Annotated in this window: 46 protein-coding genes and 1 pseudogene; 41 read left to right on the top strand and 6 right to left on the bottom strand. The window is 39.4% G+C overall.

What is annotated here, in order from left to right; all coding sequences use genetic code 11:
• Positions 1-827: 827 nt before the first annotated feature.
• A complete protein-coding gene (locus PLE33_06605) occupies positions 828-1,160 on the bottom strand; it encodes a DUF3795 domain-containing protein (protein ID HPS60918.1) in 333 nt (110 codons plus the stop codon).
• Positions 1,161-1,454: 294 nt separating this feature from the next.
• On the opposite strand from PLE33_06605, the gene PLE33_06600 reads away from it, so the two are divergent.
• Together PLE33_06600 and PLE33_06595 are read left to right on the top strand one after the other, a co-directional pair.
• Positions 1,455-2,279 (top strand): type III pantothenate kinase, encoded by an 825-nt coding sequence (locus tag PLE33_06600; GenBank protein HPS60917.1) that lies wholly within the window; start codon positions 1,455-1,457, stop codon positions 2,277-2,279.
• A gap of 4 nt (positions 2,280-2,283) precedes the next feature.
• On the top strand, positions 2,284-8,691 hold the full coding sequence (locus PLE33_06595; GenBank protein HPS60916.1) for a hypothetical protein: 6,408 nt from the start codon (positions 2,284-2,286) through the stop codon (positions 8,689-8,691).
• Between the two features lie 544 nt (positions 8,692-9,235).
• Here PLE33_06595 and era read toward each other — a convergent pair.
• From era to PLE33_06580, 3 genes are all read right to left on the bottom strand, one after another.
• On the bottom strand, positions 9,236-10,120 hold the full coding sequence (era, locus tag PLE33_06590; GenBank protein ID HPS60915.1) for a GTPase Era: 885 nt from the start codon (positions 10,118-10,120) through the stop codon (positions 9,236-9,238).
• A gap of 45 nt (positions 10,121-10,165) precedes the next feature.
• Positions 10,166-11,485 carry an ornithine--oxo-acid transaminase gene (rocD, locus tag PLE33_06585; protein HPS60914.1) on the bottom strand — a complete coding sequence of 440 codons (1,320 nt, stop codon included), beginning with the start codon at positions 11,483-11,485 and terminating at the stop codon, positions 10,166-10,168.
• Between the two features lie 63 nt (positions 11,486-11,548).
• The gene (locus PLE33_06580) at positions 11,549-12,892 is read right to left on the bottom strand and encodes an MATE family efflux transporter (protein ID HPS60913.1); all 1,344 of its coding nucleotides are present in this window, start codon (positions 12,890-12,892) and stop codon (positions 11,549-11,551) included.
• Between the two features lie 436 nt (positions 12,893-13,328).
• On the opposite strand from PLE33_06580, the gene htpX reads away from it, so the two are divergent.
• From htpX to PLE33_06565, 3 genes are read left to right on the top strand one after another with little or no spacing between them, the layout of a single operon-like run.
• Positions 13,329-14,198: a protease HtpX gene (gene htpX / locus PLE33_06575; protein ID HPS60912.1), complete on the top strand. Its 870-nt coding sequence runs from the start codon at positions 13,329-13,331 to the stop codon at positions 14,196-14,198.
• Positions 14,195-15,589: a 23S rRNA (uracil(1939)-C(5))-methyltransferase RlmD gene (rlmD, locus tag PLE33_06570; protein ID HPS60911.1), complete on the top strand. Its 1,395-nt coding sequence runs from the start codon at positions 14,195-14,197 to the stop codon at positions 15,587-15,589. Before htpX ends, rlmD begins: the two co-directional genes overlap by 4 nt.
• Positions 15,586-16,020 carry a hypothetical protein gene (locus PLE33_06565; GenBank protein ID HPS60910.1) on the top strand — a complete coding sequence of 145 codons (435 nt, stop codon included), beginning with the start codon at positions 15,586-15,588 and terminating at the stop codon, positions 16,018-16,020. The genes rlmD and PLE33_06565 overlap by 4 nt, the downstream gene beginning before the upstream one ends.
• A 618-nt stretch (positions 16,021-16,638) precedes the next feature.
• Here the strand turns inward: PLE33_06565 and PLE33_06560 are convergent.
• Complete coding sequence (locus tag PLE33_06560) at positions 16,639-17,349, bottom strand: class I SAM-dependent methyltransferase (protein HPS60909.1); 711 nt, start codon at positions 17,347-17,349, stop codon at positions 16,639-16,641.
• 525 nt (positions 17,350-17,874) lie between these two features.
• Here PLE33_06560 and PLE33_06555 point away from each other — a divergent pair.
• The 31 genes and pseudogenes from PLE33_06555 to rplQ all read left to right on the top strand — a co-directional run bounded on the left by PLE33_06555 (position 17,875) and on the right by rplQ (position 32,493).
• Entirely contained in the window at positions 17,875-18,057 is a 183-nt protein-coding gene (locus PLE33_06555; GenBank protein HPS60908.1) for a hypothetical protein, read from the top strand.
• The gene (gene rpsJ / locus PLE33_06550) at positions 18,050-18,376 is read left to right on the top strand and encodes a 30S ribosomal protein S10 (protein ID HPS60907.1); all 327 of its coding nucleotides are present in this window, start codon (positions 18,050-18,052) and stop codon (positions 18,374-18,376) included. The genes PLE33_06555 and rpsJ overlap by 8 nt, the downstream gene beginning before the upstream one ends.
• A gap of 2 nt (positions 18,377-18,378) precedes the next feature.
• Positions 18,379-19,011: a 50S ribosomal protein L3 gene (gene rplC, locus PLE33_06545; GenBank protein ID HPS60906.1), complete on the top strand. Its 633-nt coding sequence runs from the start codon at positions 18,379-18,381 to the stop codon at positions 19,009-19,011.
• Between the two features lie 10 nt (positions 19,012-19,021).
• Complete coding sequence (gene rplD, locus PLE33_06540; protein ID HPS60905.1) at positions 19,022-19,657, top strand: 50S ribosomal protein L4; 636 nt, start codon at positions 19,022-19,024, stop codon at positions 19,655-19,657.
• Positions 19,654-19,941 carry a 50S ribosomal protein L23 gene (gene rplW, locus PLE33_06535; GenBank protein HPS60904.1) on the top strand — a complete coding sequence of 96 codons (288 nt, stop codon included), beginning with the start codon at positions 19,654-19,656 and terminating at the stop codon, positions 19,939-19,941. The genes rplD and rplW overlap by 4 nt, the downstream gene beginning before the upstream one ends.
• Positions 19,942-19,951: 10 nt before the next feature.
• Positions 19,952-20,779, top strand: coding sequence for a 50S ribosomal protein L2 (gene rplB / locus PLE33_06530; GenBank protein ID HPS60903.1), 828 nt, complete (start codon positions 19,952-19,954; stop codon positions 20,777-20,779).
• A gap of 16 nt (positions 20,780-20,795) precedes the next feature.
• Entirely contained in the window at positions 20,796-21,074 is a 279-nt protein-coding gene (gene rpsS, locus PLE33_06525) for a 30S ribosomal protein S19 (GenBank protein ID HPS60902.1), read from the top strand.
• A 9-nt stretch (positions 21,075-21,083) separates the two neighbouring features.
• Positions 21,084-21,425 (top strand): 50S ribosomal protein L22, encoded by a 342-nt coding sequence (rplV, locus tag PLE33_06520; GenBank protein ID HPS60901.1) that lies wholly within the window; start codon positions 21,084-21,086, stop codon positions 21,423-21,425.
• A gap of 10 nt (positions 21,426-21,435) precedes the next feature.
• Positions 21,436-22,095, top strand: a pseudogene (gene rpsC, locus PLE33_06515) (30S ribosomal protein S3).
• A 3-nt stretch (positions 22,096-22,098) separates the two neighbouring features.
• Entirely contained in the window at positions 22,099-22,518 is a 420-nt protein-coding gene (rplP, locus tag PLE33_06510; protein ID HPS60900.1) for a 50S ribosomal protein L16, read from the top strand.
• Positions 22,515-22,712, top strand: a complete 198-nt coding sequence (rpmC, locus tag PLE33_06505; GenBank protein HPS60899.1) for a 50S ribosomal protein L29 — start codon at positions 22,515-22,517, stop codon at positions 22,710-22,712. The genes rplP and rpmC overlap by 4 nt, the downstream gene beginning before the upstream one ends.
• A gap of 21 nt (positions 22,713-22,733) precedes the next feature.
• Positions 22,734-22,970 (top strand): 30S ribosomal protein S17, encoded by a 237-nt coding sequence (gene rpsQ, locus PLE33_06500; GenBank protein HPS60898.1) that lies wholly within the window; start codon positions 22,734-22,736, stop codon positions 22,968-22,970.
• A gap of 15 nt (positions 22,971-22,985) precedes the next feature.
• Positions 22,986-23,354, top strand: a complete 369-nt coding sequence (rplN, locus tag PLE33_06495; protein HPS60897.1) for a 50S ribosomal protein L14 — start codon at positions 22,986-22,988, stop codon at positions 23,352-23,354.
• A 23-nt stretch (positions 23,355-23,377) separates the two neighbouring features.
• A complete protein-coding gene (gene rplX, locus PLE33_06490) occupies positions 23,378-23,683 on the top strand; it encodes a 50S ribosomal protein L24 (GenBank protein ID HPS60896.1) in 306 nt (101 codons plus the stop codon).
• A gap of 12 nt (positions 23,684-23,695) precedes the next feature.
• On the top strand, positions 23,696-24,241 hold the full coding sequence (gene rplE / locus PLE33_06485) for a 50S ribosomal protein L5 (protein ID HPS60895.1): 546 nt from the start codon (positions 23,696-23,698) through the stop codon (positions 24,239-24,241).
• Positions 24,242-24,251: 10 nt separating this feature from the next.
• The gene (locus tag PLE33_06480) at positions 24,252-24,437 is read left to right on the top strand and encodes a type Z 30S ribosomal protein S14 (GenBank protein HPS60894.1); all 186 of its coding nucleotides are present in this window, start codon (positions 24,252-24,254) and stop codon (positions 24,435-24,437) included.
• Between the two features lie 21 nt (positions 24,438-24,458).
• Complete coding sequence (rpsH, locus tag PLE33_06475) at positions 24,459-24,872, top strand: 30S ribosomal protein S8 (GenBank protein ID HPS60893.1); 414 nt, start codon at positions 24,459-24,461, stop codon at positions 24,870-24,872.
• 11 nt (positions 24,873-24,883) lie between these two features.
• The gene (rplF, locus tag PLE33_06470) at positions 24,884-25,456 is read left to right on the top strand and encodes a 50S ribosomal protein L6 (GenBank protein ID HPS60892.1); all 573 of its coding nucleotides are present in this window, start codon (positions 24,884-24,886) and stop codon (positions 25,454-25,456) included.
• Positions 25,457-25,472: 16 nt separating this feature from the next.
• Complete coding sequence (rplR, locus tag PLE33_06465; GenBank protein HPS60891.1) at positions 25,473-25,844, top strand: 50S ribosomal protein L18; 372 nt, start codon at positions 25,473-25,475, stop codon at positions 25,842-25,844.
• An 11-nt stretch (positions 25,845-25,855) separates the two neighbouring features.
• The gene (rpsE, locus tag PLE33_06460; protein HPS60890.1) at positions 25,856-26,374 is read left to right on the top strand and encodes a 30S ribosomal protein S5; all 519 of its coding nucleotides are present in this window, start codon (positions 25,856-25,858) and stop codon (positions 26,372-26,374) included.
• Positions 26,371-26,556, top strand: coding sequence for a 50S ribosomal protein L30 (rpmD, locus tag PLE33_06455; GenBank protein ID HPS60889.1), 186 nt, complete (start codon positions 26,371-26,373; stop codon positions 26,554-26,556). Before rpsE ends, rpmD begins: the two co-directional genes overlap by 4 nt.
• Positions 26,557-26,558: 2 nt before the next feature.
• Positions 26,559-27,014 carry a 50S ribosomal protein L15 gene (rplO, locus tag PLE33_06450; GenBank protein HPS60888.1) on the top strand — a complete coding sequence of 152 codons (456 nt, stop codon included), beginning with the start codon at positions 26,559-26,561 and terminating at the stop codon, positions 27,012-27,014.
• Position 27,015: 1 nt separating this feature from the next.
• A complete protein-coding gene (secY, locus tag PLE33_06445; GenBank protein HPS60887.1) occupies positions 27,016-28,329 on the top strand; it encodes a preprotein translocase subunit SecY in 1,314 nt (437 codons plus the stop codon).
• Between the two features lie 5 nt (positions 28,330-28,334).
• Positions 28,335-29,096 (top strand): type I methionyl aminopeptidase, encoded by a 762-nt coding sequence (gene map / locus PLE33_06440; GenBank protein HPS60886.1) that lies wholly within the window; start codon positions 28,335-28,337, stop codon positions 29,094-29,096.
• Between the two features lie 11 nt (positions 29,097-29,107).
• Positions 29,108-29,326, top strand: coding sequence for a translation initiation factor IF-1 (gene infA / locus PLE33_06435; protein HPS60885.1), 219 nt, complete (start codon positions 29,108-29,110; stop codon positions 29,324-29,326).
• 40 nt (positions 29,327-29,366) lie between these two features.
• Positions 29,367-29,483, top strand: coding sequence for a 50S ribosomal protein L36 (gene rpmJ, locus PLE33_06430; GenBank protein HPS60884.1), 117 nt, complete (start codon positions 29,367-29,369; stop codon positions 29,481-29,483).
• Positions 29,484-29,494: 11 nt separating this feature from the next.
• Positions 29,495-29,863 carry a 30S ribosomal protein S13 gene (gene rpsM, locus PLE33_06425; protein HPS60883.1) on the top strand — a complete coding sequence of 123 codons (369 nt, stop codon included), beginning with the start codon at positions 29,495-29,497 and terminating at the stop codon, positions 29,861-29,863.
• Positions 29,864-29,872: 9 nt separating this feature from the next.
• Complete coding sequence (gene rpsK, locus PLE33_06420) at positions 29,873-30,262, top strand: 30S ribosomal protein S11 (protein ID HPS60882.1); 390 nt, start codon at positions 29,873-29,875, stop codon at positions 30,260-30,262.
• A 9-nt stretch (positions 30,263-30,271) separates the two neighbouring features.
• Entirely contained in the window at positions 30,272-30,889 is a 618-nt protein-coding gene (rpsD, locus tag PLE33_06415; protein HPS60881.1) for a 30S ribosomal protein S4, read from the top strand.
• Positions 30,890-30,914: 25 nt separating this feature from the next.
• Positions 30,915-32,096 carry a DNA-directed RNA polymerase subunit alpha gene (locus tag PLE33_06410; GenBank protein HPS60880.1) on the top strand — a complete coding sequence of 394 codons (1,182 nt, stop codon included), beginning with the start codon at positions 30,915-30,917 and terminating at the stop codon, positions 32,094-32,096.
• Positions 32,086-32,493 carry a 50S ribosomal protein L17 gene (gene rplQ / locus PLE33_06405; GenBank protein ID HPS60879.1) on the top strand — a complete coding sequence of 136 codons (408 nt, stop codon included), beginning with the start codon at positions 32,086-32,088 and terminating at the stop codon, positions 32,491-32,493. Before PLE33_06410 ends, rplQ begins: the two co-directional genes overlap by 11 nt.
• Positions 32,494-33,352: 859 nt before the next feature.
• On the opposite strand, the gene leuS is transcribed toward rplQ, so the two are convergent.
• Positions 33,353-35,836, bottom strand: a complete 2,484-nt coding sequence (leuS, locus tag PLE33_06400) for a leucine--tRNA ligase (GenBank protein ID HPS60878.1) — start codon at positions 35,834-35,836, stop codon at positions 33,353-33,355.
• 340 nt (positions 35,837-36,176) lie between these two features.
• Here leuS and PLE33_06395 point away from each other — a divergent pair, with 340 nt between their 5' ends.
• The 5 genes from PLE33_06395 (at position 36,177) to PLE33_06375 (ending at position 40,239) form a co-directional block, all read left to right on the top strand.
• Complete coding sequence (locus PLE33_06395) at positions 36,177-37,178, top strand: hypothetical protein (GenBank protein ID HPS60877.1); 1,002 nt, start codon at positions 36,177-36,179, stop codon at positions 37,176-37,178.
• Between the two features lie 8 nt (positions 37,179-37,186).
• Positions 37,187-37,957 (top strand): hypothetical protein, encoded by a 771-nt coding sequence (locus PLE33_06390; protein HPS60876.1) that lies wholly within the window; start codon positions 37,187-37,189, stop codon positions 37,955-37,957.
• The gene (locus tag PLE33_06385; protein HPS60875.1) at positions 37,932-38,384 is read left to right on the top strand and encodes a hypothetical protein; all 453 of its coding nucleotides are present in this window, start codon (positions 37,932-37,934) and stop codon (positions 38,382-38,384) included. The genes PLE33_06390 and PLE33_06385 overlap by 26 nt, the downstream gene beginning before the upstream one ends.
• 590 nt (positions 38,385-38,974) lie before the next feature.
• Entirely contained in the window at positions 38,975-39,280 is a 306-nt protein-coding gene (locus tag PLE33_06380) for a hypothetical protein (GenBank protein ID HPS60874.1), read from the top strand.
• Between the two features lie 497 nt (positions 39,281-39,777).
• On the top strand, positions 39,778-40,239 hold the full coding sequence (locus PLE33_06375; protein HPS60873.1) for a YccF domain-containing protein: 462 nt from the start codon (positions 39,778-39,780) through the stop codon (positions 40,237-40,239).
• Positions 40,240-40,804 lie beyond the last annotated feature (565 nt).

The following is a 40,804-nucleotide window of genomic DNA, read 5'->3' as shown; positions in this document are numbered from 1 at the left end:
TTTTACGAGGGGCTTACGCCACCATCGCTATTTTAGTGTCGCCCTAAGGGGCTTTCCAGCATAGAGCAAAAGGTGAAGAGTTTGTCTTCCCATTTTTTTCAAGTGTATCACTTTTAGTTTGCCAACTCGTACCATTTTTTATTGCCATCCACATCAGGGATCAGGTGAACAGTTTGAACTTAGTACAAATAACTCTCCCTCGGGAAGGCATAAATCAGAGGTTAATCATCCCTTAATCAAGCGTTAATTATTAAGGAGTGATTAAGGGTAGATAAAGGCATAATTAATGCCTTGACCTAATGAACAATCCATATTGGAAAGACATAAAAGTAGCATCATAAAGAAGATAATGCTTTGATTTATAGGTACTTAATTGAAGGTTGAAATACCTGAAAGCCCCTTAGAGTGACATCGCAATGGTGACCTCCTGGTCAACCCATTATTGTGCTTGAACGACGAGGATGTCGTCCTTCCTGAACAAAAGCCCCTTAGGGCGACACTAAAATAGCGACGGAGGCGTAAGCCCCTCGTTTAGTGTAAGTTACAATATTATTTATCATTTTTTCCCTTTCCTGAAAGCCCCTTAGGGCGACACAAAAATAGCGACGGCGGCGTAAGCCCCTCGGAAAAATAAGGTTTAGAAGGTGAGAGGTCTGTAATGCCCTTTATGGCAGCACAATTATAGCTATAGATGCATTAGCCCATCGGAAAATTTGGGGAAATTCTCTCCGCTCTCTGCCCTCGGCTCTCCGCTCTTCGCTCTCCGCTCTCCGCTCTCTGCCTTCAGCTCTCCGCTCTTTGCCCTCCGCTCTGTGCCCAAAGGGCTTTTATCTCATCTTTTCAATATTTTCTTTAGCTGAGGGATCTACCTGGTAAACATATTCATTTTTTTCACAGGGAAAATCGGAGCATTCCGCACAGCTTTTGTAGCCATTTTCTATTACGCATAAACGAATGGGACACAATCCACACCATGAAAACTTTGCTCCTTCGCTCATACAACCATCACAATTAATATCTTCGGGTTGAATTTCACCTTGATAATGTTCGCTCCAACGCTTGGCAATATCTACTTTTCTTTCCTGATCATTATCCTGAGTAGCAAGATATGCTTCACATTTGAAACAATCAACTCCACACGCAGAGATTATTTTATTCATTTTTTCTCCTCTTCCGGTGTTACAAAACCGGTTTCTTACCAATATTAATTCTGTTTAATCGCTACAAAAGATAATGTCTGATGGTTTATATATTTCCTTTGCTGCAGCTAAAAAAGAATTTTGATTTCATTATTTCTGAATGCTTAATCCTGTCAATGGTTAATTTTGGATAATTTTAGATAGCAAGCAGTTGAGAAATCTATTGACAGAAATATGCAGTTTTAGAAAGGTAACAAATCCGATTAAGTGTGTCTGATTTATTATCTTTACAGGAAATGAAATTGAGCAGGGATTATGTATAATACATTATTACAAGAATCCGTTCTAATAGTGGACATCGGTAATACCAATATCGTTTGTGCCATTTACAGAAAAAATGAAGTAATTTGGACAGCACGCTTAAAAGCTGACACTGTTAATACTTCAGATGAATATTATGTTCTTCTGAGCTGTCTGTTGCAAGCATCCAATTTATCTGCAGCAAATAAATTCGGATGGGAAGACATTCGTTATATTGCTTTAGGAAGTGTAGTTCCGGAACTAACCAGGGTCTGGAAACATTTGTTCAGTAAATATTCTCAGGCAGAAGTGATTGAAATAGATGCGCTTAGCCCAATAGGGATCAGTTTCAGAGTAGATAATCCTTCTTTTATTGGGGCAGATTTAATTGCCAATGCTTATGCTGCCTGGCAAAAATACAGGAGCAGTTCTATTATCATAGATTTAGGAACAGCTACAACGATTGAACTAATTAGTGATACAGGAATGTTTGAAGGTGCAGTTATTGCTCCCGGGATGAAAACCGGAGCGGAAAATTTGTTCAATAAGGCAGCTAAACTATATTCTATAGAGCTGGTTTCACCTTCTGAGCTATTGGGTTTGAATACAACCGAGGCAATGCTTTCCGGAATTGTTTACGGGCATTCATTTATGCTTAATGCATTTTTGCATAAAATTAAAGAGCAATATTCACAGCTAACTCCATTTAAAACAATTCTCACCGGTGGAATGGCAGAATTGGTAAGTCCTTATATTGACGGCATTGATATGATGGATAAGGGTCTTACTTTGGATGGTTTTTATCTGGCTTTATGCAAGGTTTTACAGAATAGATTATAACTCTATGCTAAAAAAGTTTATTGCCTGTTTGCTCCTGTTCTCTTTATGTCTGCTTTGGGCTAAGGAAACAGTTCCAGAAGGGAATAATCCGCAAGAAGAAAAAATTGAGCATAAAGGGATTTTTCCGGTAAATCCCTTCCGTCCCAAACCGGAAATTCAACGCCAGCTTGATCCTTTAACAGAACAAGCATTATATCCCCGACTCTATTTAACAGGTTACAATCCCCTGATTAACAATCGGATTGAGGTTTACAAGATAAATAAGGGGATGAATTATTATAAAACTATACCCTTGGAAATTCCGGCTTTTGCTCCTACTTATAAGGAAAAGGTAGATTTTGCCAATAACAAAATATTGCTGAGCGTGGAAGTGGATAACTTCAAAATTACTCCGGATGTTCCTATCAGTTTTGACCGCTATCTGGCTAATATGCAAGTGAAGGCATTTCATAAATCCCTGCTTGCCAATTTTAAAACTCAGGAACAAGAAACGCAAACAGTTAGCAGCGGTTTATTTAAAGACCTTACTTTGCTGCCGGAAATAGCGATGCCGAAAGCAATGCAAAAGGTTTTAGGTTCCTCTGCAGGACGCTTAAATCTGGATGGAACTCAGAAACTGACTATGCAGGCAAGCAATACCCATAGAAAACAGGTTCCTATCTATGATGAATCGGGCAAAAATGTGTTTGACCTGAAAATGGAAATGGAAACGAATTTGCGTTTATCCGGAACCATTGGAGATAAAATTGCCGTAAACTTTAAATACAATTCCAAACAGGATGAAGAACTGTTTGATATGAACAATGTTAATGTAAAATATACAGGTTACGATGATGAATTTATCCAAAGTATTGAAGGGGGAAATATTGCTTTAACCTTAAGCGGTTCCCGCTATGTTAGCTATTCGGCAAGTTCACAGGGACTTTTTGGGATCACCAGTAAATTCAAATACGGAAATTTGGACTTAAGTGTAATTGCCAGCAAAGAAGAAAGCCAGAAAAATACTCAGACCTATATTGGTAAAAGTCAGGCGGATTCTTCTACCGTTAGTAGCTGGAAATATGCTAAAAGGACAATGTATTTTCTCCACGATCCCTATCAGCTTTTCCAGCTGAAAACCGGTTCCAATATCCCTCCCGGTTGGGTAAATAACGCAATTGAAACGGCTCCCGACGGTTCCTGGATTGTGAATGAGAATTTTTTACCGGCTAATGGAACAGTGCGCTTGTTTTATGACGATGCTAATTATACGAATGATACCGCAGCTGCCAAAGGAGATACAATTTACTATTCCGGGGATATAAGACCACCCTATGAGCCCTGGTATGATGAATTGATTGAAGGAACCGATTTTGTAACCGATTATAACTCCGGAATTATTACTATCTTGAAAACCATAGATAGAACAGCTACTTTGGGAGTGCAATATACACGCAGGGATGGAGTTCAGGTTCCTCCTCCCAATTCTGATACCAGCCGACTGCATGTGAAAGTATTACGCAAAAAATATCAGGAATACATTCCCTACGATCCGGAAGATGAACTTAATACCTGGCAACTGCAAATGCGCAATATTTACGATATGGGTAGAACCAATATTAAGAATGACGGTTTTGAATTACAGGTTTATACTGTGAATGTGGATTTAACCCGAAACTACAATTTACCTGATAATCTGGTTTTTGGAGATATTTTTACCTATAACGATTACCTGAGATTAAATGCCAATGGTAGTCCTGATGGTCTTATCAACGGTGATGATGCCACTGTTAATTTAACCAACGGCTGGATTATTATACCTCTTATTGAACCAATGAAGGGCTTGGGAGATGGCATAATTTATCGGAAAGAAAATGAAGATGAATATTCCTATCAGGACTCCACCAGCATTTTTATTAATATTAAGGGTAAAATTGGCAGAGAAGCAATAGAGCTTTCTTCAATGGGGGTGTTGAAAGGAAGCGTGAAAGTGAAAGTAAATGGCAGTGAACAACGGGAAAATATTGATTATATAGTTGATTACGATTTTGGGAGAATAACTTTTTTAACTGCTGCAGGCAAAGATCCCGATGCTAAAATTGAAATAGAATTTGAAAGCCGCACTCTCTTTAGCGTTGCCCAGAAAAACCTTGCCGGAGTGAGAGCAAACTGGAAAATTAACGATTATACGAAATTGGGAGGGACTTTAATTTATCGCAGTGAAAATGTATCTGACAGGCGACCCCGAATTGGCAATGAAAACATTGAAATGCTGATGGGAGATATTGATGGCGAATTAACTTTCAAACCGTTATTTATTACCCGAATGCTGGATGCCTTACCTCTAATTAATACTACTGCACCTTCACAACTTTCAATGTCGGGAGAAGTAGCTTTTACAATGCCCAATATTTATGGCGATCCGGAAAGCAAAAAGAAAGAGGCATACCTTGATGATATGGAATCTATTATGGATTCCTATCCTTTAGGAGTTACCTATAATACCTGGATTTTGGGAAGTAAACCTTATGGCACTTCTTACGCCAAAGGACGCATAAACTGGTTCAATCCTAAAGATGTGAAAAGAAAAGATATTGAAGCAGAAGCAACTTTAACGGATCAGGAAAAAGATGAATATGTAACCGTGCTTACGATGATTGCGAAACCGACTGCAGTGCAAATTCCAGGTTCCACAACTCACAGCTGGGCTGGAATTATGAAATATCTTGGTAACCAGCTTGATTTTTCTCAAAAAAAATACCTGGAGATTTATGCCAAACTGGAAACAGTGAATCAAAACACAAATATGTATCCCAATGTTACATTGCATATAGACCTGGGAGATATTAACGAGGATTTTTATACTGAATTTGGCGGTTACGGTGTCTTAAACAGCGAAGATGTAAATAGGGACGGAGTTCTTACCATCAGTGAAGATATCGGTTTGGATGGACTTTCTAAAAACCAGGCAGGTCACGATCCCAATGATATTGCCTATCCTGCCAGCGGAAATGATTACTCCGGAGTAAACGGAACGGAAGAAAATAGAATTTTGGATACGGAAGACCTGGATGGAAACGGTGTGCTGAATTCCTTAGACCGCTATTTGAGTTATTCTTTTTCCCTCACCAATCCCGATTCCTCTATAGTGGTAGATTCCTATAATCAATGGCGAATGTTTCGGATTCCTCTTAACGATGAGCAATACTATCAATTAGTGAATAGTTCCGGAACAAATATTCAGCCCACTCTGCAAAAGATTTCTTATGCCCGAATATGGGTAGATACAGATTCCGAGATGGATGTAAAAGTTAGAATTGCCGATATTTCCGTAGTAGGTAATAAATGGCAGGATAACTATATTCGCCAGTTCAAATATGGGAGCGCTCCTCCTCCTAATAGTTATGTGCAATATTATAATCCTTTGATAGAGACCTCTGTCTTAACCGCTAAAAACACAAGTTTTATTTCCGGTATCGTGTCCAATCAAAAGAACTTTACCCATTATACATCTCCTGAAGGAACCTGGTACACTGAAGATAAAAAAGAATCCGCAGAATCAGCTTTAACTTTGGAAGTAAATCATTTACAGCGCGATCAGATGTGTTTGCTGCGGCAACGGATACTGGATACCCAAAATCTGCTGTCTTACGATAAAATTCGCTTATGGGTATATCCTGAGGCAGCTCAGGGCTCCATTTCCCATCTGGATTCGTTGTATATCATCTTTCGCATTGGAGCCGATTCCCTAAACTATTATCAAGTGCGTCAAAGAGTTCCGGTTCGTCCTTATAACGCCAAAATGAATGCCCGGGATTGGATTGAATTGGAGTATAATTTGCAAGACCTGATCTCGCTCAAAGAGATTAATCCTACTGCAGATGCCGATTCCCTGGTTAATGTAATTCCAGGTGATGAAGGACAGCTGGGAAAATATTATCGGGGGAAGCCCACCTTAATTAATATAAGGGATATTTACTTAGGGGTATATGTTCCCGGTCCTCATTACTACGCTGACCAAATGGATATCAAGGAATATAACGGAATAATCTATTTTGACGATATTCGGGTTGCCGATCCTTATGAAGATATTGGCATTGCCAAGCGCTTAAGTTTAAGCGGAACTTTTGCAGATGTTGCTACTATAAATGTGGATTTTGAAGATAAAAGCGAGAATTTTAATACTACCATTCAACGCGGACGCAGCAATTCTTTCACCAGCACTCAATCTATGAATATTACCAATAAAATATTCATCAATAAGCTCTTTCCCAATTCCTGGAATTTGGATATGCCTATTTCTATGAACCGGAATTATTCTTTGGGAACTCCCCGATTTAGAGCAAATTCTGATCTTTTAAGAGCTAATATGGCAGATCCGGAATTGAAGGAAATTGAAAAGACAGAACACTTGGCTTACAGCGCCGATTTTGGTTTCAGTATAAAACAGGCACCGAAAAGTAAAATTTTGCAATATACAATCTATCGTACTTCCCTCAGCGGTAGAATTGAAAGTTCCAATAATAACACTTCCACCGCTGTAGATACCCTTTTGGCATATAGGGGAACATTGAATTATAACCTGAATGTGCCTGCTGATAAAACCAGTTTCCGGTTATTGAAGAATTACCGTTTGGGCTACTTTCCCAATACTTTCAGCAATAGCATCACTTTTAGCAGTAACGAACCCAAAAGTTGGGACCGGTTAACAACCGTTGATAGCTTGGTATGGAATAAACGCAGCCAAACCACAGACACCAGAAATATTACTACCGATAATAATATATCCTGGAGTTTGTTAAGCGATTTAACAGCTACTGCCCGCTTAAATACTAAAAGAGACCTGCTGCAAAAGGATTATCTCTACGATATCAATATTGGTAAACAAACTGAGTATGTTCAGGATTTGGGCTTAAATTACAGCCCGAACTACCTGCCGCAAGTATTTAATTTCACTTCTTCCTTATCTGCCAGATATACGGATACGCAAAGAAAATATACCCAATATGTAGCAAGTCAGGCAGTTGATACTTACCAGCGGGATGGTAATACAAATCGTTCTATTAGAATGAATATAACTTTGATGAATGCCACCCTTCTTTCCAGTTGGGCAAGTAAAATAAAAAGCAAAATGCCTTCTGCCGAGGTTTCTCCTAAAGATAAAGAAGAAGGTGCTCCGAAAAAAGATATGACTGAAGAAGAAAAAATGAAATATGAAGAACAGATGAAAAAAGAAGAAGAACAGAAAAAGAAAGAAGAGATGAAAAAAGAAGAAGAACAAAAAAAGAAAGAAGAAATGAAACAGGAAGGAGAACCTCAAATCAGCGATGAAGAAATGCAAAAACGCAAAGAGGAACTTGCCCGCTTGGAGGCAGAAGGAAAACTGGCTGAACTTTCAGAAGAAGAATTGAATAAATTGATCGGGGATATTGGTGCGGAAGGTAAAGATGAGGAAACAAAAAAAGAAGGTGAAAAAGAAGGGGAAACCAAAGAGACCTCTGAAACTAAAGGAGCCGGCTTTAATCCTGTATTTATTATGGTGAGTGCGCTATCTAATCTGAAAAACATTACTGCCTCCTACCAAAATACCTATATGATGAATTACGCCCGAAAAACCAATCAGTTTCCTTTTTCCTTTCAGATTGGATTGCCGCATACCGTTCCTTACGATTCCCTGGAAGCAGTTTCCAACGATAATACTATCACTTTGGGCAGTGGAATAACTTTTTCCCGCAGAGTGGATAGCGTTATCAACTGTTCAATCACTTCCAACAGACGGTATGCCAGTGCCAGTAATCAAACCCTGGGTTACACTTTTCCCGATATAACCTTATCCTTGATGGATATGGAATCATTGCTGGGCTTAGGCAAATATATTAGCGGTTCACGCATCAATACAGGTTTCCAATATACTGTTCGTCAAAATGGAAATCTGGATTGGATTAAGCCCAAACAGGAATCTTTCACAACGGCGCTTAATCCTTTGCTGGGCTTTACGGGAAACCTTTTTAAAGTGGTTTCCACCAACCTCAGTTTTTCCTTAAGCCAAACCAAAAATATAACCGATATGGATACTTACGAGATATTAAAAACCAGCAACACGCAATCCCTGAACGGAAATCTATCTTATAGTTTTAGAGCTGCAAAAGGTTTTTCTGTTCCCTTTACGAAAAAGAAAATCCATATTAAGAACGAATTAACCTCCTCTTTGGGGGTTACTTATGAAAGTAATATGGATAAAACCAAAGGCAGCACGACATCTCAAGTGGATAGAAATACCAGCCGTCTGGCAATTTCACCGCAGGCAACTTATCAATTTGATGCCAATATCAGAGGTGGCTTAACCAGCAGCTACGAAATAAATTCGGATAAAAAAACCGAGGACGGAACTTCTATCTTCAGTTTAGGTATTTGGGTGGAAATTAATTTGTAACCGGAGGGTTGACCTCCTGGTCAACCAAAACCCGGAGGGTTGACCTCCTGGTCAACCAAAACCCGGAGGGTTGACCTCCTGGTCAACCACCTTTTTTACCCTCTATTGTTACTAAAAACAGCGAGGTAAAAAAATCATTGGGTTGCAAGTGGAACGACAAGATGTCGTTCCTCCTGTGCGTGGTAAAGAAATTATGGAGTTGCAAGTGGAACGACAAGATGTCGTTCCCCCGGAGGGTTGACCTCCTGGTCAACCACCTTTTTTACCCTCTATCGTTACTAAAAACAGCGTAATAAAGAAATTGCCGAGTTGCAAGTGGAACGACAAGATGTCGTTCCTCCTGTAAGGGGTAAAGAAATCATTGGGTTGCAAGTGGAACGACAAGATGTCGTTCCTCCGGAGGGTTGACCTCCTGGTCAACCACCTTTTTTACCCTCTATCGTTACTAAAAACAGCGTAATAAAGAAATTGCCGGGTTGCAAGAACGACAAGATGTCGTTCCTCCTGCAGATAAAATTGTAGAGGGCAGTGTCCTCCGGTTACCCTAAAAGCCAAGCTCCTTTAAAGCGGACTGCTTTTTTCTCCATTTGGGCTTAATTTTTACAAACAAATGCACTTGCACCGGTAATTGCACAAAAAGGGATAGTTCCCTTTCCGCATATTCTCTAATCTTTGTTATGGAAGAGCCGTTTTTGCCAATCAAAATTGGTTTCTGGCTATCTCTTTCCAGCCAAATAACGGCATCTATTATTACCTTATCGGGAAATTCCTTAAATTGTTCAATCAGCACTGCTGAAGAATAGGGTATTTCTTCAGTAAAGAAATGGAAAATTGCCTCGCGAATGATTTCCTGTGCGAAAAAACGCATTGGCAAATCGGATAGTATATCTTCTTCATAATAGGGCTGATGAAAGGGAATATAATATTTAATTGCCTCCAGCAGTTCGGGAATATTTTCTCCGATTTTGGCGGACACGAAGAAGACCTTATTTATAGAAGATGGAAGATAATGGGCAAGTTCATCCCTATTCACTTCCGGATTTATATCCAGCTTATTAAATACAGCCAATTGCGGGTTTTTCATAGTTTTCAGGCGGTTTAGCACTTCCCTGTCAAAATCTGTAGGGAAACCGTTAATCTGTGTTAAAAAGAGAATCAAATCCACATCTTTCAAGGTATTATTCCAGATATTAAGCATCTTTTCCTGCAGTTCATAACGGGGCTTTAAATAGCCGGGAGTATCAATAAAGATTATCTGTTGTTCAGGAGTATTCCAAATACCTTTAATAGCATAGCGTGTGGTTTGTGGTTTGGCAGAGACGATGGAGATTTTTTCACCTAAAATACGGTTCAGCAAGGTTGATTTACCGGTATTGGGCTTACCGATAATAGCAACGAAACCACTTTTGAAATTTGCTGCATCACTCATAGATAAAAAACAAGGGGTGGTTAAGCACCCCTTGAAAGTAATTTATTATCCTAAGTTTGCACTTAACTCATCAAATACATCTTTGATAATCTGGATGCATTCATCCAATTGCTCTTTAGTAATAACTAACGGAGGAGCAAGACGAATAATATGACGGTGTGTTGGCTTACAAAGCAAGCCCTTGTCTTTCAGTTTCAAACATACATCCCATGCTTCAAAGCCATTACTGGGTTCAATTACAATGGCATTCAGCAAACCTTTTCCCCGCACGAGTTTCAGCATTGGATGCTCTATTTTACGCAGTTCGGAACGGAAATATTCTCCCAGTTCAAAAGCGCGTTCCGTTAAATGTTCCTCTTTGATTACTTTTAATGCGGCTACAGCTACTACGCAGGCAAGTGGAAAACCGCCATAAGTAGAACCATGCTCTCCGGGTTTTATTTGCAGCATAATATCCTTATCAGCCAAAACAGCAGAAATTGGTAACACTCCTCCGGATAGGGCTTTTCCTAAAATTAGAACATCGGGACGCACATTTTCATAATCGCAGGCAAGAAGTTTACCGGTTCTGGCTAAACCGCTTTGAATTTCATCCGCTATAAACAGCACATTATGTTCCTTGCAGAGGTCGTAACAATCTTTCAGGTATCCATCTTTGGGAACAACAACACCAGCTTCACCTTGAATGGGTTCTACAATAAAGGCAGCTACATTTTTACCGTGTTTTTCCAGATATTCTTTTAAGGCATTGGCATCATCATAAGGAATCCGCACAATTCCAGGAGTAAAAGGACCAAAGCCACCATAGCAATCAGGATCGGACGACGCTGTGATAATGGATATTGTTCTCCCGTGAAAGTTATTATCCACAAAAATCAGGATAGCTGAATCGGGAGCTACCCCTTTTACATTGTATGCCCATTTGCGGGCAAGTTTCATTGCTGTTTCAACAGCTTCAGCCCCTGAATTCATTGGTAAAACCATATCGTAACCGAAATAATCGGTGATATATTTTTCATATTCTCCCAGCTTATTATTGTAAAAGGCGCGGGAGGTTAAAGTGAGTTCATTTGCCTGTTCAATCAATGCCTGAATGATTTTGGGATGACAATGCCCCTGATTCACTGCAGAATAGGCAGAAAGAAAATCATAGTAGCGATTTCCTTCGGGGTCCCAAACAAAAACACCTTCACCTTTTGCCAAAACTACGGGCAGAGGATGATAGTTGTGAGCTCCATATCTTTCTTCCAGTTCCATTGCCTCGCTGCTGGTTATGTTGCCATACTTTAATTCCGGCGTCATCTTCTCAGTCACTTTAGCAGTTTCACTATCAGAAAGGCGATCATAATTCAGATTCGTGGACATTTTTCCTCCATATTTTGTTCATATTATTTATTATAAACCCTTTTTTATAAAGGGGTTGTTGTGTCAAGCAGAACTTTTCAACCGTTTGGTGATATGATACACAAAAGTGAAAGAAAGTATCGTTGTTATCACATCGGCAATAGGCATAGCAAAGATCAAACCGTCAAACCGGAAGAGATAATTTAATAAAAACAACATTGGAATATAGACAATTCCCTGGCGCGAAAGAGAAACAATGAAAGCAGGCAGTGCTTTTCCCATTGCTTGCAGAGCAGCCATTAAAATCATTCCCAAACCGGCAAAAGGGATAGCAATTACATAAGCTTTCAGGATTTGCGTCCCGATGCGGATAATTCTACTGTCATTAATGAAAATGGCAATTAATTCCCGCGGGAAGAGACCAAATAAGAGAGTGAAGATTACAGCCATTCCCAGACAGATTAAATTGGACATCTTAATCACTTTTTTCATTCTGCTGTAATTCTGGGCACCATAGTTAAAACCAATTAGCGGCTGCACGCCAATGGATAATCCGATAAAGGCAAAAATGGCTATAGAAAAGACCCGGGAAACAACTCCCAAAGCAGCAATCGTATGATCCGAATAGGCAGCAGCAAGCTTAAAACTGATAGCATTGCCTATGCTCATCATTATTTGGCTTAAGGAAGAAGGAATGCCGATAGCAAGTATTTCTTTATAACAAGGCCAGCGCAAGTGCAGATATTTTCTTCCGGGACTTACTAAACTCTTTTTCCGCAAATAATATATGGAATAATACAGCAAGCCCAAACCCTGTCCTATAACAGTTGCTATTGCTGCACCGGTTACACCCATATTAAAACTGAAAATGAACAGCGGGTCAAGAACAATATTTGCTCCAGTGCCAATAAACAAACCCAGCATTGCTTCTTTAGCAGCTCCTTCGGCTCTAAGTAATTGGATCATAGTAAATTTAACCATAATTATAGGACTGCCGATAAAAATAGCGGTTAGATATTGCTGTGCTGCAAGAGCAGTTAACGCACTGGAACCGGATAATTTAAGATAAGTAGGGATGAAGAGTATTCCTAAAATTACAGCAAAAATAGAAACGATGCCAATAGAAAAAATAGCCGTAGTTGTTGTTTCCCGAGCTGCATCCAGGTCTTTTTTCCCTAACAGACGGGAAAGATAACTGGCTCCGCCATTGGCAAAAATTCCGGCTATTGCCATTAACATATTGTAATAGGGCAAAGCAACGGAAACACCTGCAACTTTAAATGGATCATTCAGTTTGCCGATAAAAAAGGTATCGGTTAAATTGTATAATATATTCACCAGCATACTTAGCATACTGGGGAGGGCAAGATACAATATAGAATAAGCGACAGGAGTGTTTTCCAAGATTTCTATTTTGCTGTGTTTCATTTATTTGTTTCCTTAAAGTAACCGTTTTTTTGAAAGGGGCTTTTCTGTCAAGACCGGAAACAGTGTAAAGCTTGGAACCGGCACAAATATTTGAATATTTCCAAGGGAGAAAAAGGGAAAAAAGAATATTGAAGGCAGAAATGGATATTATCCGGAAGCATCTTTATAAGCTAATAAAAAACAATCAAATCCGTGGTTTATTCTGCTGTGAAATTGAAGTGCTGTAAACCATCCCGAGCCCTTATTATCAAAAAACCTTACGGGTAAGAAAAAATCCCTTTCAATAAAGACGATTCCTAAATATCAAATGCCGGATTAAGAAAGTCCTTGCCTATACAGTCCTCTTAAGGAAAATGGTTTTACCTTGAATATAGACCTGTTAAGTATAAGTTAGAGCAGGTTTTACAATACAAAAAATATTATAAGGAGCAGAAAAATGACTTTCCTGAAAAGAATAGGAATCTTTCTAATTACCAACTTGCTGGTAATGTTGGTGTTAGGATTTGTAGTAGGTCTTTTAGGATTGAAACTTGAAAACCTCTGGGGTTTGCTGATTATTTGCGCAATATTTGGAATGGGCGGTTCCCTAATATCGCTATTTTTAAGCAAGCCATTGGTGAAAGCAAGCTATAAAGTGCAAATTGTAAAACCGGGAGTTTCTCATCCTAAGATTGCTTATCTGTTATCTGCCGTAGAGGCAATGGCAGCAGAAAGGAACCTCAAAACCCCTGAAATAGGTATTTATAACAGCAAAGATGCCAATGCTTTTGCTACCGGCGCTTCGCAAAATAGTGCTTTGATTGCTTTTTCCTCAACTTTGATAGACCGTCTTTCTGAAGATGAATTAGCAGCAGTAGCGGGTCATGAAATGAGTCATATCAGCAATGGCGATATGGTAACTATGACTTTACTGATGGGAGTTGTGAATACTTTTGTAATGTTTTTTGCCCGAATTTTAACAGTTATCATTGATAATGCCCTGCGTGATGATAGAGGTGGCGGTTTGGGTTATTTTGGTTATATGTTAGTAATTATGGTGTTACAGAACATTTTAATGCTTCTTGCCAATATTCCTATAGCTGCTTATTCGCGTTGGCGGGAATTTAAAGCAGATGCCGGTTCGGCAAATCTGGTGGGAGCGGCGCCTATGATTGAAGCATTGAAGAAAATAGCCGTTGCCTATGTTCCGGAAAAACGCACTGATTCTTATGCTTTGGCAAAAATCAATAACCGCAAAAGAATGTCTCTTTTTGCTACTCATCCTCCTATTGAAGTGCGCATTCAACGCTTGCAGGAATTGCTTTGAAAGAGATACCCCGGCTTAAAATTGAAAAATTAGCTATGGGTGGTTATGGTATCGGCTATTTTGCCGGCAAGGCAATTTTTATACCATACACGGCTGCCGGGGATGAAATTAAGGCAGAAATTACTTATGAAAGCAAGAATTATGCTTATGGCAGAGTAAAGGAATTTCTTGTTTATTCCGCCAACAGGATTGATGCCAACTGTCAGGCATTTAATGCTAAAGTTCCTTGCGGGGGTTGTGATTGGTTGATGTTTAGTTACGAAACTCAATTACAGCAAAAACAGCAACTGATTTTGGAACTTTTCCGTCCCTTTATAGACGAGGGATTAATTCTATATCCCGTTGCTTCCGTTAAAATAACGAATTATCGTAATAAGGTATATATGCCGGTTGGGAAAGATTTCCGAACAGGCAAAATTTATTATGGAATGTATGCCCGGTTTTCTCATCAAATTGTAAAACACGATTACTGTATCAATCATATTGCCATTTTTGACAATATTGCCCGGGCAATTATAGAATTTTGTATCAAAACCGGAGTAGAACCCTACAACGAAAAAAACCATTCAGGTCAGTTACGCCATATCGGTTTTCGTTGCAATAATGCAGAGAACCAGATTTTGGTAATATTAGTTACTTTAAGCAGGAAGTTTCCTTTTTCCAAACTATTGGTAAAGAAGTTAACCGACGAATTTCCTTCCATAACGGGAATAATCCAAAATATCAACAGGGAAAAAGGGAATGTTATTTTGGGTGAGGAAACCAAACTCTTATTCGGGCAAGATTTTCTGATAGATAAAACGGGAGATTTAGAATTTCAGATCAATTATCGTAGTTTCTGGCAAATCAATCAAGGAACGATGCAAAATATTCTTGCTTGCCTGGAAAAAGTTGTTAACAGCCAGGATGTTATTGTGGATGCCTATTGCGGAATTGGAGCTATAGGGCTTAATTTGGCAGCTAAAGCTAAACAAGTTATCCTGCTGGAAGAATTTCCTTCGGCAATTGAAGATGCGCAATTAAATGCTGTTAGAAACAAAATTCAAAATGTTTCGTTCGTTACAGGCAAAGTGGAAGATAACCTGGCTGAAGTTTTGGCAAATGCAAAACCGGATGTCATTATTATGGATCCTCCCCGCAGCGGTGTTCAGCAAAAAGCTTTAGAGGCAATTATTCAAGCTCAGGTGAAACAGATTTTATACCTTAGCTGCTCTCCAATGACCCTTGCCCGTGATTTGAACACTCTTTTAGCCGGAGAAGAATATAAAGTGGTTTTTTTGCAGCCGTTTGATATGTTTCCCAATACCTGGCATATAGAATGCCTTGCCTATTTACAGCAAAAAGATTATTATATCAGAAACGGGAAGAAGATTCAGCAGGGAAAAAGATGAAAAGAATTCTCTTGATACTCTTTAGCATTATATTGTTGTTGGCTTTGCTCAGCTGTGATAGCGATAATAGCGATGTCTTGGCAAAAAGAGAAATTAGCGATATTCTTTATGATATTAGTATGGATTTCAATTTAAAAGATATCAGCGGAATTATGGACCACCTGCATACTGAATATCTGCATAAAGGAATGCTGGGTTATAATTTTAACTCTTTGTGGCTGGATAGAATGGCTCAATTCTCCCTGCTGGATATTGAAGTTCTTTATATTGACCTGGATGGGGATAAAGCTATAGTGCATAGCAAGAATAAATTCTCTTCAAATACGGAAACGCAAACCCTGAACGAACCGGAGGATTCCGGAGATATTTCCTACTTCAGAAGAGAAAACGGAGTTTGGTATATCTACGGAAACCAGCAATACACTAAATAAAATACCCCTAAGCCGGGGGAGTTTTTAGTTCATACAAACGATGCGGAATCTATCATCCTTTGCAATACTTGCAAGCTACAAGCTAATCCTTAAATAGCTAATAGCTTTATTATCAGACGGTTATCTTCAATTTCCGATATTGCCTTCTCCGCTTTCAAGAATAACTCCTGTAAAGATTGCCCATTTATTTGTGACATCATTCCCCCACTAAATACATTCTGGAGACAAGATAATCATATTATATGTTTTGTAAAGATGGAAGTTATATTAGGTATTATCCTAATCTATTTACCTGGCATTGGGGTATTTACCATTTTAGTATAAACTACATATCAGATTCGGGCACCGCTTTCTGCCCTAAATTGAGAGCATAAATCAAGTGTTAATCTAACCTTAATCAAGCGTTAATTATTAACGCTTGATTAAGGTATGTTAAACGAGAGATGAATAGCTTGGGGCAAGGAAGATAAGGTTCTTGTTTTAACTCACAATTTTGAAATAAGGAGGTCAGTTATAATCTGGTTGCCAGGGTTTACAATTTGTGAGTTGTAGTTACAGAGAGGGCTGTGGCATAATTGTAAGTCAAAACAAAAATAAAGCAGTAACTACTCCACTCTCCTAATCCTTCTGCCTGATGGCTTTTACGGCTAAATAGCTATATTTATCGTTACCTGTTCCACAAAGCTTATCCAGAAAATTCCATAAATTAAAAGAAACCTTCTGCATTTTTTTATCCAGACCTAAGGCGGTAAGCAATTTGTGGGCAAATAATGTTGTCCTCAAAACATAAAATCCATTATCTTCAAGCAAAGAGGTCAATTTAGGTATATCCCAACTATGCAAATGAGCATTCACAGGTGTTTTGCGATTACAATGAATGCAAAGCGAATAGCGGATAACTTCTTTGTAAGGAACTGTAACAAATAAGGTTCCACCTGGAGGTAGCAGCTTTTTCCAGTTATTTATTGCCAAAACAGGGTCAACAAGATGTTCCAAAACTTCCATGGCAACGATAAGATCAAAAGATTCTCCTGCAAGATTGAGATTACAGGCGTCTCCGTAAATAGTTCTAATCTGTGGATCAGTTTGCTTAATCCGCTTTAAATTTTCAGCGCTGAGGTCTATGGCAGTAACTTCTGCTCCTATTTGGGCACAATGCAAAGAAAACCATCCTCTTCCGCTGCCAATATCCAAGACCTTTTGGTGGGGCTTAACAGAGCACAGGTGATAGATAAATTGATTTCTCCTAATTTCTGCAGGGGAAATTAAATCCTCTCCCCAATAATCAAATTCCAGAGCATCATTGTGATAGTGTTCAATGTAGTTCATATATAGTCCGATGATTTATTCTCTATAATTAAACTAAGCGAAAATGATAATAAGGCAAGGTGTTTTCCCGCGAGTGCTGTTTCCCGCAGATTTTGTTTCCCGCAGATTACGCAGATTTCAAAGTTCAAAGTTCAAAGTTCAAAGTTCAAAGTTCGGAGTTCAAAGTTCGGAGTTCAAAGTTCGGAGTTCAAAGTTCAAAGTTCGGAGTTCGGAGTTCATGAGTTCATTGTTAGATATGGTGGTTTTGTCTTTTCTCTTTTTACAGGATAACAACATAATTTTATGCTACCCTCAATTTCCATCTCGCCATCTCGCTATTTCGCTATCTCGCCATCTTGCTATCTCGCTATCTCGCTATTTCGCTATTTCGCTATTTCGCTATTTCGCTTTTTTCCATTTCGCTGAAAAAAAATATTTGACAGTTTCAGCGACCTCAAATTCTTTGGTATAAATTATTGAATACGCTTGGAGCGTATAGCACAAGTCCCATATTTTGCAGGGGCTTATAGTTCTTTAGGAGGAACAATGTCATCCATTAATTGTGATACTCCTAATGAGTATCGCTTAGGGAAGGGAATTAACCCCTCCCGCCATTTAACAAAAACAAACCGCAGTTTGATTTCCTGCCCGGATAGCGGAGCTCCGTTAAAGTTTCGTATTTCTCCAGCGGGAGTTCTATTGCATAAATTTGGAGGTTCCAGTGAGTAAACGCGATAACCGAATACGCATAAAACTGAAAGCTTATGATCATCGTCTTTTGGATAAGTCCGTTGCTGAAATTATGAAATCCACTCGTAATACAGGAGCTAAAGTTATCGGTCCCATTCCGTTACCCACCGACCGAACTATTTATACTATTTTGCGTAGTCCCCATGCTGATAAAAAGAGTCAGGATCAGTTTCAGATGCTTGTTCACAAACGGCTAATTGATATCGTTAATCCTACGCAGCAGACCACTAATGCTCTTAAGAAACTTAGTTTGCCTGCCGGTGTCCATGTAGAAATCAAAGCTAACACAAGGAGCTAAGGATGATTGGATTAATTGGTAAAAAAATAGGAATGACCCAGGTCTTTGACAGCGAAGGCAAGGTAATTCCCGTAACAGTTATTAGAGTAGGACCTTGCAAAGTTATCTGTAAAAGAACAGAGAAAGAAAATGGTTATCAGGCATTACAAATTGGTTTTGAAGAAATTCCCGAACGCAAGGTAACTAAGCCGCTACAAGGGCATTTTAAAAAATACAACAGCCCCTATTTTCGTTATGTGCGTGAATTTCGTTCTGAAAGAGGACAGGATATTGAAAGTATCCAAATCGGGGATGAATTAAAAGCGGATATATTTGGAGAGAACGAAATCGTTTCTATTTCGGCGAACTCTAAGGGTCGTGGCTTTACCGGTGTGATGAAAAGGCATAATTTTAATGGTTTTATCAGTTCTCATGGCAGCCATGAATCCTTTCGCGGTCCTGGTTCCATAGGTCAATGTGCACAACCCTCACGCGTATTTAAAGGAATGAAAATGGCTGGTCAGCATGGCAATAGTAAAGTTACTGTGCATCGGGTCAAAGTGATAAAAGTTGATCCGGAAAATAATCTTATTATGATTAAGGGTGCAGTGCCGGGTTATCGTAATTCCTTAGTAACAATTCACAAGGAACAATAGGTGGTATCTTATGTTGACAGCAAAAAGATATAATATGCAAGGTGAACTTTTAGGAGAGGTAGATCTTCCCGCAAGCATATTTGAAGTGGAAGTGAATTCTCCCAAGATTTTACTAAATGAAGTAATTACAATGTATCTTGGAAATCAGCGTCAAGGCACAGTGCAAAAGAAAAATAGAAGTATGACTGCCGGCAGCACTAAAAAGCTTTTTAAGCAAAAAGGAACCGGTAATGCCAGAGTTGGAGCTCGCAGAAGTCCTGTTCGCGTTCATGGTGGAAGAGCTTTTCCTATTTTTCCCAAAGATTGGTATCGGAAAATTCCCCGCACTAAAAAGCGTTTAGCATTGAAAGTTGCCTTAACTGACCGAGCACGCGAAGGCAGAATAATGATTGTTGATAACCTTTCTTTTGATAAGCCCAGCACAAAACTGGCTCTGGATTTCTTACAAAAAATTATTCCGGAAAAAGGGAATAAGCTTGTAGTGACTGACGGGCATCACATTTCAACCGTAAATAGTTTTGCCAATCTACCGGAAGTTATGACAGACCGTGCCGATAGCATTTATGCCTATGAAATTCTGAAAAGCAGCTACATAATTATGACGGATGAAGCCCTGAAAAAAGTGGAGGAGGTATTCAGCAAATGATACACCCGCGCAATATAATAATCAGTCCTATAATTACTGAAAAAAGCGGTAATTTGGTGGAGAAAGAAAATACTTACAGCTTCAAAGTGAGTATGAATGCCAATAAGATAGAAATCAAAAAAGCTATTGAACAGATCTTTGCCGTTAAAGTGCTGGCTGTAAATACAATTCGCTATCAGGGAAAACCTAAGAGCTTGGGTAAATATAATGGTAAAAGACCCGATTGGAAAAAGGCAATCGTAACTCTTCGTAAAGGCGATAAGATTGCCGATTTTGAGGCATAATGAGGTAAAAATGGGAATTAAGAAATATAGACCTACTACTTCAACCCTGCGTTTTCGCACTGGCTACACTTTTGATGAGATAACCAAAAGCACACCGGAAAAATCGCTGCTGAAACCGAAACATAAAACCGGCGGGAGAAACAATTCCGGTAGAATTACCTGCCGTCATAGAGGTGGAGGCCATAGACGCCACTATCGGATTATAGATTTTAAGAGAGATAAAATTGGTATTCCGGCAAAAGTTGCCGCTATTGAATATGATCCTAATCGGACGGCTCGCATAGCATTATTGCATTATGTAGATGGAGAAAAAAGGTATATTATTGCTCCTGAAGGTTTGGAAGTGGGAACAAAAGTGATGAGCGGTCCCGATGCCGAAATCGCTGTGGGAAATGCCATTCCCCTGGAAAAGATACCTTTAGGCAGTTTTGTGCATAATATTGAACTGAAAAAAGGCAAAGGTGGTCAAATTGCTCGCAGTGCAGGAACTTATGCCCAGGTTGTAGCTAAAGATGGAGATTATGTTCATGTTAAAATGCCGTCCAATGATGTGCATTTAATTCGCAAGGAATGTCTTGCCACGATTGGAACGGTAAGCAATCCCGACCACTCTTTAATTCAAATAGGAAAAGCAGGACGCAAACGCTGGATGGGAATTCGCCCTACAGTTCGCGGTGTAGCAATGAACCCTGTAGATCATCCAATGGGTGGAGGTGAAGGTAAATCGTCCGGAGGCGGACATCCTGTTTCCCCCTGGGGTAAACTTTCCAAAGGTGGAAAGACCAGAAAAACTCGTAAATATAGCGATAAATATATCGTGAAAGCAGTTAAGAAATAGAATAAGGATAGAGAAAATGGCACGATCAATTAAAAAAGGACCCTTTGTTGACGCTCATCTGCTGAAAAAAATAGAAGCATTGGACGCTGAAGGCAAGAAAAGCGTTGTAAAAACCTGGTCTCGTCGCTCAATGATAACTCCTTTGTTTATAGGCCATACTTTCAGTGTCCATAACGGACATAAATTTGTTCCCGTTTATATCACTGAAAATATGGTAGGTCATAAATTAGGCGAATTTTCTCCTACCCGCACCTACCGTGGTCATAAAGAAAAGAAGAAAAAAGTGACGAAATAGGAGAAGGAAATGGAAGCAACAGCAAAACTTAGCTATGCTCTCGGTTCAGCCCGCAAGGCACGATTGGTGTTAGATACAATCCGTTATAAACCAGTAACGGAAGCTCAAAGTATCTTGCGTTTTTCGCATCGCAGAGCTGCAGTAATTATACATAAATTATTGGCTTCTGCCATTGCCAATGCCCAAAATCAGGATCCGAAAGTTGATTTGGATAAGCTTTATGTGATTGTAGCAACTGCTGACGAGGGACCGCAGATGAAACGTTTTATGCCCCGAGCTCAGGGTAGAGCTTTTATGATTAGGAAACAGACCTGTCATATCTCCCTGGAATTACAAACTTTAGAAGAATAGGAGGAAGACCTTGGGACAAAAAATACATCCTGTTTTATACCGTATTGGTGTTAATAAAGAGACCGAATCTATCTGGTTTGCTCAAGGAACCTCGTATGTGGATTTTCTCCAGGAAGATATCAAAATCCGCAACTATATTCATAAGCGGTTGAGCGATAAGATGGTCTCCAAAGTAAAGATTTCGCGTAAGACGAGTTCAATTATTATTGATATCTATACTGCCCGCCCCGGTTTAGTGATTGGAAAGAAAGGGGAAGATATAGATAAACTTCGCAATGAGCTGAATGTTTTTATTAATAAAGAACGGAAAAGCCCTCTCACCGTTTCCATCAATATTGAGCCCATTGAAAAGATGTGGCTGGATGCGCGTTTGGTAGCTAAAGAAATAGCCCGCCAGTTGGAAGAGCGTGTTTCTTTTCGCAGAGCAATGAAAATGGCTATCCGCTATGTTATGAAAGAAGGAGCTCAAGGAGTTAAAGTGCAGGTTTCAGGTCGCTTGGGTGGAGCGGAAATAGCACGGTCAGAAAGTTATAAACAAGGCAGAACCCCGCTCCATACGCTTCGTGCCGATATTGATTATGCCAATTTGGAAGCAAATACTACTTATGGCGTTATCGGTATTAAGGTATGGATTTACAAGGGTGATATTTTAGATAAATAAAGGAGATAAGCAATGTTAGCGCCCAAAAAAGTTAAACATCGTAAGATGATGAAGGGTAGAAGAAGAGGATTATCCTGGACTGGATGCAATGTCTCCTTTGGTGATTATGGCTTAATTGCTCTGGAAGATTCTTTCATAACCAGCCGCCAAATTGAAGCATGTCGTATTGCCATTACCCGTCATATGAAACGCGAAGGAAAGGTGTGGATTAGAATATTTCCGGATAAGCCGATTACCAAAAAACCAGCTGAAACTCGTATGGGAAAAGGTAAAGGAGCTCCAGAATATTGGGTAGCAGTAGTGCGTCCAGGTAGAGTTCTTTTTGAAATTGAAGGGGTGGAAATTGAAGTTGCCAAAGAAGCATTACGCCTGGCTGCTCATAAACTGCCGATTAAAACCCGTTTTATCACTCGTGAAGGAGTAGAGTTATGAAAATAGAGGAAATTCGCGAGTTAGGCATAGAAGAATTGAATACAACGCTGGAAGAACTGCGTATAGAGCTATTTAATCTTCGCTTTCAAAAAGCCAAGAATTTAATAGACCGTCCGGATCGGATTCGGAATGTCCGTAGAGATATCGCCAGAATATTAACAGTTATGAAAGAAAGAGAAAAAGAACTGAGGTGACAAGTGGCTACAACACATAAAATGATTAAACAGGGAATTGTCGTCAGCGATAAAAACGATAAAACCATCGTAGTGCGGGTTCAGCGTCAATTTATTCATCCCTTGTATAAAAAGACAGTCCGCAGGCATAAGAAATTTATGGCTCACGATGAAAACAATTCCGCTCACGAAGGCGATGTAGTGCAAATTATGGAATCCCGTCCTCTGAGTGCCCGTAAACGCTGGACATTGCATAAAATAGTGGAAAGAAGCAAATAAAGGAGTTGAGGAAAGATGATTCAGGTTCAAACTATGTTAAATATTGCCGATAACTCCGGTGCCAAGAAAGCTATGTGTATTAAAGTTCTGGGAGGCACACAGCGCAAATATGCCTCAATTGGAGATGTAATTGTAATTGCGGTGAAAAGTGCCACTCCCGGTGGAAAAGTGAAAAAGGGAAGTGTGGAAAGAGCCGTTATAGTTCGCACACGCAAAGAATTGCGTCGTCCGGACGGTTCTTATATCCGTTTTTCCGATAACGCTGCAGTGATAATTGATGAAAAACATGAACCTAAAGGAACTCGTATCTTTGGTCCGGTAGCACGGGAATTGCGAGAAGCTCGTTATATGAAAATTGTCTCACTGGCTCCGGAAGTTCTGTAGGGGGAATAATGACAAAGAATAAAATACGATTTAAAAAAGGTGACCTTGTAAAAGTAATAGCCGGTGACGATAAAGGCAGAAAAGGTCATATTCTAAAGGTTTTCCCCAAAACCGGAAAAGTGATTGTGGAAAAAGTGCATATGATTAAAAAGCATGCTAAGCCCACCCAACAAAATCCTCAAGGTGGAATTATTACTATGGAAGCACCGATAGAAGCTTCCAATGTTATGCTGTTTAATGAGAAACTGAATGCCGTTTCCAAACCGGTTTATCAAATTCATGAAGGACACCGGATTCGTGTTTGTAAAAAAAGCGGTGATGAGCTTTAGAGGAGATAAGAAATGAACCGTTTGAAAGAACGCTATAGAAATCAGGTTATGGATGCCTTATCCAAACGCTTTGGTTACAAAAACCCCCATCAGGTTCCCCGCCTGGAAAAGATTGTGGTAAGTATGGGAGTTGGACAGGCAACCCAGAATAAAGCTATTTTGGATAATGCCGTGAAAGATATGGAACTTATATGTGGCAGAAAGCCCATAGTAACCAAAGCCCATAAATCCATATCCAATTTTAAGCTGCGGAAAGGAATGCCTATTGGCTGTAAAGTTACTTTAAGAGATGAAGTAATGTATGAATTCTACGATCGGCTTATTTCCCTGGCGATACCGAGAATTAGAGATTTTCGCGGTATTTCTACTAATGCTTTTGACGGTAGAGGGAATTTTTCCTTCGGGTTAAAAGAACAAACCGTGTTTCCGGAAATAGATTATGATAAAATAGATATGATTCGGGGACTGAATATTACCATAGTAACTACCGCTAATACCGATGAGGAATGCCGTGCTCTGTTACAAGAGCTGGGTATGCCTTTCCAAAAAAATGAATAAGGAGAAATAAGTGGCAAAGAAATCACTCATTCTTAAACAACAACGAACCCCTAAATACAGAGTTAGAAAATATAACCGCTGCAAGATTTGTGGTCGCCCTCGTGCCTATATGCGCGATTTCGGAATGTGCCGTTTGTGCTTCCGTAAGTATGCTTCACAAGGTCAAATACCTGGAATAACCAGAAGCAGCTGGTAAAAAAAGACAGAGGAGAATAAAATGAGCGTTAGTGATCCGATAGCTGATGCATTAACTAAAATCCGCAATGCATATCGTGCCGGACATTCCCAAGTAACTGTTAACCACAATAAACTCGTAGAGGCACTGGTTAATATACTGGCGGAAGAGAACTTTGTAAACAGCTTTCAAGTTCTTGATAGAGATCCGGAGCATAAAATAAACTATAGACGAATATTAGTAATTCTGCGTTATACTAATGACGGAGAACCTGTTTTGCAGGGAATTCAGAGGATCTCAAAACCTGGAAGAAGGGTTTATGTGAAAGCTGATAAATTACCCTGTGTGTATAATAATACCGGCTGTGCAATTATTTCTACCAGCCAGGGTGTTATGGTAGATAGAGATGCCCGTTTGAAAAGCGTTGGCGGCGAATATATCTGCAAGGTTTGGTGAGGGAGAAGAAGATGTCACGCATTGGAAGAGCCCCTATCAAATTAATAAACGGAGCGCAAGTTAGTGTTTCCGATAACATTGTTACCATCAAAGGAAATCTGGGTGAACTGCAATGGCAACTTCTGCCCGGCATTTCTGTTGAAATAAGCGATAACCTGCTAAAAGTTAATCGTGCTGACGATAGCAAAAACCAGCGCGCTTTACATGGTTTAACGCGTGCTTTGTTACAAAATATGGTTACCGGAGTAACGGAAGGATTTCAAAAAATCCTGCATATTTATGGCACGGGTTATTCTTCAGAAGTAATTGGTCATTGGCTCAAACTTACTGTCGGCTATTCGCATGATATTTTGTTACAGATACCTGAAGAATTACAAGTAAAAGCGGAAGCTATTCCCCGCTCCAAAGGAATTCGTTCCGATTTTCAAAGCATAATTACTATCAAAGGGATAGATAAACAGCTGGTAGGGCAATTTGCAGCTGAAGTTCGCAATTGCCGTCCTCCGGAAAATTACAAAGGTAAAGGTATTCGTTATAATGACGAGCATGTTATTATTAAAGCCGGAAAAGCAGGAACTAAATAAGGGAAGGTGAAAAGAAATGATAACTTCAAGCTGTAAAATTAAGAATGCACTTCGCACCCGGCGGCATTTATCTATCCGCAAGAATTTAAGCGGAAGCGCTGAACGCCCTCGTTTAGTGGTCTTTCGTTCGCTAAGAAATATCTATGCTCAAATTATAGACGATACAAAAGGTGTTACTTTGGTTTCAATGTCCACCATAGCTAAAGATTCAGGTAGTTTAGAAGGAATGAAAAAAACGGCACAAAGTTTTGAAGTAGGCGTAAAACTTGGAGAAAAAGCACTTGCTGCCGGAATAACAAAAGTTGCTTTTGACCGTGCCGGATATAAATATCACGGAAGAGTGAAAGCCCTTGCCGATGGTGCACGCAAAGCCGGATTGGAATTCTAAGGAGTGATAAGATGAATAACGAACATAATCGTTTAGAAGAAGAAAAATTGATTGAGAAGGTTGTAGAAACCAAGCGTGTTGCCAAAGTAGTAAAAGGCGGCAGGAACTTCAGCTTTTCCGCAATTGTAGTAGTTGGTGATAAACAAGGTAATGTTGGTGTGGGAAATGGCAAAGCGAATGAAATTGCCGATGCCATTAGAAAAGCCAAAGAAAAAGCCGTTAAAAATATGTTTAAGGTGCCGATCGTGAAAGGAACCGTTCCCCACGAAATAGTAGCGCGTTATGGTGCTTCCCGGGTTCTCATAAAACCAGCTGCTCCAGGAACCGGAGTAATTGCTGGAGGAACAGCCCGAGCCATTTTTGAAGTAGCCGGCATAGAAAATATTTTGTGTAAATCCTTAGGTTCCAATACTCCGACAAATGTAGTAAAAGCTACTATAAACGGTTTGAAATCTATGCGTACTCTTTCCGATATTGCCCGGCTCAGAAATAAAACCATAGCTCAAATTACTGGTCAGGAGGAGAAATGAAAATTAAAGTTACTCAAATCCGCAGTACTATAAATCGTATTGAAGACCATAAAAAGGTTATCAAAGCCCTCGGTCTGGGGAAAATTGGTCACAGTCGTATTCATAATGATAGCCCTTCCATCCGAGGTATGATTGATAAAGTATCTTACCTTTTAAAAGTTGAAGAACTGAAGGAGGAATAGAAATGTTAACTTTATCAAATCTGGAAAGACCCGCAGGCAAAAAAGACAAAAAACGCGTAGGAAAAGGACAGGGTTCCGGTTGGGGACATCAAGCCGGACGTGGTCACAAAGGTAAAAAAGCGCGTGCCGGAGGGAATGTTCCTCCCCGTTTTGAGGGTGGTCAAATGCCATTAAACCGTCGTTTACCCAAACGCGGTTTTAAGAATATCTTCCGTGAAAATTACCGCATCCTAAATCTCTACCGTTTACAGGATTTGGAACTAACTGAATTAGATATACCTGCGATGGAAAAAATGGGTTTAATTCCCACTAAGGGAAAGAAAGCCAAGGCACCGGTTAAAGTTCTGGCTGGGGTAAAAGATGAATTCACGAAAACCGTTACAATCAAAGCTAATGCTTTCTCTCAAAGAGCCAAAGAGCTTATTGAAAAAAACGGTGGCAAAGCGGAGGTAATGTAACTTGTTAAAAACAATAGGAAATGTATTCCGGATACCGGATTTAAAGAAAAAGATATTATTTACAGCTCTATTCTTAGTGCTTTATCGCTTAGGTAGCTTTATTCCTCTTCCCGGAGTTAATGCTACCGCGTTGAAAGCTTACTTTGCAGGAGTAGATAGCGGTGGAAAAAATCTTTTTGGTTTGTTAGACCTCTTTGTGGGCGGAAATTTTGAACGAGCTTCAGTTTTTGCTTTGGGTATTATGCCCTATATTACCGCATCCATTGTAATTCAGCTCTTAGGAAGCATCATTCCCTATTTTGAAAAATTGCGTAAGGAAGGAGCGGACGGACAGAAGAAACTGAATCAGATAACTCGTTATGGAACTGTTATATTGGCTGCTTTTAATGCTATAACAATCACTATGTGGTTAGCCAGTTTGTCCGTTGGAGTTGTCCCAAGTTCTAATTTTTTATTTCATTTAACAGGAATAATTACCCTGGTTACAGGAACTATGATTGTTATGTGGATTGGAGAACAAATTACGGAGCACGGAATTGGTAATGGTATTTCCCTAATCATTTTTGCCGGAATAATATCTCGTTATCCGGAAGGTTTTGTAAGAATGATTCAAAAGATACCCGGTGACCCTTCTTATGTATGGAAGGCAATTATTTCCGTAGCTTTAATGGTGATAGTAACTGCAGCTGTTATTTTCGTTACGGAAGCAGTGCGTAAAATTCCGGTTCAATATGCCAAAAAGATAGTGGGAAGAAGAGTTTACGGTGGTCAAAGTACTTATATACCTCTAAGAGTTAATACAGCAGGTGTTATTCCAATCATCTTTGCTCAAAGCGTTTTAATGTTTCCTGCCACAATCATTGTTCTATTAGGGAAGGAAACTGCTTTCTGGACTACTTTAAAGGAATTACTTTCACCGGGTTCTATTATTTATACTATCTTATATGTCGGGCTCATTATTTTCTTTGCTTATTTTTATACTGCTATTGTGCTTAACCCTACAGAAATGGCAGAAAATATGGTAAAATACGGTGGTCATATTCCAGGTAAGAAACCAGGAAAAAAGACCGCAGAATATATTAATAATGTTTTAGTGCGAATTACTCTTCCCGGAGCTATTTTCTTTGCTTTTATCGCTTTGTTACCGGAAATTATGAGTAATCAGTTAGAGCTTCCTTTTTATTTTGGGGGAACCGGTTTGCTGATTGTGGTTGGTGTAGCTTTGGATACATTGCAACAAATAGAATCCCATCTGGTTATGCGTCACTATGATGGTTTTATGAAGAAAGGGAAATTGCGCGGACGCTCAATGTAAGGAATATGATATACATCAAATCGCCCACTGAGATAGAAAAAATGCGCAAAAGCTGCCGGATTATAGGTTGCCTGCTGGACGCTCTGGAAGAAATTATTCGTCCCGGAATTAGCACTCTGGAACTGGATAAATATGCTGAGGATTTTATTCGCAGTAGAGGTGGCAGCCCTTCATTTAAGGGATACCGGGTGGATAGTTTACCTCCGTTTCCCGGCTCTATCTGTGCCTCTATCAATGAACAGATTGTGCATGGAATTCCCAGCGCCAAAAAGATTTTGCAGGAAGGCGATATCATCGGAATTGATCTTGGAGTAGTTCTTGATGGATATAACGGGGATGCAGCCAGAACATACAGAGTAGGAAAAATATCCGCAGAAGCAGAAGACCTTTTGCAAGTAACTAAAGATGCTCTTTACAGAGGAATTGCAGCCGCTATTCCGGGAAACCGTGTAGGCGATATTTCTTATGCGATTGGCTCTTTTGTGAAATTCAAGGGTTATTTTGTAGCGGATGATTTAACCGGTCATGGAGTTGGACGGGATTTACACGAAGAGCCAATGATACCTAATATCGGAAAACAGGGTAGAGGTCCTCGTTTAGCTGCAGGAATGACTTTAGCGATTGAACCGATGGTTAATATCGGCACAAATCGTGTATCGGAAAATGGTTGGGAATTTAAAGTGGCGGATAATAGTTTATCTGCTCATTTTGAACATACTATTTTAGTAACCGATGGTGCACCCGAAATTTTAACAGTTGCCGGTTGAGGAAATTAGTTATGAGTAAATCCGGTGTTATTGAAGTGGAAGGAGTGGTGACAGAAGCACTACCCAACACAACTTTTCGCGTAACCCTGGAAAATGGTCATGAAATATTGGCACATTCTTCAGGGAAAATGAGAATGAATTATATTAGAATTCTGCCGGGAGATAAAGTTAAAGTGGAACTTTCGCCCTATGACCTTACCCGCGGCAGAATTACCTACCGTTATAAATGAATGATTGTATAAGCCCTTGGGCTATAACAAGGAGATGATAATGAAAGTGAGAGCTTCCGTTAAAAAAATCTGCAAGGACTGCAGAATTATTAAACGCCACGGCATAATCCGGGTTATTTGCAGTTCAAATCCCAAACATAAACAAAGACAGGGTTAAGGAGGAAAAACTTGGCACATATAGCTGGTATTGAACTTCCGAAAAACAAACGCTTGTTTATTGGGTTAACTTATATCTATGGAATTGGCAGGTCAAGTGCCATAGAAATCTGTAATAAGGCGAACATTGATCAAATGAAAAAAGTAGCCGATCTTACCATTGAAGAGGAAAAAATCCTGCGGGATATTATTCAGAATGAATATGTTGTTGAAGGTTCTCTTAGAACTCAGGTAGCGATGAATATTAAACGGTTGATGGAAATTGGTTGCTATCGCGGTTTAAGACATAAACGCGGACTTCCTGTCCACGGACAGAGAACTCATACTAATGCCAGAACCCGCAAAGGTCCTCGCGGAAACACAATAAAGAGAAAGAAATAGGAGAGGATAATGGCTACAAAAACCAGAACTAAGAAAAAAAGAGTGCGCCTTGCCTTTGATGAAGGACTGTTCTTTGTTCATTCCAGTTTTAATAACACTATTGTTACTTTAACTGATAGAGCGGGAAATGTTCTTGCCTGGTCAAGCGGAGGCAAAGTTGGTAACAAGGGCTCTCGTAAAAGTACTCCTTTTGCAGCTCAAGTTGCCGCTTCAGAAGTAGCTAAGGCAGGTTTGGATATGGGAATTCAGAAGGTTGGAGTGATTGTTAAAGGTCCCGGAGGCGGAAGAGAATCCGCAATTCGGGCAATAAATGCAGCCGGGATGAAAGTTACGATGATTAAAGATGCTACTCCTATTCCGCATAATGGCTGTCGTCCACCTAAAACCAGAAGGATATAAGGAGTAATAATGGCAAGATATACAGGACCTAAAGCAAAAATTTGTCGTAGATTTGGAGAAAATATCTATGGCAATGCAAAATATGATAAAGTATTAAGCAGACGCAAATTTCCAGCCGGGCAGCATGGCAGAGTTATGCATCGTAAGCCCTCCGATTACAATTTGCACTTGCGGGAAAAGCAAAAACTACGCAATACCTATAATTTACTGGAAAGGCAGTTCAGCAATTATTTTAAGAAAGCTGCCAAAGCTCCCGGTGTTACAGGTGATAATTTATTATTGCTATTGGAACGCCGTTTAGATAATGTTGTTTATCGGATGGGTTTTGCCGTAACCAGAATGCAGGCGCGTCAATTCGTTAATCATGGTCATTTTCTGGTTAATGGCAGGAAAGTGGATATTCCTTCCTATTTGCTTAAGGGGGGAGACATCATTGAAGTGCGTCCCAAGAGCAAAGGAATGAAACCTCTATTGGAAGCGATGGATAAAACAGAGGCCTCATCACCTTATTCCTGGTTAAGTATAGATAAAGAAAATTTCCGCGGTCAATTTCTTTCCCTTCCCGCAATCAGTGAGATTCCGGTTACTTGTGACCTGCGTCTTATTGTTGAGTTCTACTCCAAGTAATATGTTACAAGCTTAAGGAGCAGCTATGATGTATCTTGAACCTTTACAAATGCCCGAAGGCGTGGATTATGATAAACAGACATATTCCCGCACTTACGGCAAGTTTGAAATCGGTCCTCTGGAACCGGGATTTGGCACCACGATGGGAAATACCTTGCGTCGGATTTTGCTATCTTCCATTCAAGGGGCAGCGATTCGTTTTGTCCGAATTGAGGGTTTGCATCATGAATTTTGTCCTATTCCGGGAACAAATTCTGATTACATTGATCTAATTTTGCGACTAAAGAAACTTGTTATATATTCCAGTTCCATAGAAGAAGTATCATTGGTTCTTGAACACAAAGGAAAAGGGCAAATCCATGCCTCTGATATTCAGGAAAATTCCTATGTGAAAATTATCAATAAAGACCTTTATCTGCTGGAAGTGGTAGATGATATTGATTTTCGGCTGGAAATGATTGTAGGTATCGGAAGGGGTTATGTTTCCGCAGATAGACAAAATCCCGAGGGTAAAGCGGTTGGTTTTATTCCGATTGATTCTATCTATTCACCTGTGCTGAAGGTAAATTTCAGTGTTACTCATCAACGGGTGAAAGAAAGAATGAATTACGATCGCTTAATTCTGGAGATTTTTACCAATGGTGCTACAGAACCATCCATTGCGCTATTTCTTTCTGCCAAGATTTTGAAAGATATGGCAGCTAAAATATCTCTGTTTGAAATTGAACCGCAATACATACGCGATATAGAATTAGACCCCGAATTGGAAGAATTGGAAAGAAAATTGGCGAAAAATGTTCGCGAAATTGAACTTAGCGTGCGCGCTGCCAATTGTTTATCCCAGGCAAAAATTGATACTATTGGCGATCTGGTTTCTAAATCGGAACCCGAGATGCTTAAATTCCGGAATTTCGGTAAAAAATCTCTGGAAGAAATAATGCAAAAACTAAAAACTTACGATTTACACCTCGGAATGGATGTTGATTCTATTTACCGTCAAATTAGAGAAGCGAGAAACAGAGGTGTCCTTCCGGTTGAAGAAAAAGAAACCAAGGTTTCAGAAACAAAAACAAAGGCAAAACCTAAAACCAAACCGGTTGCTGAAAAACCTGCACCCAAAGAAAAAAAGACCAAAGAACCAGTAACTACTGCAACAGTGCGTAAGCCGGTTCCCGGCTCCAAAAAGAAGGTGAAAAATGAGACATAGAGTTGAAGGAAGAAAATTTGGCAGGGAAATGGATGCCCGCCGCTTGATGATGAGAAATCTTGTTAAATCAATGATAGAACATGGACAGCTGAAGACAACCCTCCCGAAAGCAAAAGAATTGAGAAGATATGTAGAACGCGTAATCACTTACGGTAAAAATGACACTGTCCATTCCAGACGCCTGGCTTATAGCGTTCTGGGCAATAGAACCCTGGTTAAAAAATTATTTGACGAAATTGCCCCGGCTTTTGAAGGCAGAAACGGGGGTTACACCCGGGTGTTGAAAGCAGGTTTTCGCAGAGGGGATAATGCCCCGATGGCTATTATCCAGTTTGTGGAAGAATCCACTATCAAACCTAAGAAGGATGCCATCAAAGCTAAAGACCTGAATAAGTAAAAATACACTCGCAGATTACGCAGATAAAAGAATTGATTACAAATTGGGATTGAACAGGATTTTTACCAAGAAGAAAAGATAATGTTATCCCAAAAGCATCTGCGTATATATTGAAAGTCAGAAGTCATCTTTACCTGGATTTCTTCTCTATCCCTTTACCGCATAGGACTAATAACGACGACAGCTATTTTATCACTATATAGTTACCGGCGTTATTAGTCCTTAATGCTGTGGATGGCAATAAAAAATGGTACGAGTTGGCAAGCGAAAAGTGATACACTTGAAAAAAAGGGAAAACAAACTCTTCACCTTTTGCTCTATGCTTGAAAGCCCCTAAGGATTAAATCGCAATGCTGACCTCCTGGTCAATCCCTTCTTGTGCTTGGACGACGAGGACATCGTCCTTCCGAGACAAAAAGCCCCTAAGGATTAAATCGCAATGCTGGCCTCCTGGTCAACCCCTTCTTGTGCTTGGACGATGAGGACATCGTCCTTCCGAAAAAAAAGCCCCTTAGGACTAAATCGCAATGCTGACCTCCTGTTCAATCTCTTCTTGTGCTTGGACGATGAGGACATCGTCCTTCCGAAAAAAAAAGCCCCTGAGAGAGACATCGCAATGCTGACCTCCTGTTCAATCTCTTCTCGTGCTTGGACGATGAGGACATCGTCCTTCCGAAGCCCCTAAGGGCGACACTAAAATAGCGACGGCGGCGTAAGCCCCTCGGGAAAAGTAAACCCCGAGTGCTTTTTTCACTTTCCCGGTTCCCTAAAACCCTCAAGGTCTTTTAGTAGAGGGCTGAAAGCGAAGGGCTAAGTGACAAACATTTTTATTTTCTGTTTTCCGTCTTCTTGATTTATATTATTTACCAACTGCAATACTGACCATTTTTCCGGGAACTACAATTATCTTTTTGATGTCCTGTTCTGCTATATAGCGTTTAACATTTTCAGCTTCCAGAGCCATCCGCTTAATTTCTTCTGCAGTAATATCTGGTTCAACTTCAATCTTTCCCCTAAGTTTACCGTTCACCTGAATTACATAAGTTATTTTATCCTGTATCAGATAGCGTTCATCATATTCCGGTAAGCCACAATCGTTAAGCATATTTTCATTGCCTATTTTTTGCCAAAGCTCTTCTGCAATATGAGGTGCAAAGGGATACAGCAATTTAGGTAAAGTAGCACAGGCAAAAGCATAAATTTTCAGTTCCGCGGCATTCAATTTTTCCGGTTCTTTAATTTTCAAGATAGCATTCAAGAATTCCATACAAGTGGCAATGGCAGTGTTAAATTGCAAACGGGATAAACAATCCTCTCGCCATCTATAAATAGCATAGTGGGTTTCATAACGCAGCTCTTTAATTCTTTCAGAAATAACATCCGCGCATTCATTTAGCCCTAAACCGCGTTTAATAAGTTCCAGATTACTATCTATCAATCGCCAAACCCTGTTCAAAAAACGGAAAGCACCCATAATGCCATCATCGCTCCAGTCCACATCTTTTTCGGGGGGTGAGGCGAAAAGCAAAAAAGTGCGCAAAGTATCTGCTCCATAGCGATCTATAATATATTTCGGATCAACAACATTGCCTTTGGACTTGCTCATTTTGGCTCCGTCTTTTGTAACCATACCCTGGGTAAGTAAACGGGCAAAGGGTTCATCACAATTTACCCAACCCAAGTCACGCATAAATTTATGGAAAAAGCGGGCATACAATAAATGCATACAGGCATGTTCAATTCCGCCAATGTATTGATCTACAGGAAGCCAATAATCAGCAAGCTCTTTACTGAAGGGTTCTTGCTTATTATTAGGGTCTGTGTAGCGAGCATAATACCAACTGCTATCTACAAAGGTATCCATTGTATCAGTTTCTCTTTTTGCCGGAGCTCCACATTTCGGGCAGGGAACATTTATCCACTCCGGGACGCTCAACAGCGGATTTTGGGTAGTTCTGCCTACTTGAACATTATCCGGCAATTCAACCGGTAAATCCTCATCCGGAACTAAAACTATTCCACAATGGGGGCAGTGGATAACCGGAATAGGATTGCCCCAATATCGCTGCCTTGAAATACACCAATCCCGTAAACGATAACTAACGGTTTTTTCGCCCCAACCGTTTTCCACAGCCCAATTGGTGATTGCAGAAATTGCCTCTGCACTATCCATCCCGTTAAACTTAGCAGAATTTACCATAATTCCCGGTTCTATATACGCTTCCTGCATTTCTTCCACTTTTAAGGACATATCGGGTTTTTGAATTACTATTTTAAGCGGGATATGATACTTTCGGGCAAACTCAAAATCGCGTTGATCGTGTGCCGGAACAGCCATAACTGCTCCCGTTCCGTAATCCATAAGAACATAATTAGTAATCCAAACCTGAATTCTATCTCCATTAAAAGGATTTATCGCATAACGACCGCTGAAAATTCCTTCCTTTATTGTCTCCTCTGCACTGCGCAGAACTTTATCCTCATTGATAACTTTATGGCAAAAATCCTGCAGTTCTTTATTATCCGGTTCTTCCTTCAGCCATTTTTGCACCAAAGGATGCTCCGGAGGCAAAGCCATAAAAGTTACTCCGTAAATAGTATCCGGACGAGTTGTAAAAATCGGAATTTTGTCGTTTGTCCCTTCTAAAGTAAAATCAACTTTAGCGCCTTCCGAACGGCCTATCCAATTCTTTTGCATTGTGATTACTCGCTCAGGCCAATCAATCACTTTGGAAAAATCCAGCAATTCTTCTGCATATTCAGTAATTCTGAAATACCATTGCTCCAGTTCTTTTTGTTCTACAATGCTTCCACAACGCCAACAGTGACCATCTACAACCTGTTCGTTGGCAAGAACTGTCTGACATTTATCACACCAGTTCTGAAATCCCTTTTTTCGGTAAACTAAGCCCTTTTCATATAACTTCTTAAAAAGATATTGACCCCAACGATAATACTCCGGACGGCAAGTGCTGATTTCTCTGCTCCAGTCAAAACCAAAACCCATACTGTCAAATTGAATACGCATCGCGGCAATGTTTTCTTCAGTAGTAAGGCGCGGATGGGAATTGTGCTCAATCGCAAAATTTTCCGCGGGCATACCAAAAGCGTCATAACCAATGGGCTGCATCACATTGAAACCTTCCATCATTTTCAAGCGCGATATAACATCTCCAATAAAGTAATTGGAAGCATGCCCTACATGAAGAACTCCTGATGCATAAGGAAACATTGAAAGAACATAATATTTGGGCTTGGAACTTGTATCGGGGGCATTAAATATCCCTTTTTCCCGCCAAATATTCTGCCATTTCTTTTCAATTTCATTAAACCTGTATTCCATTTTCTTTCTCCCAAGTGTATCTTTTTATCTTATAGCACATTGCAAAATCTGTTAGAGCGCATAATTGTCAAGCAAAAGCTGCAATCCGGATTTTGGTTTACAATTTTCACCTGCCTTCAATGTAACTACACCCCAAGAACATTTTCACTTTCACCCGTTCTACAACGGTTCTACAAACCGAAAAACTGTTAGTTAAAATAAAATTTCTTAAGTTAACTACTATATAGGCAATAGGTTCTGATTTATCTTAAAGCTAAATTTACAAAAAGATAAAAAAACACTTGACATTTTAATGGCAAGATAAGTATAGAACAAAATATTTATAGTAGGAGTTACTATTATGAAAAAGCCCTTATTTACTCTCGTCCTGGCACTTTTGGTAAGTGCTATCTTTTCCACTGTCTGGAATGTAAATAGCATTCCTGGAATGGCTGCAAATTTTAACAATTTAGATGTTGCTTGTGCCTCATCAGATGTAGCCGATTATGATACTCTGTATGTTTATGGAGCACCTTCCACTTATAGTGATGTAACTTTAACTCGTCCATTAACGATTATTGGACCGGGCTATTTTCTGAATCAAAATCCCGGTCTGCAAAATAATCTTACCCCTGCTAAAGTAGCCAACATTATTTTTAATTCCGGTTCCAGCGGTTCATTAGTTAGCGGAATGACAATTTACTATCTGCAAGCAAATATACCTAATATAGTAGTTCAGCGCAATTATATTAACAGGATAGGTATTTATGCTTCCAATTGCATTATCCTTCAAAATTTTGTTAATTGCGAAGATTGGAATGGTCAATCAATATATGCTGATATGGCAGCAAATTATCTAATAGCTAATAATTTCATAGCAGCTTCAACCGGTGAATGCTTTCATTCCACAGAAACTTGCAGTGGAATCTTTGCTAATAATATCACTAATAACAGTTGTCTCTTTTATAACGCAGATGTTTATAATTGCATATTCTGGTTTTTCGGCCAGGGATGGGAATTTAGTTTTTCTTATAATCCTGCAACTTCGTTTCACCATAATGTATTTCGTGCGATAAGCAACTGGAATTGGCAAACTAATGCAAATATAACAGGAGAAGGAAATTTGTATGATGTTCCGGGTGATATTTATGTAGCAACTGGTTCTCAGGATGGTTATTATCAGCTTTTTCCTGGTTCTTCGGCTATTGGAGCAGGCATCAATGGACAAGATTGCGGAATTTTTGGCGGTTTAGAACCCTACCGTTTATCGGGAATTCCTGCCATTCCTACCATTTATGAATTTACTGCTCCTGCAACTGGGTTTGTAATTCCTGTTCAGATAAAAGCTCGTTCCAACAATTGAGGTGCAAAATGAAACGCATTTTATTGTGTTTCTGCCTTTGTTTTGCCGGTTTTCTATTCTTGGGGAGTGTAAACATCTCTCAGGTAGAATATTATTTTGATACGGATCCGGGCTTGGGATTGGCAACTCAGGTGCCTATTACTCCGTCTGCAGATATCAATACCGGTTTTGATGTTAACCTGCAAAATGTATCAGATGGCTTGCATTTATTATATCTCCGTGCCAAAGATGAAACCGGAAAATGGAGCTTATTGAACAGTAAATTTATTTTAAAACAATCCTCCCTGAATACTCCGATTACTTATCTGGAATATTTTTACGATACTGATCCCGGTTATCATTTGGGCACTGCCTTGGCTTTTACTGGAAGTTCGGATATCTTATGTACAGAGTCAATTTCTACTAATGGTCTTTCCAGTGGCTTGCATTTTTTGTTTGTGCGCTGTCAAGATGCCAAGGGCTTTTGGAGTGCCAATTGTTCCAAAGTAGTTTTTAAAGGGGCAGCCGGTATCAGTCCTATTACTTACGCAGAAATGTTTGTGGATAATGATCCGGGGCAGGGAAATGGAATTCCTGTTTCTTCCCGTATGAGGGAAGAAAATTCCTACCTGTTTAATTTTGAGCTTACTGATGAAAATGTTCCACCTGGAATGCATTTGCTGGGTGTCCGAGTGAAAAATAATGCCGGTTACTGGAGTTTGAATGAGTATAAATTCCTCTATCTGTCTTCCTATTCTCAACCCGTTATAAATAGTGTTTGCTGGTATTTTTCCCGGTAGCGGAGCTAATCCCGAAGAGGTTTATACTTATGCACTTACTAATCCGGCAACGGATATTACAGTAGCTTTGGAAGCAAGCATTGTGCATTTACAGCAGGATGGTGAATATCAGCTCGTTATGTTTATTACCAATGCCCGCGGTCAGAAAAGTATGCCTGAATACAAATTCTTTACAGCTGATTTTAGTCCCAATAATGTTGTTCTAACTATCAATGGAACAAATTTGAACTTAACCTGGGATAGCATTATTGGAGCAAACCGCTATCTGGTTACGCAAAAAACAGACCCTTATCAGACAGAAGGCACTGTTTACACGGTAGATGGCAATTTTATAACTCTTCCTATAGCAGCAAAGGGATTTTTTAATGTGAAAGCGCAGAGAGATATCCGCAATAGTTTCTCTACCGCTATTCGTTCTCGTAAATAAGGTCTTAAATCCAAGTTAGATAACAAAAACATTATTTGCCGGTATCAAGAACTGTTGGCAAGCAAAAATTATATTCTTCGGTTGTTGATAGTTCGTGCTACCGGTTTTTAGTCATTACGATATAGCTAATTAAGGAAATAGCAAAGCCAGATAAATTCAACAGGCAATCTTAGCTATCGGATTGCTGAATTCAGATACGGGGAATGCCTTTCTCACAACCTCAATAAACAAAAGTTTCGCTGATTTTGGATAGCCAAAATTGTATCCTCAATGAATGATTGCTAAATAGATTGGCTTATCTGAACTGTCTTACGGCTATATAGCAATTGCGAGACCACTTGAAATCATTAAGCAACAATTGGTGCCTTTGGTAAAAGAAGAATTTGCCAATGCATTTTCCCCGAATGTATTATTGGGCATAAACCTAAACAAAGTAGATAATTCTTAGGTAAGCTTTTGAAAAATCTTGGTTCAAAACTTTACTTGTAGATAAGAAAATAAAACTATATCGATCAATAGAAAAAGAAGATGTAGATCCTTCTTGTTCTAATTCTCCTACTAACGAGAATGCTCAGTTCAATCCTTATGCGATGAACATTTATTACAAACCGGTTCATTATCCCGCTTTGAGAGTAATTTCTATAGTTCTTGAGATATTTTCTTTCTTAATGGTTGTAACCGGTTTGATAGGTGCGATAGTTATATCTAAAGTAGAAGGCGATTTATGGCCATTTGGTATATTAGCACTTGTAGGAGCAATCGTAAGTGCGATAATTTTAATAGCAATTGCTGAATTGGTCAAAGTGTTAGCCGATATCTCTATAAGTACCAGAGCAACGCTTAATCAAGTTATTGATGCAACAGTAAGAAAACCAGAGCCAGAAAACAAGCAATAACAACATATCAGACAGTAAATTATAAGAATTTTACTAATTTATCTTTGCCTAAAGGCAAATAATAAGCTTTCTGTGCTTTAAATTAGATAAGCTTATAAGATACAATGGAGGTAGCAAAGTCATTCTTTACCCAAAAAGCCAAATTTTTCTTAAATGAGTTTGCCAAAGATATTTGCAAAAATAGAAAATTCACTATCCCAATGCAGAATACGCTATAGTGTTATTTAATTATTATTTAGCCCTAACTATATCAATTTAGATACATCGGACAGCAAAAAATAAAACTACGCTGGCAGAGATTACAAGTTAAAAAAAAATGAGAGGATAATAGGAAATCTGTTTTGTTTATCCATTCGTATATCCGTAACCGCATCGTTTAGCTTGACTATTTATCACAGCAATAATAGAAAGCCAAATAATTCATATTGCATTTTTTGTGCTTGACAACTGGAGTAAAGTTAAAAGTATAGCATAAATTCAAAAAAAGGAGAAATGTTATGCGAGTTTTAGCAAACATTCTGTGGCACTTCCCGTTCTGCGGTTTTATGACCGCTCTAACCGCTTTTATTGTTGGTGGCATTTTTATCATTTCAGTGATTGGTGCACCTATCGGCTTAGGTCTTATCCAATTTGGCAAATTTTTGTTAGCTCCTTTCAGCTATTCAATGGTCAGCAAAAAAGACCTGAATATTGAGCAGAACAAAGCTTGGAAGACCTTTGGAATAATTGCTACGATTTTTTATATTCCTTTTGGATTGGTTCTTTGTGTTTTAACATTGTTCCAAATTGCCGGTTTATTTATTTCCATTATCGGTATTCCGGCAGCACTTGTTTTAGCAAAAAGTTTGGGAACATATTTTAATCCCGTTAATAAGACATGTGTTCCTGTAGCTGTAGCTAAGGAAATTGAAAACCGTAAAGAACAAAAGAATGTAAACAGTTATTTAGCGAACAATTAGTTACTTATCGGCCAATTTAAAAGTAAGAAGTCAGGAGTCGTCACTGCCAAAAACCCTTTTTCATATTTATGCCGGGTTATGGCAGTGAGGACTCGTGACGAGTTATTGTCTCTAAAGGATTTCACTGATATTATAAAGATATAGAGTACCCGGATTGAGAATGCCCAATTTAGAATGAATGTAAAATGGCAACCAGGAAAAAATTGCGGTGTCTCAGCGAGCTCCGGCTACACAAAAAAATCGTAGCTGTAGGACACCCCTCTCGTAAAATTCACGATGCAAACAGCTTGTTTTGACTTACAATTTTGCCACAGCCATCACTGAAACCACAACTCACAAATTGCAAACAATGGCAACCGCACTTTTACTGGTTTCCTCATTTCAAAATTGTGAGTTAAAACAAGAATCCTGCACACTGGCAACCGAATTTCACCAACCCCTCAAATTCCACAATCGTAAAGGATTTTCTTTTTCACATTTGCAGGGTTGAGTTGGAATTGTTCAGAAATAGTGACTTCGCGACGAATTTTTGTTTTAACTCTAAACCGAGCTTCAGCTTTGACAG

It is taken from the genome of Candidatus Cloacimonas sp. (assembly GCA_035403355.1).
Classification (GTDB): Bacteria; Cloacimonadota; Cloacimonadia; order Cloacimonadales; family Cloacimonadaceae; genus Cloacimonas.
This window is presented reverse-complemented; position numbering and strand designations above follow the sequence as displayed.

Excerpts from the sequence above, each read along its gene's own strand:
- rpsD (HPS60881.1), top strand. The coding sequence starts at position 30,272 with ATGGCAAGATATACAGGACCTAAAGCAAAAATTTGTCGTAGATTTGGA.
- rpmJ (HPS60884.1), top strand. The coding sequence starts at position 29,367 with ATGAAAGTGAGAGCTTCCGTTAAAAAAATCTGCAAGGACTGCAGAATT.
- PLE33_06595 (HPS60916.1), top strand. The coding sequence starts at position 2,284 with ATGCTAAAAAAGTTTATTGCCTGTTTGCTCCTGTTCTCTTTATGTCTG.
- PLE33_06390 (HPS60876.1), top strand. The coding sequence starts at position 37,187 with ATGAAACGCATTTTATTGTGTTTCTGCCTTTGTTTTGCCGGTTTTCTA.
- PLE33_06580 (HPS60913.1), bottom strand. The coding sequence starts at position 12,892 with ATGAAACACAGCAAAATAGAAATCTTGGAAAACACTCCTGTCGCTTAT.
- leuS (HPS60878.1), bottom strand. The coding sequence starts at position 35,836 with ATGGAATACAGGTTTAATGAAATTGAAAAGAAATGGCAGAATATTTGG.
- rplD (HPS60905.1), top strand. The coding sequence starts at position 19,022 with ATGTTGACAGCAAAAAGATATAATATGCAAGGTGAACTTTTAGGAGAG.
- rocD (HPS60914.1), bottom strand. The coding sequence starts at position 11,485 with ATGTCCACGAATCTGAATTATGATCGCCTTTCTGATAGTGAAACTGCT.
- rplV (HPS60901.1), top strand. The coding sequence starts at position 21,084 with ATGGAAGCAACAGCAAAACTTAGCTATGCTCTCGGTTCAGCCCGCAAG.
- rpsQ (HPS60898.1), top strand. The coding sequence starts at position 22,734 with ATGATTAAACAGGGAATTGTCGTCAGCGATAAAAACGATAAAACCATC.
- rpmD (HPS60889.1), top strand. The coding sequence starts at position 26,371 with ATGAAAATTAAAGTTACTCAAATCCGCAGTACTATAAATCGTATTGAA.
- rpmC (HPS60899.1), top strand. The coding sequence starts at position 22,515 with ATGAAAATAGAGGAAATTCGCGAGTTAGGCATAGAAGAATTGAATACA.
- rplB (HPS60903.1), top strand. The coding sequence starts at position 19,952 with ATGGGAATTAAGAAATATAGACCTACTACTTCAACCCTGCGTTTTCGC.
- rpsH (HPS60893.1), top strand. The coding sequence starts at position 24,459 with ATGAGCGTTAGTGATCCGATAGCTGATGCATTAACTAAAATCCGCAAT.
- rplF (HPS60892.1), top strand. The coding sequence starts at position 24,884 with ATGTCACGCATTGGAAGAGCCCCTATCAAATTAATAAACGGAGCGCAA.
- rplE (HPS60895.1), top strand. The coding sequence starts at position 23,696 with ATGAACCGTTTGAAAGAACGCTATAGAAATCAGGTTATGGATGCCTTA.
- rplN (HPS60897.1), top strand. The coding sequence starts at position 22,986 with ATGATTCAGGTTCAAACTATGTTAAATATTGCCGATAACTCCGGTGCC.
- PLE33_06600 (HPS60917.1), top strand. The coding sequence starts at position 1,455 with ATGTATAATACATTATTACAAGAATCCGTTCTAATAGTGGACATCGGT.
- PLE33_06605 (HPS60918.1), bottom strand. The coding sequence starts at position 1,160 with ATGAATAAAATAATCTCTGCGTGTGGAGTTGATTGTTTCAAATGTGAA.
- rpsK (HPS60882.1), top strand. The coding sequence starts at position 29,873 with ATGGCTACAAAAACCAGAACTAAGAAAAAAAGAGTGCGCCTTGCCTTT.
- map (HPS60886.1), top strand. The coding sequence starts at position 28,335 with ATGATATACATCAAATCGCCCACTGAGATAGAAAAAATGCGCAAAAGC.
- rplC (HPS60906.1), top strand. The coding sequence starts at position 18,379 with ATGATTGGATTAATTGGTAAAAAAATAGGAATGACCCAGGTCTTTGAC.
- rplR (HPS60891.1), top strand. The coding sequence starts at position 25,473 with ATGATAACTTCAAGCTGTAAAATTAAGAATGCACTTCGCACCCGGCGG.
- PLE33_06375 (HPS60873.1), top strand. The coding sequence starts at position 39,778 with ATGCGAGTTTTAGCAAACATTCTGTGGCACTTCCCGTTCTGCGGTTTT.
- rplO (HPS60888.1), top strand. The coding sequence starts at position 26,559 with ATGTTAACTTTATCAAATCTGGAAAGACCCGCAGGCAAAAAAGACAAA.
- rpsS (HPS60902.1), top strand. The coding sequence starts at position 20,796 with ATGGCACGATCAATTAAAAAAGGACCCTTTGTTGACGCTCATCTGCTG.
- rpsE (HPS60890.1), top strand. The coding sequence starts at position 25,856 with ATGAATAACGAACATAATCGTTTAGAAGAAGAAAAATTGATTGAGAAG.
- rplP (HPS60900.1), top strand. The coding sequence starts at position 22,099 with ATGTTAGCGCCCAAAAAAGTTAAACATCGTAAGATGATGAAGGGTAGA.
- PLE33_06410 (HPS60880.1), top strand. The coding sequence starts at position 30,915 with ATGATGTATCTTGAACCTTTACAAATGCCCGAAGGCGTGGATTATGAT.
- PLE33_06380 (HPS60874.1), top strand. The coding sequence starts at position 38,975 with ATGAACATTTATTACAAACCGGTTCATTATCCCGCTTTGAGAGTAATT.
- era (HPS60915.1), bottom strand. The coding sequence starts at position 10,120 with ATGAGTGATGCAGCAAATTTCAAAAGTGGTTTCGTTGCTATTATCGGT.
- PLE33_06560 (HPS60909.1), bottom strand. The coding sequence starts at position 17,349 with ATGAACTACATTGAACACTATCACAATGATGCTCTGGAATTTGATTAT.
- htpX (HPS60912.1), top strand. The coding sequence starts at position 13,329 with ATGACTTTCCTGAAAAGAATAGGAATCTTTCTAATTACCAACTTGCTG.
- rplW (HPS60904.1), top strand. The coding sequence starts at position 19,654 with ATGATACACCCGCGCAATATAATAATCAGTCCTATAATTACTGAAAAA.
- PLE33_06395 (HPS60877.1), top strand. The coding sequence starts at position 36,177 with ATGAAAAAGCCCTTATTTACTCTCGTCCTGGCACTTTTGGTAAGTGCT.
- PLE33_06565 (HPS60910.1), top strand. The coding sequence starts at position 15,586 with ATGAAAAGAATTCTCTTGATACTCTTTAGCATTATATTGTTGTTGGCT.
- rplQ (HPS60879.1), top strand. The coding sequence starts at position 32,086 with ATGAGACATAGAGTTGAAGGAAGAAAATTTGGCAGGGAAATGGATGCC.
- infA (HPS60885.1), top strand. The coding sequence starts at position 29,108 with ATGAGTAAATCCGGTGTTATTGAAGTGGAAGGAGTGGTGACAGAAGCA.
- PLE33_06555 (HPS60908.1), top strand. The coding sequence starts at position 17,875 with ATGTCATCCATTAATTGTGATACTCCTAATGAGTATCGCTTAGGGAAG.